This window comes from Enterococcus gallinarum NBRC 100675, from assembly GCF_001544275.1.
Taxonomy (GTDB): Bacteria; Bacillota; Bacilli; order Lactobacillales; family Enterococcaceae; genus Enterococcus_D; species Enterococcus_D gallinarum.
The window spans coordinates 1-50,749 of sequence record NZ_BCQE01000028.1 but is presented as its reverse complement, the minus strand read 5'-3'; the positions used below and the strand labels follow the sequence as shown (position 1 = coordinate 50,749).

The 50,749-nt window shown below is 40.0% G+C and carries 60 protein-coding genes, 1 pseudogene and 1 other annotated feature; all 61 genes and pseudogenes read left to right on the top strand.

Going from position 1 to position 50,749, the window contains the following annotated elements:
* The first annotated feature begins 666 nt into the window (after positions 1-666).
* On the top strand, positions 667-1,014 hold the full coding sequence (locus EG2_RS19755; RefSeq protein WP_060815187.1) for a hypothetical protein: 348 nt from the start codon (positions 667-669) through the stop codon (positions 1,012-1,014).
* A 55-nt stretch (positions 1,015-1,069) separates the two neighbouring features.
* A pseudogene (gene ssb, locus EG2_RS14500) lies at positions 1,070-1,405 on the top strand (single-stranded DNA-binding protein); the annotation flags it as partial.
* 79 nt (positions 1,406-1,484) lie between these two features.
* On the top strand, positions 1,485-1,817 hold the full coding sequence (locus tag EG2_RS14495) for a hypothetical protein (protein WP_060815185.1): 333 nt from the start codon (positions 1,485-1,487) through the stop codon (positions 1,815-1,817).
* A gap of 57 nt (positions 1,818-1,874) precedes the next feature.
* Complete coding sequence (locus tag EG2_RS14490; RefSeq protein WP_060815184.1) at positions 1,875-2,162, top strand: hypothetical protein; 288 nt, start codon at positions 1,875-1,877, stop codon at positions 2,160-2,162.
* 18 nt (positions 2,163-2,180) lie between these two features.
* Positions 2,181-2,903, top strand: coding sequence for a DNA/RNA non-specific endonuclease (locus EG2_RS14485; RefSeq protein WP_060815183.1), 723 nt, complete (start codon positions 2,181-2,183; stop codon positions 2,901-2,903).
* Between the two features lie 5 nt (positions 2,904-2,908).
* A complete protein-coding gene (locus tag EG2_RS14480; protein WP_060815182.1) occupies positions 2,909-3,169 on the top strand; it encodes a hypothetical protein in 261 nt (86 codons plus the stop codon).
* Positions 3,170-3,213: 44 nt separating this feature from the next.
* Entirely contained in the window at positions 3,214-3,546 is a 333-nt protein-coding gene (locus tag EG2_RS14475) for a hypothetical protein (RefSeq protein ID WP_060815181.1), read from the top strand.
* Between the two features lie 105 nt (positions 3,547-3,651).
* Positions 3,652-3,831 (top strand): hypothetical protein, encoded by a 180-nt coding sequence (locus EG2_RS14470; RefSeq protein ID WP_060815180.1) that lies wholly within the window; start codon positions 3,652-3,654, stop codon positions 3,829-3,831.
* Positions 3,815-4,030 (top strand): hypothetical protein, encoded by a 216-nt coding sequence (locus tag EG2_RS14465; protein ID WP_060815179.1) that lies wholly within the window; start codon positions 3,815-3,817, stop codon positions 4,028-4,030. Before EG2_RS14470 ends, EG2_RS14465 begins: the two co-directional genes overlap by 17 nt.
* Positions 4,011-4,187 (top strand): hypothetical protein, encoded by a 177-nt coding sequence (locus EG2_RS18915; protein ID WP_156424245.1) that lies wholly within the window; start codon positions 4,011-4,013, stop codon positions 4,185-4,187. The genes EG2_RS14465 and EG2_RS18915 overlap by 20 nt, the downstream gene beginning before the upstream one ends.
* A 19-nt stretch (positions 4,188-4,206) precedes the next feature.
* Positions 4,207-4,407 (top strand): hypothetical protein, encoded by a 201-nt coding sequence (locus tag EG2_RS14460; protein WP_071870163.1) that lies wholly within the window; start codon positions 4,207-4,209, stop codon positions 4,405-4,407.
* A 46-nt stretch (positions 4,408-4,453) separates the two neighbouring features.
* Positions 4,454-4,891: a hypothetical protein gene (locus EG2_RS14455; RefSeq protein WP_060815177.1), complete on the top strand. Its 438-nt coding sequence runs from the start codon at positions 4,454-4,456 to the stop codon at positions 4,889-4,891.
* Positions 4,881-5,546 carry a DUF2786 domain-containing protein gene (locus EG2_RS14450; RefSeq protein WP_060815176.1) on the top strand — a complete coding sequence of 222 codons (666 nt, stop codon included), beginning with the start codon at positions 4,881-4,883 and terminating at the stop codon, positions 5,544-5,546. The genes EG2_RS14455 and EG2_RS14450 overlap by 11 nt, the downstream gene beginning before the upstream one ends.
* An 18-nt stretch (positions 5,547-5,564) precedes the next feature.
* Complete coding sequence (locus EG2_RS14445; protein ID WP_071870164.1) at positions 5,565-6,371, top strand: ParA family protein; 807 nt, start codon at positions 5,565-5,567, stop codon at positions 6,369-6,371.
* 238 nt (positions 6,372-6,609) lie between these two features.
* A complete protein-coding gene (locus EG2_RS14440; protein WP_060815175.1) occupies positions 6,610-6,906 on the top strand; it encodes a hypothetical protein in 297 nt (98 codons plus the stop codon).
* 91 nt (positions 6,907-6,997) lie between these two features.
* The gene (locus EG2_RS18910; RefSeq protein WP_060815174.1) at positions 6,998-7,216 is read left to right on the top strand and encodes a hypothetical protein; all 219 of its coding nucleotides are present in this window, start codon (positions 6,998-7,000) and stop codon (positions 7,214-7,216) included.
* Positions 7,216-7,521, top strand: coding sequence for a BRCT domain-containing protein (locus EG2_RS14430; protein ID WP_060815173.1), 306 nt, complete (start codon positions 7,216-7,218; stop codon positions 7,519-7,521). Before EG2_RS18910 ends, EG2_RS14430 begins: the two co-directional genes overlap by 1 nt.
* 20 nt (positions 7,522-7,541) lie before the next feature.
* Positions 7,542-8,975 (top strand): ISLre2 family transposase, encoded by a 1,434-nt coding sequence (locus EG2_RS14425; RefSeq protein ID WP_060815172.1) that lies wholly within the window; start codon positions 7,542-7,544, stop codon positions 8,973-8,975.
* Positions 8,976-9,544: 569 nt separating this feature from the next.
* Positions 9,545-9,616, top strand: a sequence feature (ribosomal protein L21 leader region).
* A 19-nt stretch (positions 9,617-9,635) separates the two neighbouring features.
* Entirely contained in the window at positions 9,636-9,944 is a 309-nt protein-coding gene (gene rplU / locus EG2_RS14420) for a 50S ribosomal protein L21 (protein ID WP_060815171.1), read from the top strand.
* Positions 9,945-9,970: 26 nt separating this feature from the next.
* Positions 9,971-10,315: a ribosomal-processing cysteine protease Prp gene (locus EG2_RS14415; protein WP_003126178.1), complete on the top strand. Its 345-nt coding sequence runs from the start codon at positions 9,971-9,973 to the stop codon at positions 10,313-10,315.
* Positions 10,316-10,327: 12 nt separating this feature from the next.
* Positions 10,328-10,621 (top strand): 50S ribosomal protein L27, encoded by a 294-nt coding sequence (rpmA, locus tag EG2_RS14410; protein WP_003126181.1) that lies wholly within the window; start codon positions 10,328-10,330, stop codon positions 10,619-10,621.
* Between the two features lie 91 nt (positions 10,622-10,712).
* The gene (locus EG2_RS14405; protein WP_060815170.1) at positions 10,713-11,165 is read left to right on the top strand and encodes a GNAT family N-acetyltransferase; all 453 of its coding nucleotides are present in this window, start codon (positions 10,713-10,715) and stop codon (positions 11,163-11,165) included.
* A 524-nt stretch (positions 11,166-11,689) separates the two neighbouring features.
* Positions 11,690-12,616 (top strand): phosphate/phosphite/phosphonate ABC transporter substrate-binding protein, encoded by a 927-nt coding sequence (locus tag EG2_RS14400; RefSeq protein WP_060815169.1) that lies wholly within the window; start codon positions 11,690-11,692, stop codon positions 12,614-12,616.
* A gap of 81 nt (positions 12,617-12,697) precedes the next feature.
* Positions 12,698-13,486 carry a phosphonate ABC transporter ATP-binding protein gene (gene phnC, locus EG2_RS14395; protein WP_060815168.1) on the top strand — a complete coding sequence of 263 codons (789 nt, stop codon included), beginning with the start codon at positions 12,698-12,700 and terminating at the stop codon, positions 13,484-13,486.
* On the top strand, positions 13,483-14,265 hold the full coding sequence (gene phnE / locus EG2_RS14390; protein ID WP_060815167.1) for a phosphonate ABC transporter, permease protein PhnE: 783 nt from the start codon (positions 13,483-13,485) through the stop codon (positions 14,263-14,265). The genes phnC and phnE (EG2_RS14390) overlap by 4 nt, the downstream gene beginning before the upstream one ends.
* Positions 14,262-15,047: a phosphonate ABC transporter, permease protein PhnE gene (gene phnE / locus EG2_RS14385; RefSeq protein ID WP_172461443.1), complete on the top strand. Its 786-nt coding sequence runs from the start codon at positions 14,262-14,264 to the stop codon at positions 15,045-15,047. The genes phnE (EG2_RS14390) and phnE (EG2_RS14385) overlap by 4 nt, the downstream gene beginning before the upstream one ends.
* A 150-nt stretch (positions 15,048-15,197) precedes the next feature.
* Complete coding sequence (locus EG2_RS14380) at positions 15,198-16,106, top strand: diacylglycerol/lipid kinase family protein (RefSeq protein ID WP_060815166.1); 909 nt, start codon at positions 15,198-15,200, stop codon at positions 16,104-16,106.
* Between the two features lie 96 nt (positions 16,107-16,202).
* The gene (locus tag EG2_RS14375; RefSeq protein WP_060815165.1) at positions 16,203-16,739 is read left to right on the top strand and encodes a GNAT family N-acetyltransferase; all 537 of its coding nucleotides are present in this window, start codon (positions 16,203-16,205) and stop codon (positions 16,737-16,739) included.
* Positions 16,740-16,970: 231 nt separating this feature from the next.
* Positions 16,971-19,796 (top strand): sigma-54-dependent transcriptional regulator, encoded by a 2,826-nt coding sequence (locus tag EG2_RS14370; protein WP_060815164.1) that lies wholly within the window; start codon positions 16,971-16,973, stop codon positions 19,794-19,796.
* 227 nt (positions 19,797-20,023) lie between these two features.
* Complete coding sequence (locus EG2_RS14365; RefSeq protein ID WP_172461450.1) at positions 20,024-20,518, top strand: PTS system mannose/fructose/N-acetylgalactosamine-transporter subunit IIB; 495 nt, start codon at positions 20,024-20,026, stop codon at positions 20,516-20,518.
* A 70-nt stretch (positions 20,519-20,588) separates the two neighbouring features.
* Entirely contained in the window at positions 20,589-21,578 is a 990-nt protein-coding gene (locus tag EG2_RS14360; protein WP_060815162.1) for a mannose/fructose/sorbose PTS transporter subunit IIA, read from the top strand.
* Positions 21,579-21,608: 30 nt separating this feature from the next.
* Positions 21,609-22,412: a PTS mannose/fructose/sorbose transporter subunit IIC gene (locus tag EG2_RS14355; protein ID WP_003126194.1), complete on the top strand. Its 804-nt coding sequence runs from the start codon at positions 21,609-21,611 to the stop codon at positions 22,410-22,412.
* A gap of 20 nt (positions 22,413-22,432) precedes the next feature.
* Positions 22,433-23,344, top strand: coding sequence for a PTS system mannose/fructose/sorbose family transporter subunit IID (locus EG2_RS14350; protein WP_003126195.1), 912 nt, complete (start codon positions 22,433-22,435; stop codon positions 23,342-23,344).
* 113 nt (positions 23,345-23,457) lie between these two features.
* On the top strand, positions 23,458-23,823 hold the full coding sequence (locus EG2_RS14345) for a DUF956 family protein (RefSeq protein WP_005471141.1): 366 nt from the start codon (positions 23,458-23,460) through the stop codon (positions 23,821-23,823).
* Positions 23,824-23,895: 72 nt separating this feature from the next.
* Positions 23,896-24,135 carry a GlsB/YeaQ/YmgE family stress response membrane protein gene (locus tag EG2_RS14340; RefSeq protein ID WP_005471142.1) on the top strand — a complete coding sequence of 80 codons (240 nt, stop codon included), beginning with the start codon at positions 23,896-23,898 and terminating at the stop codon, positions 24,133-24,135.
* A gap of 81 nt (positions 24,136-24,216) precedes the next feature.
* A complete protein-coding gene (locus EG2_RS14335; protein WP_060815161.1) occupies positions 24,217-24,729 on the top strand; it encodes an RNA polymerase sigma factor in 513 nt (170 codons plus the stop codon).
* On the top strand, positions 24,722-25,780 hold the full coding sequence (locus tag EG2_RS14330; protein WP_060815160.1) for an anti sigma factor C-terminal domain-containing protein: 1,059 nt from the start codon (positions 24,722-24,724) through the stop codon (positions 25,778-25,780). The genes EG2_RS14335 and EG2_RS14330 overlap by 8 nt, the downstream gene beginning before the upstream one ends.
* Positions 25,781-25,888: 108 nt before the next feature.
* A complete protein-coding gene (locus EG2_RS14325; RefSeq protein ID WP_060815159.1) occupies positions 25,889-26,953 on the top strand; it encodes a M24 family metallopeptidase in 1,065 nt (354 codons plus the stop codon).
* Between the two features lie 202 nt (positions 26,954-27,155).
* A complete protein-coding gene (locus EG2_RS14320; protein WP_003126202.1) occupies positions 27,156-27,581 on the top strand; it encodes an Asp23/Gls24 family envelope stress response protein in 426 nt (141 codons plus the stop codon).
* Complete coding sequence (nusB, locus tag EG2_RS14315; RefSeq protein WP_060815158.1) at positions 27,574-28,026, top strand: transcription antitermination factor NusB; 453 nt, start codon at positions 27,574-27,576, stop codon at positions 28,024-28,026. The genes EG2_RS14320 and nusB overlap by 8 nt, the downstream gene beginning before the upstream one ends.
* Before the next feature lie 250 nt (positions 28,027-28,276).
* Positions 28,277-28,594 carry a cupin domain-containing protein gene (locus EG2_RS14310; RefSeq protein WP_060815157.1) on the top strand — a complete coding sequence of 106 codons (318 nt, stop codon included), beginning with the start codon at positions 28,277-28,279 and terminating at the stop codon, positions 28,592-28,594.
* Positions 28,595-28,609: 15 nt separating this feature from the next.
* Complete coding sequence (locus EG2_RS14305; RefSeq protein WP_060815156.1) at positions 28,610-30,250, top strand: peptide ABC transporter substrate-binding protein; 1,641 nt, start codon at positions 28,610-28,612, stop codon at positions 30,248-30,250.
* 262 nt (positions 30,251-30,512) lie between these two features.
* Positions 30,513-31,364 carry a bifunctional methylenetetrahydrofolate dehydrogenase/methenyltetrahydrofolate cyclohydrolase gene (locus EG2_RS14300; protein ID WP_060815155.1) on the top strand — a complete coding sequence of 284 codons (852 nt, stop codon included), beginning with the start codon at positions 30,513-30,515 and terminating at the stop codon, positions 31,362-31,364.
* Position 31,365: 1 nt separating this feature from the next.
* Positions 31,366-32,718, top strand: coding sequence for an exodeoxyribonuclease VII large subunit (gene xseA / locus EG2_RS14295; protein WP_060815154.1), 1,353 nt, complete (start codon positions 31,366-31,368; stop codon positions 32,716-32,718).
* Entirely contained in the window at positions 32,699-32,917 is a 219-nt protein-coding gene (locus EG2_RS14290; RefSeq protein ID WP_003126209.1) for an exodeoxyribonuclease VII small subunit, read from the top strand. Before xseA ends, EG2_RS14290 begins: the two co-directional genes overlap by 20 nt.
* Positions 32,918-32,925: 8 nt before the next feature.
* On the top strand, positions 32,926-33,810 hold the full coding sequence (locus EG2_RS14285) for a polyprenyl synthetase family protein (RefSeq protein ID WP_172461449.1): 885 nt from the start codon (positions 32,926-32,928) through the stop codon (positions 33,808-33,810).
* Complete coding sequence (locus tag EG2_RS14280; protein WP_060815152.1) at positions 33,810-34,640, top strand: TlyA family RNA methyltransferase; 831 nt, start codon at positions 33,810-33,812, stop codon at positions 34,638-34,640. Before EG2_RS14285 ends, EG2_RS14280 begins: the two co-directional genes overlap by 1 nt.
* A gap of 93 nt (positions 34,641-34,733) precedes the next feature.
* Positions 34,734-35,183, top strand: a complete 450-nt coding sequence (gene argR / locus EG2_RS14275) for an arginine repressor (protein WP_003126212.1) — start codon at positions 34,734-34,736, stop codon at positions 35,181-35,183.
* 12 nt (positions 35,184-35,195) lie between these two features.
* Complete coding sequence (gene recN, locus EG2_RS14270) at positions 35,196-36,866, top strand: DNA repair protein RecN (RefSeq protein WP_060815151.1); 1,671 nt, start codon at positions 35,196-35,198, stop codon at positions 36,864-36,866.
* Positions 36,867-36,988: 122 nt separating this feature from the next.
* The gene (locus EG2_RS14265) at positions 36,989-37,717 is read left to right on the top strand and encodes an alpha/beta hydrolase (protein WP_060815150.1); all 729 of its coding nucleotides are present in this window, start codon (positions 36,989-36,991) and stop codon (positions 37,715-37,717) included.
* Positions 37,718-38,124: 407 nt separating this feature from the next.
* Positions 38,125-38,979 (top strand): phosphate ABC transporter substrate-binding protein PstS, encoded by an 855-nt coding sequence (locus tag EG2_RS14260; RefSeq protein WP_060815149.1) that lies wholly within the window; start codon positions 38,125-38,127, stop codon positions 38,977-38,979.
* Positions 38,980-39,097: 118 nt separating this feature from the next.
* Positions 39,098-40,018 carry a phosphate ABC transporter permease subunit PstC gene (gene pstC, locus EG2_RS14255; RefSeq protein ID WP_003126217.1) on the top strand — a complete coding sequence of 307 codons (921 nt, stop codon included), beginning with the start codon at positions 39,098-39,100 and terminating at the stop codon, positions 40,016-40,018.
* Complete coding sequence (gene pstA / locus EG2_RS14250) at positions 40,018-40,902, top strand: phosphate ABC transporter permease PstA (protein ID WP_003126218.1); 885 nt, start codon at positions 40,018-40,020, stop codon at positions 40,900-40,902. The genes pstC and pstA overlap by 1 nt, the downstream gene beginning before the upstream one ends.
* Positions 40,903-40,915: 13 nt before the next feature.
* Positions 40,916-41,722 (top strand): phosphate ABC transporter ATP-binding protein PstB, encoded by an 807-nt coding sequence (gene pstB, locus EG2_RS14245; RefSeq protein ID WP_003126219.1) that lies wholly within the window; start codon positions 40,916-40,918, stop codon positions 41,720-41,722.
* A 31-nt stretch (positions 41,723-41,753) separates the two neighbouring features.
* Positions 41,754-42,512, top strand: coding sequence for a phosphate ABC transporter ATP-binding protein PstB (gene pstB, locus EG2_RS14240; protein ID WP_060815148.1), 759 nt, complete (start codon positions 41,754-41,756; stop codon positions 42,510-42,512).
* Positions 42,513-42,524: 12 nt separating this feature from the next.
* Entirely contained in the window at positions 42,525-43,202 is a 678-nt protein-coding gene (gene phoU / locus EG2_RS14235) for a phosphate signaling complex protein PhoU (RefSeq protein ID WP_003126222.1), read from the top strand.
* A 412-nt stretch (positions 43,203-43,614) separates the two neighbouring features.
* Positions 43,615-45,183 (top strand): daptomycin-sensing surface protein LiaX, encoded by a 1,569-nt coding sequence (liaX, locus tag EG2_RS14230; RefSeq protein ID WP_005471173.1) that lies wholly within the window; start codon positions 43,615-43,617, stop codon positions 45,181-45,183.
* A 51-nt stretch (positions 45,184-45,234) separates the two neighbouring features.
* Positions 45,235-45,540 (top strand): PspC domain-containing protein, encoded by a 306-nt coding sequence (locus EG2_RS14225; RefSeq protein ID WP_003126224.1) that lies wholly within the window; start codon positions 45,235-45,237, stop codon positions 45,538-45,540.
* A complete protein-coding gene (locus EG2_RS14220) occupies positions 45,540-45,899 on the top strand; it encodes a phage holin family protein (RefSeq protein WP_003126225.1) in 360 nt (119 codons plus the stop codon). Before EG2_RS14225 ends, EG2_RS14220 begins: the two co-directional genes overlap by 1 nt.
* 602 nt (positions 45,900-46,501) lie before the next feature.
* Positions 46,502-47,227: a LytTR family transcriptional regulator DNA-binding domain-containing protein gene (locus EG2_RS14215; RefSeq protein ID WP_060815147.1), complete on the top strand. Its 726-nt coding sequence runs from the start codon at positions 46,502-46,504 to the stop codon at positions 47,225-47,227.
* A 30-nt stretch (positions 47,228-47,257) separates the two neighbouring features.
* On the top strand, positions 47,258-50,749 hold a 3,492-nt coding region (locus EG2_RS14210; RefSeq protein ID WP_060815146.1), incomplete at its 3' end, for a bacterial Ig-like domain-containing protein.

Below are 50,749 nucleotides of genomic sequence, written 5' to 3'. Positions count from 1 at the left end.
ATTTGTCGGGTTCCTTCATCGCTCCAACCACCGCCGCCGCTCTTACGGAACCCTGATCTTGTTTTCTTTTTTTGTACAGGAGAATGCATTGAACAGAAAGGAAGCCATCGCTGCTCGATGGCCTAAATGACTTTCGACGTAGCCGTCGATATCGGCCGCCTAAGCGTCCGAATTTGAGTGACTTTCCAGCTGTAAATAGAATCAAGAGATTCTGTTGTCAAAGAAGCGAAAACTCAGAAGATTTTCTAATTCATGCATCAGTCATTTGGCTAGTATAACCTAAACCATAACCTGCCTGCTTTCAAGGGTAAAATGTATCAGCGTCAAAATTTTAACAAAATTTTGAACCAAAAATGAAAAAAATAGAAACCCACGATTTTTTTCATTTTTTCGCTGCCCCTTTCCAGCAGTCAGAACATGGTTTCGAGCCGGTTATGCCAAACGACCGACGCACGAAAAGAAAATCTAATCAGAATTTTCACTTTTGATCTTTGACAACAGAATACTTTTTCTTGATCTCTCAGCTGACTATGAAAGTCACTCAAATCAAGACCTTAGGGGCTTTGCCCCTAACACCCCAGCCAACTTACTCCACCGAAAAGGTAGGAGGGGAAAGGCGCAACTCTCGAAGAAAACAAAAAAATTTATTTTTAGGAGGAGTCAACTATGATTACACAAACAAAAAACACCTCGTACCAAGTCGGAGACATCTTTTATAGCTCCTGGGGCTATGAACAAACCAATGTTACTTTCTGGCAGATTGTGAAATTAACGGAAAAAACGGCTTGGTTCAGACCTGTTAAGAAACAAACGATAGATATTCATACCTCAATGAGTGGAACGACTGCGCCCATACCAAATGAGTTTATTGATTATCCGCTCGCAAGAACAAAAAACAGCATTGTTAGAAAACGAATCAACCCGAATCATCCAAATGAACTCTATGGCAATCGCAGTTGGGACACCTTTTACCGCTATGATGGAAAACCTGTTTATGAAAGTAGTTACTACTAAGAGGGATCTTTCCCTCTTAGTTCAAAATAAAAAATATTTTAAGGAGAGATTTCACATGATGAACAACACAAATTTAATTGGCAGACTAACAAAAGAACCAAACTTTCGCTACACGTCAACCGGGAAAGCAGTCGCGAATTTTACGCTTGCAGTGAATCGAAATTTTACGAATGATCAAGGCGAACGAGAAGCGGATTTTATTCCTTGCGTGATCTGGAATAAAAAAGCGGAAACACTTGCGGATCATGTCACAAAAGGAAGTTTGATCGGAGTCAGTGGTCGATTACAAACGCGTAATTATGAAGATACTACAGGGGCACGAATTTATGTGATAGAAGTAGTCGTTGAAACCTTCAGTTTGTTGGAACCAAAAGCAAAAACCAAAGAACGAGCAGAACAACAATAAGTTTGATTCCTCAGTGGGAAACATTGCTTTTCCCGCTGAGGCGAACGTAAAGGAGGAAAATACAATGTTACAGACACTAACAAAAGAACAATTATTAAACTGGGATATTCGAGCAATCGATCGTCCAGAAATCTTTGAACAATGGCTAAACACAATAGCTGAAGAAAAGACCGTTTCTACTGAACTCATTTATACTAAAATGAACGGACAATACGACTTAATGCTAAATGTCTATTATGCCAATACGCAAGAAGAGTTAGAAGAAATAACGCCTGATTTCTTCTTTAGCCATTCTTGGTTAGAAGAAAAGTTTTGGGGATTTGTTTCAGCTGCCGCAAAGTCGAAAGCCACTTTTGATGCCGAATTCTTCTTTGATCAACTTGCCGGATATTGTTAAGGGGCGTAAGCCCCTTGCCCGAAAGGGAAAATGATTTATGAATGGGAGAGAAAGCCAATGTCAAAAACAAAGCCTATCGTTGATTGTTACGATCGAACGACCAAGGAATATTTAGGATCTTTTGAACAAACAAATGAAAATATTGTGAATTATGTTGCGAGGTTAAGTCCTTTCCAATCGGTTTATTTAGTGGAACAGCTGTCAGATACACTTATTCTAAGCACTATCGGGAACTTTTTGGATCAAGTCCCTAATCAACAATGGCTCCAACAGATCTTGCCGTTACTTATTGCCAAACAAACAGGAGAACGTCCGATAAACAGTGTATCAATGATTCATGGTTAAGAAGAAATGGAGGAAAGCATGCGAAAACGAAGAACGGGATTCTGGGGATTTCTAGTCCTTGTTGGAGTGGTTGTGGTTGGTTCGAAATGGAATCAACCACCCTCAGAATTAAGCGAAGTAGTTCATGAAGTCATACAAATGTTTACTGACAAGTCCGCGCAAGAGGTTCCTGTAGGCAATGGCTCGTCACAAATAGAAACGATCAATCATAATCAGCCGAGTTTTTCATCGGACGATTTGTCTTTAGAAAAGGGCACCTGGCAAACCTTCTCGGATTTAGATCCATTCAACCGTGTAGGAGAGGCAAACGCTTTGTTGCATAGAGACATGATGCCAACAGAAGAAAGAGAGCGGTTATTTATCAAGCCTACCGGCTGGAAACAAAAGAAAATGTCGAATGGGGACTATCTCTATAATCGCTGTCATTTGATCGGATTTCAGTTAACAGGTGAGAACAATAACCCGAAAAATTTGATGACAGGCACGCGTTCTTTTAACACGCCTGCCATGGTTGACATTGAAAATAAAGTCGCTGAGTATTTACGAAAAACAGGGAATCATGTTCGTTATCGTGTCACACTTGACTTTCAAGGGGAAGAATTGGTCGCACGAGGGATACAAATAGAAGCACAAAGTATTGAAGATACGGCGATTTCATTGAATGTGTATATTCACAACAGACAAGAAGGCTATACCATCGATTATTTGACGGGTTTATCAAGAGTAAATGAAAGAGAGTGAAGAACATGTATCAATCAACCAATCGGGCTTGTTACAACAGCTATTACGTGCCATTCCATACGATGGCTCATGCGAGTTGGCCACCGACGTATGTAAGATGTGATTGCGGGAAATTGGCCAAACATATCGTGCATTATCGACGGTTGCCTTGCGGAGCGCCACATTTTCAAAAGACGTTTATTTGGGCATGTGAACATTGTGGGGCACGGTATCGACAAATCAAAGGCACATTTGATTTTGAACGCATAGACGAACTGGGAGAGTAATAGCAGCTGATGTCTATAAAAACAAATCGAGGGAGGAAAACAACATGATCGAAGAAGTACAACTAGGGATTCAAACAGCGGAGGCATTTGGAGAATGGCTCGAACAGCTTCAAATCAAAGGAAATCAGGTCAAAAGTGCATTGGTTTTCCAGGAAGAAGAAACAGGAACGTTAGATGTTTGTTTGGAGATTACGTACGGCTCTACAGCAGAGGCGTTAACTGGATTTCCTATCGTTTCTTTGTCTTTAACGATTCTTGGCGAGGCATTTTTATACTATGTAGAAGCAGCATTGGCTGTTGCGAATGAATTTGAAGGGGCTGGGCTATTGACAGATATGTTGGCGTTAGTGAACCAACAGAAGAAAGAAAAAGCCTAGGGGGCAACACAAGAGCCCTTGTAAAAACAAGGGCTTGTGAAAGGAATTTATAAAAGAGATTTAGTTTATGTGATTAGTCTAATACACGAAGGAGGAGAATGCAAGATGAATCAACGCTTAGGAATAGTTTTGTTTTTATTGGGAATGAGTATGCAATTTTTGCCCGTTCTTTTTCAATTAGGCATTAGTAGTGGATTGAGTGCATGTTTGTTTTTTGCCTGGGACGAGTATTTGTATAAACAATCAAAGAAAGAATGGGGGGAGAGGTATGATTCCACCGTATAAAGCAGTCTGTTTTCCAGCCCTCTCATGTAAGGGCGAAGCACGCTTTGTCATTATTGATGTGAATACAGGGGAAATTATCGATGATGCCCAAGGCTATGGCTATAAAAGCAAAATGAGAGCCTATCGGTCATTTGGTTATCTACAAGCAAGAAAAAAACGAGTGTTGAGGAGGAAAGCACATGAAACAAGAAGCAATTGAGCGATTGATGACGCTTTGTTTTTCTGGAGTTGGCGTAACAATGATTCGCTGTTTGTTTTTAGGTCGATTGCGGTATCGGATCCGCAAAGGCATTCGATGGATGATGACCATCGGTTTGTTCGTAGGGATTTGGTTTTTGTTTTACTATTTTTGGTAAAAGAGAGGAAGCGGAACCATTGGCAATAAAAAAAGAAAATAAGCGAGGGGTGACCACCCTTAATCCCACACAACAAGTGGCGCTTCAACGATTATCAAAGAAATATGTACTTTCAGAAAGCAAGATCCTTGCTCATGCATTAGATCTTTTGATTGCACAAGAGGCGGCGAATTTTGATGTAGGATTAACGAAAAAGTGTCGACACTCGGTTCAAAAGTGAGGACACTTTCTATAAGAAGATCAAAGAGAAAGAAGGGGAACACAAAATGAGAAAAATCACCGCTGTACAGCTGGTAAATGAGTTGTCCGTTTTCGATAAAATGGCTCAAGTGTCGACATATTCCGCTCGTTTTTGTTTAGATGATTACTTGATTGAGGAAGTGCAGGAAGCAATCAAAACATGTAATCGCATGTATCCAGCATATCATTTTACACACGAACTTGTTTACGGTGGATTTGGTCATGATTTAGTTGTAGTTGATCGTAAGAAAAAAGCAGCGTATGACAGATTGCCAAAACCATATACCTATGAGGACTGTTTTGTTGCATTGAAGGAAGAATTTGGAAGGATATCTAGTGCTTGGTTTCATGGTTTGTGGAATCAGCGGCTCACTGAAGAAGAATATCAGGAAGTGCTAACTTCCTATAGAGAGCTGCAGAAGAGATTGGAGGAAAAGAGATTGGAGAAAAAAAGTGAAGGATAAACGCTTTATGAAGATTCAAAAACTGTTAGCGTTAGCTAACGATGCGAATGACGAAGAATCTATGAGTGCATTAGCGAAGGCTCAAGAATTAATGTTGAGTTATGGAATCTCTGAAGAGGAAGTCTTTGACTATAAGCAAGCTTCTTTTGAAGGGCAAGTGGTGGATCGTGTTGTCTATCAAGGAAAACCACAAAAATGGGTATATCGTTTAGCAAGAGTTATTTCTTCGAATTTTCGAGTGAAATATTATTATGTAGCAGGTACCCCCGTTGAGTTGCATTTTTTAGGAACAAAATCAGATGTAGAAATTGCGGATATTACGTTTCATTATGCAAAGGGAAGCATTGCGTATTGTGTAAGGAGATTCATGCAACAGCCAGAAATCAAGCGAAAAAGAAAGCGGAAATGGCAATTAAAGCAAGATTATATTCAAGGATATCTTGTTGGATTGCAGGAACAATTCTGGGAACAAGTAAAAACAAACGGATATGAATTAGCGTTACAAGTACCAAAATATGTACAAAAAGAGTTTGATGAATTATCGCTAGTACCAGGAAAGGACACGTCTCACAAAATAAAAGACTTAATAGTATTTCAGGAAGGTGTGCGAGAAGGAAAACAATTTAGGCAAAAAGAAAGTCTAGAATATCAATAATAAAGAGAGGGAAACCCGATGACAAAATTTATCACAGTAAACAATAAAAAAGGCGGCACAGGAAAAACAAGCGTCTCTTGTATGTTAGCAGTGTATCTTTCAATGTTTGGAAATACATGTTTGATTGATGCCGATGAAAGCGGGAATGCGACAAAGCGTTTTACCTCAACCATTGAGGAAAAAGCAACCTTTGCCCGATTGTTTCGAAAACAAGAACTCTTTCCTATGGCTGTACGAGAAGGATTAGATGTAGTTTGTGGTACGCCTGAACTAGAAGAAGTGAACACCGAATTGGTTTCAAGGCTCAATAATACCCTGGTCTTTGCGGGCTATGTGCGGCAGCATGAGACCTTTGGAAATTATGAGTATGTGGTCATTGATACACGAAACGATAGTAATTTGATTACGAATAACCTATTGGTTGCGTCAGATCTGATTATCGGTGTGTCAGATCCAAGTTCAGATGGTTTTGAAGCATTGATGAACCTAGAAGAACATGTTTCCTGGTTAGCAAATGAGCTGCGGGATTTGTTTACAGGAGAGAGTTATGTACGGGCAGAAGTGATGTTTGTAGGGAATAAGGTGGCACATAATACGGATGTTTCTCGTCAGTTCAAGCAGGTGATGGAAGAAATTCCTAGCTTTTTAGGCTATTTCCAAGATCGAACGGCATTTGATGAAGCAGGATTACAACGAAAGACCGTGCTGGATTTGTTTGATGAAGCGAAGTATCAGCAAGAGAAGTACCGTATGTTTCGAGAAGAGACCCTGCGCGTATTAGAAGCCATCAAAGCAAAGGTTGACGGATTGGCAAGCCAGCGATAGCGAGGCTTGCCATATACTTGAATTATATACTTGAATTATATACTTGAATTATATACTTGAATTATATACTTGAATTATATACTTGAATTATATACTTGAATTATATACTTGAATTATATACTTGAATTATATACTTGAATTATATACTTGAATTATATACTTGAATTATATACTTGAATTATATACTTGAAAATGTAAAATCTATACTAAAAAATAGAGACTATAGGAGGAAAACGAAATGAATCAATTTGTAAAGATCCAACAAGAGATGCAGGAAAAGAAGAAAAAACGATCGGTACATGAACCCGCTGCACAGAGCGTGGATAATCTACGCATGGGTCGTTTATCGGTTCCTTTGGAAGAACTAAAAAAGAAGGAGAAAAAAGAACGGTATCTTTTTTCTTTGTATCCGAAAGAACGTGAATTGTTAAACGAACTAGCTCTTCAAGCTGGATTCAAAAATCAATATGGCGAGGGAAATGCCTCTGCATTTCTCAGTGCGATCATTCGAGAATTAGGAGGGGAAAACAAGTAGAAGAAATGATTGAAACTGACAATCATTTTCTTTTATGCTAGAAGAAAAAATATTAGACAAACATTCCTTTACGAGAAAGCGAGGATAAGATATGAAGGCATTGTGTATTGGGCAAGTCATTACTGCCAAGACGGTTCACGGAGAACGAGTCACTGGAAAAGTCGAACGATTGAATGAGCATACGGTGGTTTTAAGCATTGATTCGTCTTTAGAACGTGTGGTGGTATCTGAAAAAGAACTGAAAAAACAAGGATGGACATGGAAGAAACCGCATCGAAAAGGCTCGTTAAACAATGGAGGGAGCATTTAATGAATCAAGAGTGGATGGTGTTTACTGGAACATTATCAAGTCTGACTCGTGAACAAGCCCAAGCGTTGGTGGTTGCCCTTGGTGGGCATACGCAAAACATGGTCACCAGTCAGACGACGCAGCTGGTCATCGGTACCAGTCGCCCAACCTTATTTTCTGATCGACGATCAACGAAATGGGAAACAGCCGAAAGGAGACGCAAAGCGGGTCAATCAATTGGTTTTATGAATGAACGAATGTTTTTAGAAGCTGCGATCGATGTACTACAGAACCGAGTAAGAAATTTACAGACAACTGACAGGTAAAACGGAGGAGTAAAGAAAAGATGGACACATATTTCCAACAAATGGATCAGATTTTGGCGCATGAGACGATGGATCAGATCGAAAAAGAACGCCAACTTCAACTTTTGATGAATACATTCATTGGGTATTATTTCCAGCAATACATAAAATATAAGGAGAATAGCCAACGATCGTATTATCTAGCCCATGGGTATCAGCCAGAAAAGAAAGCGGAGCGGACGATTCATTTTTTATTCGGGTCGATGACCTATGAACGAACACCGTGGAAAAAAGAAGGCGAAATTATTTATCCAGTAGACGAATGGTTAGGCGTTTCTGCCTATGATCGCTATTCCCCTGGTGTATCTTTTGCGATGGTGAAAGCTAGTAAAGATTGCCCTTACCGAAAAGTGTCAACGATCATTGAAGATTTTACGGTCATTTCGTGTTCAAAAGATACCGTAGGAAAAGCCGTCCAATTGTTTGGAGAAAAAGCCGAGCACTACTTTTCCTATCAACGAGAATATGGGGAAGCGGGAAATCGTAAGGTGCCGTATCTATTCATAGAAGGTGATGGCGTACTTGTGAATGAAAAAGGACTAGTTAACAGGGGACGGAAAAAGAAACAAGGGAATGGGAAAAAGAAAGAATTAAGCCATTTTGTGATTCATGAGGGAATAGAAGAAACAGGGCTTCAAGCCATTCCTCGTTTAAAACATGCGCGAACGATTATTTCGTCCAGTTATGCCGAGGCAGCTCACCAGGTCAAAGATTATTTGTATCAAACGTATGATCTAAAAGAAACGATCGTCGTCGCAAATACAGATGGGGGAAAAGGATTCACGAAAAGGAAGATCCAAGAATTATTGCCGGTAAAAATTGGCGGATTTGACTATTTTATCGATCGGTATCATGTGACCCAAAAATTGATTCAGCGTGTCTTTAAAACAGAATTGATCAATTCGTTTCAAGAGGCGATCAATGCCTATGATCCACGAAAACGAGATGTGTTGTTAACAACATTGGAGAGTTGTTGCGAAACGCAGGAACAGTTGTACCATTATACGAAGCTCAAAGGCTATTTGTATCGGAATTGGCCGTATCTGAAACCGTATCATCTACGGAATCTGCCAAAGAAAAAACAAGGGATCGGGATCATGGAAAGCCGTCATCGAAGTTTTACGTATCGGATGAAGAATCAAGGGAAGTACTGGGGACGAGGATTAGAAGGAATGATTCAATTGATTGCCTCAGAGAAAAATCAAACGATCAAATCCATTTTCTTGCAAGAATGGCAAGAAGCCTTTGCGTTAGATGAACGGCTAAAACGTCAACCGTTGTGTGGGCTTGAACAGGCAGATGAAGAAACAGAAACGGGTATAACTAAGGGAGAAGTGCGTCTTCAAACCGATCGAGGAGCAGTCAAAGAGTATGTCAATTGGCTGAAAAGAGGAACCCCCCTAGACAAAATCTAGGAGGGAATCGTGAAAAAAGATCTCTCGATCTTGAAAAAAAGTGTTGTAAAGAGTGATGGCTCTTTACAACACCAGTATAAAAGAAAATTTCTTGCGATACAATAAAAAATTTAATTTATTCTGCCATATTATTTTTTAGAAAAGAATTGACAAACGATTAAAAAGGGTGTAGAAATAAAGATAACAAAAGCGAGACAAAAAAAGGTGATGGAACCATTCGTCCATCACATCGATTTGTCAAAAGTTTTGTTTTAATGATAATTTATATTGAAGAGTTTATACTTGAAAAGCTTATTTGTCAATACTATTTTTTATTATTTTTTGATTCGATTTTTTCATCTATCGAAAGAATGACTATTTTCGAAGAGATAGACGACGCATTATAAATAACAAAAACAAAAATAAAATAACGATCAAAAAACAAACTGCCAGAAGTTTGTTTTAATGTTAATTTAATTTTTCTTCTTCAGAAAAAGTGTCCGGGTAAAATACAGACACATACAAATCCTTATTTTTCATTGACTTTACGGAAACATTTTGATAAAGTTAATCTGTTGTAATTGTGGACTCCACAGCTACAACCGCACAGAACAAGTTATTAAGTACGAAAGTCACTTGGGATGGCGAGTCTAAGTATAATAGAAGGAGGTGCTTTAGAGCATGTACGCAATTATCAAAACTGGTGGTAAACAAGTAAAAGTTGAAGTGGGTCAAGCAATCTATGTTGAAAAATTAGATGTAGAAGCTGGACAAAAAGTTACTTTTGATGAAGTGATCTTAGTAGGTGGCGAATCAACAAAAGTAGGTGCCCCAATCGTTGCTGGTGCAACTGTTGAAGGAACTGTAGAAAAACACGGCAAACAAAAGAAAGTCGTAACTTTCAAATACAAACCTAAAAAACATTCACACCGCAAACAAGGTCACCGTCAACCTTACACAAAAGTTGTTATTGACGCAATCAATGTATAATTCTTACGAAAAGTAGGGTAACGAATATGATCAAAGGGACATTCAAGCGTAATGACTCTGGTCGGATTGTTTCTTTTGAACTTACCGGTCACGCGCAAGCAGGAGAATATGGCAAAGACATCGTCTGCGCAGCTGCTTCAGCATTAGCGATCAGTGCGGTAAATGGGATCGATGCTTTGGCTGGTGTAACACCAATCGTTGAAGCGAACAATGAAGAAGGTGGCTACCTTCTTGTTAAACTTGTTCCTCGTTTGACCCAAGAGCAGTCGAATATCTCTCAGATTCTTTTAGAGAATCTATTGATTGGTCTGCAATCTGTTCAAGAAGAATACAGCGATTATATCCAAATCAAAACAATCAAAGAAAACTAGGAGGTGCATCTCATGTTGATGAAAATGAATTTGCAATTCTTCGCTCACAAAAAAGGTGGCGGTTCTACTTCTAACGGACGCGACTCTCAATCAAAACGTTTAGGTGCTAAACGTGCTGATGGTCAAACTGTTTCAGGTGGATCAATCCTTTATCGCCAACGCGGTACTAAAATTTACCCAGGAGTAAACGTAGGTATCGGTGGAGATGATACATTATTTGCAAAAGTTGACGGTGTTGTTCGTTTCGAACGTAAAGGCCGCGACAAAAAGCAAGTTTCTGTATACCCAGTAGCGCAAGAAGCTTAATAAATACAGTTAGATGATTTACTATATCCTTAGTAAGTCATCTTTTTTTATTCGGTTTATTTGAAAGCGATTTAATTAGAGGAGGTCTGAAATGATCCGGCTAAAACCAATCACAAAAGAGAATTATCGTGGCTGTATTGAATTAAAAACAACCAAAGAACAAGAAAAATTCGTTGCACCTAATTGGTACTCTTTGCTGGAAGCTGCATATGAAGAATCTCGGCAGGCTTTTGCGATTTATCATCAAGAAGAAATGATCGGTTTCTTATTGTTTAGTTATTACGAAGCGGATGAAGATTATGCAAAAGAATCATGGTGGATCGAGCGTTTTATGATTGATCATCGCTTTCAGCAAAAAGGATATGGCTCACAGGCGATGGAAGCAGCGATTGAGTGGTTCCGACAGACGATCCAAGCGAAAGAACTACGAATTTCTTCCGTTAAGGAAAATACGATCGCTAAACAGATGTACGAAGGTTTTGGATTTGTTGCAACTGGGGAGTTTGTAAATGATGAGACCGTGTTGTTGAAAGAATGGAGATAATTTAGTTAAAAATAAACTCATGGTGGTGTTGGATGTGAGGATCCGACAGCCATGAGTTTTTTGCACTTGAAAGACTGCTGTTGTAAGCCCGGGGAAGAATAGGCGATCGTCTTTTCGATCTGTCTCTTCAAACTTTTGTTTTGGTAATCTTGGTCAAACTAGTTACCGGTAGATGTGGGGGAGAGAATTGTAGCCTCAAAAGTAGAGAATTTCCTGATTAATATCATGTCCAATAGATCACAACTACCTCCGAGAGGGTTAACAGAAACTTTACGTGTTGTAAATACAAACAATAAATTGCTTTGGTACTCTTTTTAAAGTAGAGCAAAGCAATTGACAGACTGTGAAATACTCTTTGATTGAGAAAAGGTATACAAGATAATGTTCGTGATTAGATTGGTTTTACTAAAAAAATACCCATTTATAGCGAAAAATAGTTGTAATTAAATGTACGTTTTTCTATAATCAAAAAGGTAAAGTTCGTTAATTGGTTGTTCTAATTTTTAACACAAAGGAGAAGAAGAATGAAGCTTTGGAAAAAGGTAGGAATCGTTGGATTAGGATTAGCAACTGGATGGGCATTAGCAGCTTGCGGAGCTGGAGAATCTAGTTCGAGTGCAGAGGAACAATATGTTCCAGAAAAGTTGACAGTTCAATTTGTACCCTCGCAAGCAGCAGAAACGTTAGAAGCTAAAGCAAAACCGCTTGAAAAGCTGTTAAGTGATAAACTAGGAATTCCAGTTACTGTAAGTGTTTCAACAGATTACAATACGATCGTCGAAGCAATGGCTTCTAAGCAAGTGGATGTGGGCTTTTTGCCTCCGAATGCTTATGTTTTGGCTCATGAACAAAGCAATGTAAAAGTATTGTTGCAGGCACAACGATATGGGATCAAACAGCCTGGTGGTGAAGCGACAGATGAATTGGTGGATAGCTATCGATCAATGGTTGTTGTCAAGAGCGGCAGCGATATCAAGGAGTTGGCTGATTTGAAAGGGAAAACGATCGCTACACAAGATGTGACCTCTTCGGCTGGGTATGTTTGGCCAGTTGCGGAACTTCAAAAAGAAGGGATAGACATCAATAAGGATGTAACGACAGTTCAAGTCAAAGGTCATGACCAAGCAGTTTTGGCTGTCTTAAACGGAGATGTAGATGCGGCTTTCGTTTTTGAAGATGCGCGAAATACAGTGAAAAAAGATTATCCTAAAATCATGAATGACGTGGAACCTATGTATTTCACAGAACCGATCCCGAATGACACCATTAGTGTTCGCAGTGATATGAGTGAGGAATGGGACAAAAAAATCCAAGATGCCTTTATCGAAATTGGTAAAGATGAAGAAGGTCATCAAATCATTTCAGATATCTACTCTCATGAAGGCTATGTAGTCTCCCAAGACAGTAATTTTGATATCGTTCGTGAATATGCAGAACAAGTAGGACAATAAGCGGCAGAGAAAGGGTATCGTATCAAGAGATACCCTTTTCAATTTTATAAAAGTAGTTTAATGAGAGAAAGTAGGAGAACCATGGCGTTAGCAAATAAAAAGATCATTTCGTTTAGAAATGTGACAAAAGAATATCCAAACGGTGTGCTGGGGTTACAAGATTTGAATATTGACATCGATCAAGGGGAGTTTGTGATCGTTGTTGGGTTGTCTGGTGCGGGGAAATCAACCATGCTGCGTTCCATCAACCGCTTGCACGAAATCACCAGTGGCGAAATTTTGATCGATAATCGCTCCATTACAAAAGCAAAGGGCAAAGAATTACGTTTGATTCGCCGAGACATTGGCATGATTTTCCAAAGTTTCAATTTGGTAAAACGTTCGAGTGTCTTAAGGAATGTTCTCACTGGAAGAGTCGCTTATCACCCCACTCTTCAGATGCTTTTGGGGTTGTTTCCGCAAGCGGATAAGGAACTAGCTTATCAGTCGCTACAAAGAGTAAATCTAGCCGAAAAAGTTTATACAAGAGCCGATCAATTGTCTGGTGGGCAGCAACAACGGGTCTCGATTGCACGGGCATTGACTCAGGAACCAAAAATCATTTTAGCGGATGAGCCGGTAGCTTCTCTGGATCCTATGACAACGGAGAAGGTCATGAGTGATTTAAAGCGGATCAATCAAGAGTTAGGGATTACGATCGTTGTCAATTTGCATTCCGTGCAATTAGCGCGAGAGTATGGTACACGGATCATTGGGTTACGTGATGGTCGCCTTGTTTTTGATGGTCCAGTTAGCGAAGCCACTGACCGAAAATTAAAAGAAATCTACGGCAGTGAGATTATCGAAGAGCAAGGAGGCACAGAAAAATGACCACTCAATTGTTACCTAAACGAAGTGGGCTATTGAAGAATATCCTCTGGTTGGTGCTTTTTTTGCTCGTTTTGATTTTGAGTGGATCGATTACGGGAGTCGATCTTCGCCGTTTTTTTGAAAATGCGGATCAAATGAACGTGATACTGATAAAAATGCTGCGACCAGATTGGTCGTATAGTACGATCATTGTAGAGCCTCTTCTTCAAACCATTCAAATGGCAATTGTCGGAACAACGTTTGGGGCGCTCATTGCTTTGCCTTTTTCTTTGCTGGCAGCCAGAAATATCCTAACAATTCCTTGGTTATCGGGGATTTTTCGCTTTCTTTTGAATATTGTACGAACGATTCCTGATTTGATGTTGGCGGCGCTGTTCGTAGCAGTTGTCGGTATTGGTCCGGTAGCTGGTGTGATTTCAATTTCCATCTTTTCTTTTGGGATGATTACGAAATTATTTTATGAGTCGATCGAAACAATTGATGCGGGACCGATCGAGGCTGTCACCGCTTCAGGGGGATCAAAACTGGCGATTATCCGTTACGCAGTACTTCCGCAGGTAACGAGTCATTTTTTGAGTTATCTTTTGTACGCCTTTGAGATCAATGTGCGCGCCTCAACGATCTTAGGGTATATCGGCGCGGGAGGAATCGGTGTCTTTTTGCAACGGTCATTGAGTCAATTTCGCTACGACCAAACGGCAATTATCGTTTTGGCGATTTTTATCGTTGTTCTTCTTATAGATACCATCAGTAATAGAGTAAGGGAGCGATTGCTATGATGTTGCCAACGGAACCCCAGAAAAAAAGAAAATGGCTTTTCGTGCTCGTTCTGGTTGCTATTTATATTTGGGCATTTTCAGGAATCCCCTTAGCTGCTATTAAAGAAAACGTTGGTCAAATCTTAGGGGCAATTTTCTACGGATTGATCCATCCGGATTGGAGTTATGTCTATACCGGGGATGGAGAAGATTTGATCAGTTTAATGATTGAAACTGTAGCCATCGCTTTTGTTGGTACATTTATTTCTTCTTTATTAAGTATTCCTTTTGCGTTTTGGGCAGCTCGAAGCAAAAATACACCTAGATTCTTGTCTGGCACAGGAAAAGTCATCTTAACAGCGATTCGCACGTTTCCTGAGATTGTTCTAGCCATCATGTTTATTAAAACTGTTGGTCCAGGATCTTTTGCGGGCGTTTTAGCCGTCAGTGTCCACTCCATAGGTATGTTAGCCAAGTTATATAGTGAAGCGATCGAAAATATGGATCAGGGACCTTCTGAATCTGTTGTGAGTGCTGGCGGAAATCGTTGGGCGGTTTTAGGATTTGCGACTTTACCGCAGTTGATTCCAGAATTTTTGTCGTTTACTTTATATCGTTTTGAATTAGCTGTTCGCTCTGCATCGATTCTGGGAATAGTGGGAGCAGGAGGGATTGGTACACCGATGATTTTTGCTATCAATGCACGGTCTTGGAGTCGTGTGGGCATCATTTTGCTTGGTATTATTTTGACAGTTACCTGTATTGATTTTATTTCGGGGCGTTTACGCAAACGATTGGTCTAAGAGTAAGAAATACGGCAATACACACAGCCCTATTCGATTCAATTGGAGATCCGTTCAGAGCTATTCGCGGTGGTTTGCAAAAAAGACAAATCTGGTGGCTCTTTGTTATACTAAAATGTGAAACGAAGTAGCATTAAGGAGGCAGAGGAGATGAAAGCACTATTGATCGTCAATCCTAGTTCAGGAGGCGAAAAAGCTGCAGAATACGAGGAATTAGCAACAAAAAAATTGCAGGAATTATTTGATGAAGTGGCTGTTGCACACACAGAAAAAGCGGGCGATGCCGAGCGATTCGCATCTGAAGCTGTCGGCTCCGTGGATAGCGTGTTTGCAATGGGAGGTGATGGTACAGTTAATGAGGCGATCAGCGGAATTGCTAGTCATGAGGAGCGTCCGCGTTTTGGCTTTTTCCCTCTAGGTACAGTCAATGACTTGGCTCGTGCATTGGCCATTCCTCTTGATCCTGAAGAAGCAATCGAATCGTTTTCGCTGGATCATTCTCGCAAAATCGATATTGGGAAAATCAATGACGATTATTTTATGAATGTAGTGGCGATCGGCATCATTCCAGCAGCTATCAACAATGTTGAAGTTGAAGAAAAAACGAAACTTGGAAAAATGGCTTATTTTCTTTCCGGGTTGCGGGAAGTACGCAAAAATGAAAGTCATCAATTTGAAATTATCACTACTGGTCAGGAAGCAACAGAAACCAAAATTGAAAGCAGCACACTGATCGTAGGGTCGTCGAATACGATCGGTGGTTTTGAATCGCTGTTACCAGAAGCGAGTACGAATGATGGGAAATTGCATCTTATCTACATTAAAGACAGCAATCTTTGGGAAACCATCAAGAGTATTCCCGAACTGCTAAAAGGAGTGACGGAATCCAACGAATCCCTTGGATATCTAACGTTTGAGAAAGCGCAGATCAAACTACTGGATGATGCAACGATCGAAACCAATGTCGATGGAGACCCGGGTCCAAGTCTGCCGGTTGAGATCCAAGTATTACCACAACATATTACTGTGTTTTGCGGGCAAGAAAAAAATCAAGCATAAGCTAGTTGGTAAAGATGATCCTTGTTTTTAGACAAGGATTGTCTTTTTTTTATTAGAAAGGTATACTGATAAAAATTTGAAGAAAGAAGGGAATATATGAACATTCGAAAGGCTGCTGTTGCAGATGCCAAAGCATTGTTAAAAATTTATGCGCCTTATGTAGATCATACGGCTATTACTTTTGAAACGGAGATACCAACTGAGGAAGAATTTGCGCACCGGATCACTCAAACGCTTCAGCGTTATCCATACTTAATTGCTGAAGAAAATGGTGTCATTCTTGGCTATGCTTATGCCACCGCTTATAAAACACGAGCTGCCTATGACTGGACGGCGGAAGTGACGGTTTACATCGATCGAGAAGTAAAAGCAAAAGGGATAGGAACGATGCTTTATCATCATTTGGAGTCAGAGTTGAAAAAACAAAATATCGTAAATTTGACCGCTTGTATCACGGCTGGAAATGAAGGCAGTGTGGGGTTCCATCAAAAATTTGGTTACAAAGAAGTTGCATGTTTCCCACAAATTGGCTATAAGTTCGAGCAGTGGCACGATGTTTTATGGATGCAAAAAGAGTTGCAGCAGTTTGATGGTGACGTGCCAAAATTTATTCCCTACCCATTGACACAATAATCATAGCATTAGATTGTCTTTTTTTTGCTAAATGCTTTATTCTTAAGTTAATCAAAAGGCGCTATGAAAAAATGGTTAGTGCTGCATGCTGCAAGATTTTACAAGGGACGTGTTTAAGGGTGGCTAGGTTATTGGCTGGTTTGAGTAGGGAAAGTATTCAGAAAAGATTTGCAATTTTTATTCAAACCCATTAAAGTATTCAAGGATAAAACTTTCAAGGAGGCGGAGCTGTTGGGGAAACGGATTGAGCGTATTTATCAATTTTTATTGGAAAATACAGAAAATGGCTTGAATGAAAAGGGAACGACGACATCAGAGGTCGCTGATCAATTGATGATCCAACGAAGCAATGCCAGCAAAGATTTGAATCAACTTGTCAAAGAAGGCCGCGTTCAAAAGAGTGATACCCGGCCAGTGAGGTATTGGGTAGCTCAAGATGCACGGTCTGGGCCTGAGAAATATGTCCCAAGTTATAAAGAGAACCGACCCCAAAGAGAGAAAGCTACGCCGCAGCGAGTGGATGTCAAATTGGGAAACCGTGATATTTTTTCAACGATCATTGGTGTGAACGGCAGCATGAAAAATGCTGTCGAACAAGCCAAAGCAGCAATTCTGTATCCTCCTAAGGGGCTGAATTGTTTGATCACTGGACCAACAGGTTCAGGGAAGACGTATTTTGCTCACGCCATGTTTCAGTTTGCGAAAAGCAATCAGGTGATCGAAGAGGAAAAAGAGTTGATCGTTTTCAACTGTGCCGATTATGCCAATAATCCAGAGTTGCTTATGAGCCATTTGTTCGGTTATGTACGCGGTGCTTTTACCGGAGCGGATCAGGAGAAAACTGGGATCATTGATCAGGCGGATGAAAGTATGTTATTTCTTGATGAAATTCATCGATTGCCGCCTGAAGGACAAGAAATGATTTTTTACTTTATGGATCATGGAACCTTTAGTCGGTTAGGTGAGACTGGTAAAAATCATCAAGCCAATGTTCGTATCGTAGGAGCAACTACTGAGGATCCCAATTCGACATTGTTGGACACTTTTACTCGGAGAATTCCGATCAATATCCAACTGCCGTTTTTTGAAAAACGACCTGCATCAGAAAAAGTGGATCTTGTTCGGGTACTTGTAGGACAAGAAGCAACACGAATCCAACGCACGATCACATTGACTGAAGATGTCGTTAAAGCGTTGATTGGCAGTGTCAGCTTCGGAAATATTGGTCAATTGAAGTCCAACGTTCAGTTGGTCTGTGCACGAGGGTTTTTGAATCATATGCAACAAGATGAAATCGAGATTGATTTGGACGAACTTCCCGAAGGAATCCGCTCAGGATTAATGGTCTTGGGGAATCGCCGAGATGAGTTAGCAGAGCTGTCCAAAATTCTTGAGCCGACTGTGCGTGTTCAACCAAACCAAAATCTTAATAATATTCAATCCGATTCTTATGAATTACCATATAATCTTTACGATATTATCGGAGATAAAGCTGCTTTATTAAAAGCGGATGGGCTGGATCAAGAAGCTATCAATCATTTCATATCTACAGATATTAATGTTCATTTGAAATCATTTTACAAAGATCACGGCTTTTCTTTCAATTCAGAAAACAAATTGAGCGAGTTTGTGGATCAAAAAGTGATCACAGTGACAAATCGTATTTATGATTTGGTACGCACAAGGCTGAACTATGAATTTCAGCAAAATTTTGTTTACGCGATGAGCTTACACATTAGTTCTTTTTTGAAAAAAATTCATCTGGGAGAAGAACGGCATACCAATGACAATATTCGCCAAATGGTCGCCGACTATCCGAAAGAGTTTGAAGTTGCTAAAGAAATTCGTACATTTATTGGTGATAGTTTCAAAGTATCGATTCCTGAAAGTGAAACCTATTATTTGGCTGTTTTACTCGTATCTTTGCGGACTGCCCATTCCTCTGGAAAAATTGGTGTAGTTGTAGCGGCTCATGGGAACAGCACGGCAAGCAGTATGGTTCAAGTGGTTCAACAACTTTTAGAAGTGGATCAAGTGGCAGCAGTAGACATGCCTTTGGACATGCCGCCAACCGTCGCATTGAAAAAGATCGAAGAAAGTGTTCAAGCAGTTAATGATGGTAGCGGCGTGATTTTATTAGTAGATATGGGATCTTTAGCTACCTTCAACAATGAGATTCAAAGGGAAACAGGTGTGATTGTACGGACTGTCGATATGGTGACGACATCAATCGTTTTGGAAACAGTCCGAAAAGCATCAGTTATCGGCACGGACATCGATAGTTTGTATGAATCGCTTAGAAAATTTCGCGGCTATGGTTCCGTTGAACAGCCAGAGGGACACTTAAGTAATCATCATCGCAAAGCCATCTTAGCCATCTGTGCCTCAGGTAAAGGAACGGCTCAGAGGATCAAAGAACTGATTCAAAGTTCGCTCTCGAAACGTCAAAATCAGAATGTAGAGGTTGTGACACTTTCAGTGGCTGATTTAAAGACTGAGTTAGAACCCATACAAAGACAGTATCAACTGATCGCCGCGACAGGGATCATAGATCCTAAAATCGATGCGCCTTTTATTTCTCTGGAACGATTCATTGATCAAGATGTAGATCAACTGTTGGAAGAAATTTTGTTAGAGAATGATCTGAGTTTTGAACAAGATGTCGAACTTGGTGAAGAACAGGCAGAAGAAATTTGTTTTAAATATATGGAGCAAAACCTGACTTTTGTCAATCCGCGAAAAGTTATCGAGCCATTGTGGCAATTCGGCCATCAATTGATCAATGATTTAGAATTGACGGATGCATTACCAGGGTTTCAAATCAATTTTGTGCTCCATTCTGCTGGAATGATCGAACGGATCGTATTAAAGCAACCTTTAACTGTCGATGAATCCCTTGTTTCTGAACTGAAGCAAGAACCGATGTACAAAAAACTTCATATCCATGTTCGCTCGTTCTCCCGCTTATTAAATGTAGAAATACCAGAAAGCGAAGAATATTACTTAGCAGAGTTGATTAAAAATCATCAAGAAAAAACGGTTTTGGCTGATCAATAATACATTAACAATAGAATACACTAAAAAAGATACACTGTTTCTCAGTGTATCTTTTTTAGTGTATCGTTGAGAGGTCGATTCTTAAGCCTTTCCAAAGATTAGTGTATTGTATAAAAGTTGGCACGCTTCTTGCTTCTATATAAGTGGATACAGGAGGTGAATGAAAAAAGTAAGGGATCCACAAATAGCCAGCGGATCGATGGATGTAGGAGGTTTTTACGATGGGAATGGATATACGTCTTGCTCGGATCGATGATCGTTTGATTCATGGTCAAGTAGCAACAGCCTGGTCGAAAATGACTGGTATTAACCGAATCATCGTTGTCAGTGACGAAGTCGCAAATGATCAGCTTCGCAAATTTCTTTTGAAAGAAGCCGCTCCACCAGGAATCAAATCCAATGTCGTCACAGTGGCGAAAATGCTTGAGGTTGCACATAACGCATTATTTGATACCCAAAAAGTCATGTTATTATTTACCAATCCTCAAGATGTTGTCACACTAGTCAAAGGCGGATTACCGATTCATTCAGTCAATATTGGAGGAATGAGCTTTTCGATAGGAAAGCGGATGATCACTAATTTTGTTTCTGTCAATGATCAAGACCTCGAATCACTGCTTTATTTGCAGAAACAGGGCATTGAAGTCGAGATTCGAAAAGTTCCTGCTGATCGTAAAATCTATTTGATGGATATTTTGGAAAAAGAGGGTAGTCACACTTGATTTTTCGTCGTTGCTTTTTTTCTTTCATTTAAGTGTCACATTTATCAATTTTGAAATAGGAGGTAAAAAGATGGTAGGAATTATCCTAGCAAGTCATGGAGAATTTGCAAACGGCATTTTGCAATCTGGTTCAATGATTTTCGGCGAACAAGAAAATGTTAAAGCTGTAACATTGATGCCAAGTGAAGGCCCAGATGATATCAAAGCAAAAATGCAAGAAGCAATCGCCACATTCGACGATCAAGAAGAAGTATTATTCTTAGTTGATCTTTGGGGCGGTACACCTTTCAACCAAGCAAACAGCTTGTTTGAAGACCACAAAGACAAATGGGCAATCGTAGCTGGTATGAATTTACCAATGGTCATCGAGGCTTACGCTTCACGTTTTTCAATGAATACAGCACATGAGATTGCTGCACATATCATTGAAACAGCTAAAGAAGGGGTCAAGGTGAAACCAGAAGAACTTGAACCGGCAGAAGCTGCTGCTCCAGTTGTGGCTGACGATCAACCTAAAGGATCACTTCCTCCAGGTACTGTACTGGGCGATGGCAAGATCAAAATTGTATTGGCTCGTGTTGACTCTCGTTTGCTTCACGGACAAGTAGCTACTGCATGGACAAAATCAGTGAATCCATCACGGATCATCGTAGTATCAGATGCAGTTGCAAAAGACGACTTGCGTAAAAAATTGATCGAACAAGCAGCTCCTCCAGGAGTAAAAGCCAATGTTATTCCAGTAGACAAAATGATCGAAGTGTCAAAAGACCCTCGTTTTGGTAATACGAAAGCATTGCTATTGTTTGAAAATCCAGAAGATGTATTGCGAGTAGTAGAAGGCGGCGTAGACATTCAAGAAGTCAACGTTGGTTCAATGGCTCACTCAGTCGGAAAAGTTGTTGTAAGTAAAGTATTGTCTATGGGTACTGAAGACGTTGAAACGTTCGAAGAACTAAAATCACGGGGCATCAAATTTGATGTGCGTAAAGTACCAAACGATTCACGCGACAACATGGATGAAATTTTGCGTAAAGCGAAAAACGAATTGTCGAACAAGTAAAAAAGTATACAACTAAATAGGAGGTCTATCATGTCTATTATATCTATGGTATTAGTAGTAGTCGTTGCCTTTTTAGCTGGTATGGAAGGGATCTTGGATGAATTCCAATTCCACCAACCGCTAGTGGCATGTACATTGATCGGTCTAGTGACCGGTAACTTAGAAGCATGTATTATTTTAGGTGGATCATTACAAATGATCGCGCTAGGTTGGGCAAACATTGGTGCCGCTGTCGCACCGGATGCTGCATTGGCATCTGTTGCATCTGCAATTATTTTAGTTTTAGGTGGACAAGGACGTGGCGGTGTTGACACAGCCATTGCCGTTGCGATTCCTTTGGCTGTAGCTGGTTTGTTCTTAACAATGATCGTACGTACATTAGCTGTACCAATCGTTCACTTTATGGATGCAGCTGCTGAAGAAGGTAATATCCGCAAAATCGAAATGTGGCATGTGATTGCCGTATGTATGCAAGGGATTCGTATTGCGATTCCAGCAGCAGCATTGCTAGCAATTCCAGCTGCAACTGTTCAAAACTTCCTAGAATCTATGCCAGCTTGGTTAACAGATGGTATGGCTATCGGTGGTGGTATGGTTGTTGCCGTAGGTTACGCAATGGTTATCAACATGATGGCAACTCGTGAAGTATGGCCATTCTTCATCATTGGTTTTGTGATTGCAGCGATTTCTGAATTGACATTGATTGCGATCGGTGCTTTGGCAGTAGCTATTGCATTGATTTACTTGAACATCACCAAAATGGGCGGATCATCAAATGGAGGCGGCGGCAGCAACACTGGCGACCCTCTAGGCGATATCTTGAATGACTATTAGAATCGAAGGAGGAGAAAAAAATGGCAGAAAAAATTCAATTAAGTAAAAAAGATCGTTTAGCCGTAGCATGGCGCTCTACCTTCATTCAAGGTTCATGGAACTATGAACGTATGCAAAATGGTGGTTGGGCATTCTCAATGATTCCAGCAATCAAAAAATTATACAAAACAAAAGAAGACCGTGCCGCTGCTTTGAAGCGTCATTTGGAATTCTTTAACACTCACCCATATATTGCTTCACCAATTCTAGGGGTAACTTTAGCATTGGAAGAAGAACGTGCCAATGGAGCCGCTGTCGATGATGTAGCGATCCAAGGGGTAAAAGTTGGTATGATGGGTCCTTTGGCTGGTGTCGGTGACCCTGTATTCTGGTTTACTGTTCGTCCGATGTTAGGAGCTCTAGGTGCTTCTCTAGCGTTAGGAGGAAACATCTTAGGTCCAATCATCTTCTTCTTGGCTTGGAATATCATTCGTTGGGCATTTATGTGGTATACACAAGAATTTGGCTACCGTGCCGGATCAAAAATCACAGATGACCTTTCAGGTGGTTTGTTGCAAGACGTAACAAAAGGTGCTTCAATCCTAGGGATGTTCGTATTAGGATCGCTTGTTCAACGTTGGGTATCAATTTCATTTGCACCAGTTGTATCTCGCGTCCCTCTTGATGAAGGAGCATATGTGGATTGGGCAAAATTGCCATCAGGTCCAGAAGGGTTACAACAAGCATTCCAACAAGTCGCTGAAGGCCGTGCATTAACAGATACGAAAGTAACAACTTTGCAAAACAACTTGGATCAATTGATTCCTGGATTGGCAGCATTATTACTTACTTTGTTATGTATGTGGTTATTGAAGAAAAAAGTTTCTCCAATCATCATCATTATCGGTTTGTTCTTAGTCGGTATCGGTGGACACTTGATCGGATTGTTCTAATCTTTCAATTAAAAGTGCTTGGGGAAACCCAAGCACTTTTTATCTATTCGCCAAAAATCATCAGAACAAGTATAATAAGAAACAATAAGACGTAGAAATGGAGCAAACAAATTATGGTACAATCCCTGAACACCAAAGTTGATTTGACGATCGATGCGACCTCATTTTTGGGTATCAACGAATATGGCAAAATTATGATCGGCGACAAGGCTTTTGAATTTTACAACGATCGTGACCAGCGGAAGTTTATCCAGATTCCTTGGGAAGATGTAGATTACGTGATTGCCTCTGTCATGTTCAAAGGTCGTTGGATCCCAAGGTACGCGATTCGGACGAAAAAAAATGGCACCTATACTTTTTCTTCGAAAGAGCCCAAGAAAGTTTTGCGGGCGATTCGCGTCTATGTTGATCCGGATCATATGGTTCATTCTCTTGGCTTTTTCGATGTGCTAAAGCGGGCGTTCACTCGCAGAAAATAACATGCAAGCATATTTTTGTTCAAACCATAATTGATATGGTACCCTTTTATTAGAAAGTTTAGGAGGGGTATTATGCATTTTTTATGGACATTGATCGTGGGTGCGGTCATCGGATCAATCGGAGGCGCAATCGCTGGTGAGAAACGCGGTTGTATCTTTGATATCGTAGCCGGGTTAGTTGGGGCATCGATTGGTCAAGCACTATTTGGAACATGGGGACCACAGATTGCTGGAATGGCAATTGTTCCTGCCATTATCGGAGCGGTCATTTTTGTCGCTGTTGTTTCGTTCTTCTTGGGACGTAGAAAATAACTTACAGCCATTCATTTTTTAATGAATGGCTTTTTTTTTTGTGACTTTTTCTCTGTGAGTTCGTATAGTAGGTATGGAGGGGTGACTGAGTTGGGAGATGAACTGTTAGCAAAAATATATAAAGATTATTCGCAAGACTGTTATTTGTATGCGTTTTATTTTACGAAAAATAAAGAGCAGGCCCAAGATTTAGTCAGTGAGGCGTTTCTCGTTATAGCGGAATCTCTCGACGAGCTAAACGAAAAGCAAATCAACTTTTTTTTGCTAAAAATAATCAAAAATCGGTTCATTGACTGGACGCGTAAACAAACGGTGGCACATCGATGGCGAAAGTTTCCTTCACATGTTTTTCAAGCAGAAAGCCAACAGTTGTCTACCCCGTTGGATGAAATAATAGGACAAGAGAGAAAAAGAGCATTGTATCGCAGTATTGAGAAATTACCCAAAGATACGCGAGAAGTGATTTTACTATACTATTTTTTAGAGTGGCGAATTGATGAAATTGCAACGTATAAAGAATGGAGCTATACGCAAGCGAAGAATCGATTGTATCGAGGTAGACAATTACTTAAGGAGGAATTATCAAATGAATGAACCATTTCACTTTGAACAATTGCAAAGAAAAATCAAACAACAACGTTACAAACGAGGGATTTTCTTTCTTTTTGCAGCTGTTTTACTGACAATCGCGGTTTTACTTGTAATACCAAAGTTTGTTGACCTCTTTTTCTATGATCCTCGGCAAAGTAGTCCACAAGTAAATCAAGATAGTTACATCATGAATCGTCAAATCAATAACGAGTTAACGACGCAAAATCATTTTCTATCGAAGTATGAAATACGTTCATTGGGTTTTGGCAGTTATGAGGTGACAGAAGTTTATCAAAATCTCGATCAGAATCATTCTACGATTCAGACAGTAACGATCGATAAAAATCACTTACTGAAGAATTATCTCTCTAATTCTCAAAAAACAGATTTTCTTTTTGAATCACGAATGCGAGACTCATCGAGTCTTGAATTCTCTGAGAATCAGAAAATGAAGCAGAACCTTTTGAACAATTTAAAAAAATTGCCCAAAAGCACTTCATTGATTACCACATTAATTTTTGAGAAAGACTTATCTTTGGAAGAATTGAGAGACTGGCAGATGTATCAAATACCCAAAGGAGAAATTCTCTGGACAGCTGTTCGAACAGGGGGGGCAACTGGAGATCAAGATTTTCAGCCGCTTGGGTTTTCCAATAGTTTTTCTCGTGTAGCCCCAGAAGAAAAGATACTTGAAGAGAGTTTTTTAAAAGACTTTCCTTTTCTAGATTTATCTGCAGCAACTAGCAAACAACAATCAGACTATTCAGAAACAGAACAATCCGCTGCGCATTTTGAATCGATGTTGAAATACTTACTAACCCAGAAAGACTTTTTAGCCTTAGAATCGAATGACGTGCGTGATATTTTATCTGTTGAACAAATTGAAACAGCGTTGGCCTACATTCAAAAAAACGGTGTACAAACCTATGGGATTTCAGCACGCATGTCCGTAGATGCACTGATTACTCTTCTAGAAGACGGTGAAAACATTTTAACAGCGCGTGTGATGGAGACAAATTTGTTTTCTTTGATAGACCAAATTAACGAGGATTAAAGAATGTCTAAAAGCAATCCGTCCTTTTTTGTATAAATTTTTTTCATTCTTTTCGCTTTTCTGGGAAGTTTGCTATAATAATACAGAACAAGAAAGTGGGGAGAAAGAATGTTAAGAGTTGAAAAATTAAGAGAAGCAATGAGAAAAGATGCCGTTGATGGTTTTTTGATCACGAGCCCATACAATTTGCGTTATTTGACCAATTTTACCGGCACGACTGGTTTAGCTGTCATTACATTGGACAAAGCTTTTTTCGTTACTGATTTTCGTTATACAGAGCAAGCGGCTGCTCAAGCACAAGGATTCGAAATTGTAAAAAATAGCGGACCGATTTTTGAAGAAGTTGCGGCTATTTGCGAAAAAGAAGAGATCAATGTTTTAGCTTTCGAAGAAAGTTACGTCAGCTTTTCTGATTATTCGGTCTTGGAGGAGATTATTGAAGAATCTTCATTGGCTCCTGTTTCAGGTATGATCGAAGCATTGCGGGAAGTCAAAGATGAGTCAGAAATCGCGTTGATCCAACAAGCTTGCCATATTGCGGATCAAGGATTTGAACATATTTTGAAAATGATCCGTCCCGGAATGTCAGAAATAGAAGTAGCCAATCAACTTGACTTTTTCATGCGTTCTTTAGGCGCTACAAGCGTTTCTTTTGATACAATTGTTGCCAGTGGATTACGTTCAGCTATGCCCCATGGGGTAGCTAGTGAAAAAGTAATTGAACAAGGAGATTTGATCACTCTGGATTTTGGTTGCTACTATCAAGGATATGTTTCTGATATGACTCGGACGTTCGCCGTAGGTGATCCCGGAGACAAATTAAAAGAAATTTATCAAATCGTCCTTGAAGCCCAAGAAAAAGTTTTAGCTGCAGCCAAACCTGGCATGACAGGAATTGAATTAGATGCAATCGCACGAGATCATATTGCTTCATTCGGCTATGGAGAAGCTTTCGGACATTCAACGGGTCACGGAATCGGTTTAGAGATCCATGAAGGACCAAACGTCTCATTCCGAGCAGACAAAGCATTTGTTACTGGCAACGTCATTACAGATGAACCGGGAATTTATCTTCCAGGTATCGGCGGCGTTCGAATCGAAGATGATTTGTTGATCACAGAAACTGGTAATCAAGTTTTGACGCATTCTCCTAAAGAATTGATCATCTTGTAAATCAACAACCTCGTTTATTTCAGAAAATTCATTGTGAATAGTGGGTTATTATAGATTCTCAGTGCAGAAAATGATAAACTTAGAGCGAGAAGAAACCTCTATACAAATGAAACTGTCTATCCAAGTCATGACTTATTGAGACGAAACATATCGTGAAGGGATAGATAACAATGTGTGGAAGTTTAGAATGGAGGCAAAACTTATGAATGAAGATAAAAATCTAGTCTTAGACGCAAGTCCTGAATTAGGCGAAATCGTGATCGCACCAGAAGTCATCGAGATCATTATTGGTATCGCAGCATCTAAAGTGGAAGGTGTCTACGGTATGCGGGGGACATTAGCCAATAGCGTGACTGAATTGCTTGGGCGCTCCGCGCATGGCAAAGGGGTCTACTTGACGATCGATGAAACTGGGATCAAGGTTGATCTTTATTGCTATCTAAGCTATGGCGTTTCAGTGCCTAAAGTAGCAATGGAAATTCAAGATCGAGTGAAACAGCAAGTGTTGTTCATGACAGATGTTCACTTAGCGGAAGTCAATGTCCATGTGGTAGCTGTAGTACCAGAAAAGATTGAGCAACCTGATATTGAAGAATTATTCGGAAACGACGAGGAAGAAAATGAGTAAAGAATTATCACGTCACGAGATTCGGAAAATGGCTCTGCAAGCCTTATTTCCTTTAGATTTTAATAAAGATTTAACGAAACAAGATGCGATCATGCATGCAATTGAGTTGGAACACCATGAGCTGATTGATGAAGAACAGGAACACTTCGTTCCAGCGTATTTGGATCAACTTGTAGCAGGCGTATGTCAGTACAAAGAAGCGTTGGATGAAGTGATCCAGTCCCATTTAAAATCAGGTTGGAAGATCCAACGATTATCAAAAATGGATGTAACGATTTTACGAATTGCATTATATGAAATGTTGTATGTCGACAATGTTCCTAATCGAGTTGCGTTAAATGAAGCTATTGAATTAGCCAAAACATTCAGTGATGACCAATCAAGAAAATTTGTGAATGGTATTTTATCTAATGTGAACAGTGAAATTGAAAGTAAGAATGACTAGTTAATCAAAACAGCCTCAGCTAAAAGCTGAGGCTGTTTTTTGGTTGTTTGCGATACAATGCCATAGTTGCTTTTAAGTTGGTTGAGGTGAAAAAACTGGGTCTTTTTACAGAGTGAAACGTTAATAAAAGTAATTTTTTCAAAAAAACAGCTGAAAAATAAAAATAAAAGCGATATTTTGAATAAAAGTATTGACTTTAGAATATTCTGACGATTTAATTGAAAGTAATAATTGAAAGGAGTCAGAAAAAATGAAAATCATTTCAGTGGATAATGGGAAAGAATTTGAAACGATATTCGATTCATTGAATCAAACCAACGGAAAGGTTCAGATGGGAGTGGTTCGATTAGCTCCCGGTGAGAAAAGACCGTTAGAGGGATTTGCACGTCACACACAAGATGAATTTTCCTATGTGATCAAAGGCAGCGCTCATACAGTTTTAGAAGACGGAACAGATCTCACTGGAAATCCGGGAGACTGTCAATGGATCGAAGCAGGAGAAGGGCATATCAACTACAATGATGGCAATGAAACGGCTGAGGTTGTGTGGTTTTTGGTGGAGCGATAAAAAAGGAGGAAAAGAATGAGAAAAGGGTTTAACAGATTGTTGGGGTTGATAGTAGCAATGATATTTTTGACTGGATGTACAACAGGTACAACAACAAAGCAGGAAGAAGATTCAGCCTCTCAAGTGATTCGACTAATGTCTATGACAGAGCTAACTTCATTGGATCCGGCTGCCATGTTGGACTTCCCAGATGCAATTATTCAAACAGCCACTTTTGAGGGCTTATATCTATTGGATGAAAAGGATGAAGTGCAGCCGGGTGTAGCAGTTGATTTACCGGAAATTTCGTCTGACGGCAAAACTTATCGATTTAGGTTACGCGAAAATGCACAATGGAGCAATGGGGATCCGGTGACAGCGAATGACTTTGAATATGCTTGGAAACGGATGATTGATCCTGAAAATGCATTTCAGTATAGTTTCTTGATGAATGGGTTGATCGAAAATGCGGAAGAAATTGCCCGTGGTGATCAGTCGGCGGATACGCTAGGTGTTGAAGCAAAGGATGACTATACATTAGAAGTCCGCCTTACACAACCAGCTCCGTATTTTACTTCCTTGATGGTTTTTCCGATTTTCTTTCCTCAAAATCAATCGGTTGTCGAAAAATTTGGACAGGAATATGGGACAGCTAGCGACAAAATTGTTTATAATGGACCATTTGTTGTGAAAAACTGGCAGCAAACTGAGATGAATTGGGATTTAGCAAAGAATGAATCCTATTGGGATCAAGAAGCTATTCTGGCAGAAGAAATCCATTATGATGTGATAAAAGAATCTGCAACCGCGCTGAATCTTTATGAAGATGGACAGTTGGATGTCGCGATCATCAGTGGAGAGATCGCCAAACAAATGCAGTCAAGTGACCAATTTGCCTCTTATCCTTCAGCAACGATGAATTATATCCGGTTAAATCAAGAAAGAAAGGGACAACCGACACCTTTACAAAATGAAAATTTACGAAAAGCTCTCGCATTGGCCATTGATAAAGAGAATCTTGTCAATAATATTATGGCAGATGGATCTAAACCCTTGAATGGCGCGATCACAGAAGGCTTTGTCGCTAATCCTGATACTGGCGTGGACTTTCGTGAGGAAGCCGGTGACTTGATGGCCTATGATAAAGAAAAAGCGCTAGCCTATTGGGAACAGGCAAAAGCAGAATTAGGCGATGAAATCGAGCTTGATCTGTTAACGACTGATGATGGTTCCTACAAAAAAATGGGTGAGAGTATCCAATGGAGTTTGGAGGACCTCTTTACTGGTTTGACGGTCAATATGCGCTCGCTGCCAGCCGAAACAGCGTTGAATCTTGCTAGTGAAAGCGACTATGATTTGTTCCTAATTTATTGGACTCCCGATTACCAAGATCCTTATTCTACACTTAAGATGATGTATAGCGGAAACAATCGCCATTACTCAAACCCTGTTTATGACCGCTTATTGGATGATGCCAGCACTACCTATGCTCTTGATGAGAACAAGCGATGGGAAACGATGATTGCAGCCGAAAAAGAACTGATGGAAACAACTGCCGGTATGATCGTTATCAGCCAAAATCAAAACTCAGTGTTACAAAATCCTTCAATCTCAGGATTAAACTATCACACTTTTGCGGCACCGATGACTCTCAGAAACCTTGTGAAAAATGAGTGAAGAATAGCTGATCAAACTGACTCATTATATCAAAACGGCGGGTTTTGAATTGATTGGGTCTCTACAAATAAATAGTGAAAACTAGGCAGTCCTTTTTGCAAAAGGGATTGCCTTTATTGCTCTGTGTGAGTCTTTGGTTAAGCAGTTGCAATGAGAAAATGCTATGATACTAGAGATGAGAAACTATGATTTTCCTACCAGAAATCATTTTTCTTCCAAGCGAACTATGCTAGAATAGAAAAAAGTCAGAGGAGTTGTCGAGATGGGTATTTTGATTAATGGAAAAGAATTAGCAGAAAAAATGCAAGCAGATCTTACTGCAGAAACCGCCCTTTTAAAAGAACAAGGAATTGTTCCCGGACTAGTTGTTTTACTGGTAGGGGAAGATAAAGCAAGTCAAACGTATGTGCGAAACAAAGAACTGGCTGCGGCAAGAATCGGCATACGATCTAAAGTTGAACATTATCCCGATTCGATAACTGAAGAAGAACTACTTAGTGAAATCGACAAGTACAATCAGGACCCAGACTTTCATGGTATCTTAGTCCAGCTGCCACTGCCAAAACAAATCGATGAAGAGAAAGTGTTGCTAGCTATCCGACCTGAAAAAGATGTCGATGGTTTCCATCCTATCAACCTTGGTAAATTATTTGCTGGTGTTCCGGATCGAATTCCTTGCACCCCTTACGGTATTATGAAAATGTTTGAAGCGTATGATATTCCACTTGAAGGCAAAAATGCATTAGTGATCGGCCGAAGCAATATCGTAGGCAAACCGATGGCGCATTTGCTTCTCGGTAAAAATGCTACCATCACTATCGCTCATTCAAAAACACAGAATTTACCAGCATTGGCTAGACAAGCCGATATCTTAGTGGTTGCGATTGGACGTGGTCATTTTGTGACCAAAGAATTTGTGAAAGAAGGGGCAGTCGTTATTGATGTAGGAATGAATCGTGATGAGGCAGGAAAATTGATTGGGGATGTGAAATTTGCTGAAGTTGAACCTATCGCAAGCTATATCACGCCAGTTCCACGAGGCGTCGGACCAATGACGATTACGATGCTGATGGCACAAACCTTAGCAGCGGCAAAGGAGACTGTAAAGAGATAACATGGCACAACAATATTTAACTGTGACCGCATTGACCAAATACTTGAAACGCAAGTTTGATGCTGATCCTTACTTGGAACGGGTCTATTTGACTGGAGAAATCTCCAATTTTCGCAGACGGCCAAACCATCAATATTTCAGCTTGAAAGACGATGGCGCAAAAATTTCGACAGTCATGTTCAAGGGAGCTTTTGAAAAGCTGCGATTTCAGCCGGAAGAAGGAATGAAAGTGTTGGCTGTTGGCCGCATTTCACTCTATGAGGCCAGCGGAAATTATCAGATGTACATTGAACACATGGAACCTGACGGAGTGGGGGCGTTGTACCAAGCCTACGAACAACTTAAGAAAAAATTAGCGGAAGAAGGGCTATTTTCAGCTCCCAAAAAAATCCTTCCACGATTTCCAAAACGAATCGCAGTACTTACAAGCCCCAGTGGCGCAGTGATTCGGGATATCATCACAACTGCGCAGCGGCGCTATCCAATTGCCGAAATCGTCTTGTTTCCAACCGTAGTCCAAGGAGACAAGGCCGCAGATGATGTAGTAAAAAATATCCAGCGAGTGGAAGCAGATGGCACCTTCGATACAATGATTATTGGCCGCGGAGGAGGTTCTATCGAAGATCTCTGGCCATTTAATGAAGAACGTGTTGCACGTGCCATATTCGCTGCCGAGACACCAGTCATTTCTTCTGTGGGACATGAGACAGATACCACCATCGCTGATTTAGTGGCGGATGTACGAGCAGCCACACCAACTGCTGCTGCTGAATTAGCAGTGCCGGTTCTTTCAGAAGAAATTTTACGGATCGAAGAGAAGCAAACAAGGCTTGAACAAGCATTTATGTATCAAATCCAGCGGAAACAAGAACGTTTCCAACGGGCAGTAGGTTCTTATATCTTTCGTCAACCAGAGCGCTTATATGAGGCCCAAGCGATTAAACTGGATCAGTTGCAGCAACGAATGAATCAATCGTTGCAAACACAGCTCTATGATAAAGAGAAGGTGGCCAGTCAGTTGATTCATCGTTTGGAACAACAGGTACCTAAGGCACGGCTCTCAGCTGCAGGACAAGAAGTTACTTATTTAACGCAACGACTAGAAAAAGCCATTCAACTTAGCGTTGAAAAAAAAGAACAGCGATTTTTAAGTGCTCTCCAATCATTAGATCTTTTGAGCCCTCTAAAAATCATGGGACGAGGCTACAGTTTTACGACGAAAGACGAAAAAGTCGTTAAAACCATCGCAGATATTGAAGCTGGTGATGAGTTGAACGTCCATTATCAAGATGGTCAAGCGCTTGTTAAAGTTATTGCAACAGAAGGAGAAGATCATGGCAAATCCAACATTTGAAGAATCATTACAAGAATTAGAACAAATCGTTACTAGGCTTGAACAAGGCGATGTACCATTAGAAGAAGCTCTTGACGCTTTTCAAAAGGGAATGGTGTTAAGCAAACAGTGCAAAGATACATTGGCTAAAGCAGAAAAATCATTGACAAAAATGATGACTGAAAACAATGAAGAAGTTCTTTTTGATGAGGAAGACTAATGGATAACATGCAACAATTTCAAGAAAAATATCTTTCGGAGATCGAAGCTGTGATTGTTCGATTTCTGGAAGAACATACAAGTGATCAAACGTTGAAAGATAGTATGCTTTACTCCATTCATGCTGGCGGTAAGCGAATTCGTCCATTGCTGTTGACAGCGACCGTTGCTTCTTTCCATAAGTCAATGACTTTGGGAGTATACCAGACTGCAGCAGCCCTAGAGATGATTCATACCTATTCACTGATTCATGATGATTTGCCGGCGATGGACGATGACGCCTTGCGACGAGGCAAACCAACAAATCACAAAGTCTATGGAGAAGCACTAGCGATCCTTGCTGGGGACGGGCTATTGACTGCTGCGTTTCAGTTGTTATCGTTAGCTGATCTTGAACCAGATAAGAAAATTTTGCTTTTGCAGCAGCTTAGTCATACGGCAGGCACAGCGGGAATGGTGGCTGGACAGGCAGCAGATATCCAAGGGGAAAATCAGCAACTCACGCTTGATGAGCTGATCAGCATTCACGAACGCAAAACAGGTGAACTGATTCGTTTTGCAGTGATTGCTGGTGGTATTTTAGCGGATCAGACAGAAGAAATTATCCAGCTGCTCGATCAATTTGCTCGTCATATGGGCTTAGCCTTCCAAATCCGCGATGATCTTTTAGATGTCACCAGTACAACAGAAGTATTGGGCAAGATTGTCCATCGAGATGATGCACTAGCTAAAAGTACTTATCCGGCTTTGCTAGGACTTGATGGCGCTAGTGGAGCATTGAAGGATGAATTGAATCAAGCGTATGCTGTGTTAGATGAACTGAGCAGTTATGGTCATTTCGATCAAAGTTTGCTCGCATCCGTTGTCAAACAATTCGAGATTAGAGGAAAGTAATGAAAAAAGAACGAGTAGATGTTTTAGCGGTCCAACAAGGACTTTTTGAAACCAGAGAACAAGCGAAACGCGGTGTCATGGCTGGATTAGTTTATACAGAGAAAAATGAACGTTTAGATAAACCCGGTGAAAAAATCAGCGGGGAGACACAGTTGCAAATCAAAGGCAAAAAGCTGCCTTATGTCTCCCGTGGTGGCTTAAAACTTGAAAAAGCTTTGAAAATTTTTGACTTTGAGGTGAAAGACCAAATTCTGCTGGATATTGGTGCGTCTACCGGCGGCTTTACTGATGCAGCTCTGCAGAATGGGGCAAAAATGAGTTATGCCTTAGACGTTGGCTACAATCAGTTGGCGTGGAAACTACGTCAAGATCCGCGAGTAGTCGTGATGGAACGTGTGAATTTTCGTTATGCCAAACCTACTGATTTTTTAGAAGGATTACCAGAAAGAGCAACCATCGATGTGTCATTTATCTCTTTGAAGTTGATCTTGCCGCCGTTACATGAAATTCTCGTAGACCAAGGAGAAGTCATAGCGCTGATCAAGCCCCAATTCGAAGCAGGGAAAGCATCTGTCGGAAAAAACGGCATCGTTCGTGATCCTGCAGTCCATCAAAGGGTTCTCGAAGAAATCTTGGACTTTGCCCAATCGAATGGCTTTAATATTCTTGATCTTAGTTTTTCACCGATCACGGGCGGTGAAGGCAATATTGAATTTTTGGTTCATCTACAGAAAGTGCAGAAAGGTGATGGCACAAGGAAAGCCGAAATATCTATCCCTCAGATCGTTGCTGAAGCACATGAAACCTTTCATCATCCAAAAACTTACTGATTTTGCAGAGCTGGTATTTTACATGCCGGCTCTCTTTCTTTCTGTCTAAAAATAGGATAAAATTAGTAGGAATTCAATCAGGAGGAACGAGAGATGAGAAAAAAAGAGCGTCATCGTTTGATAACACGATTGCTTAGTGAGCAAGATATTCAAAAACAGGAAGAATTTGTCGAATTGCTTCAGGAAAAAGGGGTGTCGGTCACACAAGCGACGATTTCCCGCGATATCAAAGAAATGAAGCTAGTCAAAGTCCCTTCACAAAAAGGTGGCTACCGCTACAGCATTCCTCAAGAAACGTCAGAAGATGTCATTGCCAAGTTAGAAAAGATTTTGAAAGCTGCCTTTGTTTCTGTTGATCGAATGGATAAATTCGTTATTTTACGCACATTGCCGGGAAATGCTTCCGCTTTGGCAAATTTAATCGATAAACAATATGCAAAGGAACTGTTTGGTACCTTAAATGATGATGACAATGTATTGATGATCACTAAAACAGAAGCAGATGCAGAAACTTTGTTTAAAGATTTTCAACGATTTATGTAGAGGAGGCAATCCATGCTTTTAGAGTTGACCATTCAAAATTTCGCAATTATTTCCCACTTACACCTTTCTTTTCATGAAGGAATGACAGCTTTGACAGGTGAAACAGGTGCCGGGAAATCAATCATTATTGATGCGATGGGCTTGTTAGCCGGCGGACGCGGATCTACTGACTACTTGCGTCAAGGAGCAGAGAAATGCCGACTGGAAGGCCTTTTTGAATGGCCGAAGCAGCCTGAGTTTCAAGAACTGACAGAAGAATTAGGCATCGATCAAGAAGATGTGCTGATCGTCCAACGGGATATCACACAAGCAGGAAAAACAATCTGTCGTGTCAATGGCCGTACGGTCACTTTGGCAAGTCTGCGAAAGATTGGTCTTTTTTTAGTTGATATTCAAGGACAAAATGAACATCAGGAGTTATTACAGCCGGAAAGGCATCTTAGCTTGGTAGATGGGTTTGGCGATGATGGGTTCAAAGCAGAACTGCTGCACTACCAGAATGCCTATCAGGAATACCGCAATTTAGAAAAACAGGTTCGCAATATTCAGGAAAATGAACAATTATATGTTCAACGGATGGATATGCTGCGATTCCAACAAGAAGAAATCGCACAGGCTGAATTAATCGAGGGCGAAGAAGAAAATCTGATCGAAGAACGTGAGAAGTTAACCAACTATCAGAAAATCGTCGATGCGCTGGGGCAAAGTTATGGTGCACTCTCTTCAGAAGAAATGAGCAGTGTCGACGGTGTAAGTGTGGCACTGTCCGAGATCCAATCTATCGCCCACTTAGATCAAGCCTATGAAAAAATCACTGAAACAATCCAGAGCGCTTATTATTTGTTGCAGGATGCTGCTTCTGATATTTCACGACAGTTAGATAACCTTGAACTTGATGAAGGACGTCTAGAAGAAGTTATTAACCGACTGGAAACGATTCGTCAATTGAAGCGCAAATACGGCGAGTCCATCTCCGTCATCCTAGCTTATTATGAAGAAATTAGTAAGGAGATCTCTGAATCTGCCTATACTGAAGGTCAGCTGGAACAGTTAGAAGAGCAATTGACAGCTAAGGCCGATGCTGTTTGGGCTCTTGCTGAACAACTCCATGTCAAGCGGCGAGAAATCGCACATCGATTAGAAAAAGAAATTGTGCAAGAATTGAACGACCTCTATATGGAACATGCACAGTTTGAAGTTCGCTTTGCAAATGGCAAGCAGTTGACAGCAACTGGATTTGATAGTGTGGCTTTTTATCTCACAACCAATCCTGGGGAAGGCATGAAACCGTTGGTTCGGGTAGCATCTGGTGGTGAGCTGTCTCGTATCTTATTAGCATTGAAATCGATTTTTTCACGGAAACAAGGGATCACGAGTATTGTTTTTGATGAAGTAGATACCGGAGTCAGTGGCCGCGTGGCGCAAGCAATTGCTGAAAAGATCTCAAAAATTGCGTTGAATTCCCAAGTTTTGTGTATCACTCATTTGCCGCAAGTAGCCGCAGTAGCTGATTATCAATATTTTATTGAAAAAGCGATCCAAGAAGGACGGACGGAGACTCGAGTTCGTCAGTTATCCTATGAAGAACGAGTGACTGAGATTGCTCGTATGTTATCAGGAGCAGAAATCACAGAACTGACAGTAGAGCATGCGCGCGAATTGTTAGCCTTGGCTCATCAGTAAATGCTTGAAAGAAGTTACCTACAAAATGGAAACGCGAACGCAAGTGACGCTAACTTCAAACTAGTTAAGAAGCGACTGCTTGGTTCAGGCGGTTCCATTTTGTTGATTTTGGAGGATGGAAAATGAAAAAATATCAAAAAATACTACTGTGTCTAGTGATCGGCCTGCTGCTGATCGGTGCAGGTGGATGGTTAGGCTGGCAAAAATTACACTATACGGCAAGTGAAGCCGCTCAAACAGCTCTTTCAAAAGGGCAAGAGAAACAAGATGCGCTTTATTTCTCTGGAGATCCTGAAAAACCACTCGTTGTTTTTTATCCGGGAGCACTAGTAGATGCAGAAAGTTACAGTATTTGGGCAAAAGAGGTGTCTGAAAAAGGATACTCGGTTGCGATCGTCAAGATGCCCTTTGATATGGCAGTCCTTGGGGGAAATCGCGCAGAGAATATTTTAAACGAATTTCCACATAATGGCTATGTGATTGGTGGGCATTCATTGGGTGGCGTGATGGCAAGTCGTTATGCCGCTAGTCAAAAGAATGGGTTAAAAGGAGTCTTTTTCTTAGCGAGTTATCCAGATGAAAAAGGCAGCTTAGCAGAGACTAATTTGCCTGTGCTTTCTCTCACTGCTAGCAATGACGAAGTATTGAATCAAGAGAATTATCAAGCAGCAAAAACCTATTTGCCGGATTCAGCTATTTTCGAAACAATCTCAGGAGGCAATCACGCTGGTTTTGGTAGTTACGGCTCACAGCGTGGTGACGGATCTGCCACGATTTCAAATGAGGAACAACAACAACAGATCGCTGAGAAACTCACTCAATGGTTAGATAACCTGGATAAAACACAATAATCCGTTATTTTGGACAAAAAAAGACGGCAGAAGCTGGTACATAAATGACCACTTCTGCCGTTTTGATTCAACATACATTTGGGGAAATGTTGATGAAATCACGAAAACGTCGAACATAATTTGGGGCTATTCTTGATTGGGGAAGCAAGAAAGGTTATTATGTTCTTTTAATAATTGTTTTCTTATCCAGTATAGCACAGTAAGAATTGACAATATACTTCTTTTTACTAATTGAAAAAAATTTTTACTTTTTTACTTTTAGTTATTTTCTGTAAGTGATTGTAGGAAATGTAGTAAATTTTTGTCAGGAGTGAGAAATATTAGCAAATAATAATTTTCAACAATTTCATAAAATGGTAAAATGGAAATAATTGTATTTAACTTTGGAAAGAACAAGGAGCGTTATCATGAAAAAATTGAAATTTTTGGGACCAGTTTTAGGCTTGGTCATTCTATTATCAGGATGTGCAAAATGGATCGATCAAGGGGAATCGATCACCGCTGTCGGCTCATCCGCATTACAGCCGTTAGTAGAGACTGTGGCAGAAGAATTCCAAAATGAAAACCCAGGCAGATTTATTAATGTTCAAGGTGGCGGTAGTGGTACAGGGTTGAGTCAAGTTCAAGCAGGTGCTGTAGATATCGGCAACTCAGATCTGTTTGCAGAAGAAAAGTCTGGTATCGATGCTAAAGCACTTGTGGATCATAAAGTAGCTGTAGTAGGAATCACTCCTATTGTAAATAAAAATGTCGGTGTATCTGATATCTCTACAGAAAATTTACGAAAGATTTTTCTAGGCGAAATTACCAACTGGAAAGAAGTAGGGGGGAATGATCAAAAAATCGTTCTGTTGAACCGTGCGGCAGGAAGCGGAACAAGAGGAACCTTTGAGAAATGGATCATGGATGGAGAAACAGCAATTCCATCGCAAGAACAAGATTCAAGTGGAATGGTTCGTTCGATTGTTTCGGATACGCCGGGAGCTATCAGTTACGTTGCATTCTCTTATGTGACGGATGATGTCAATGTTCTTTCTATTGATGGCGTAGCACCGACAGACGAAAATGTGACGACAAATGACTGGAAAGTCTGGGCGTATGAACACATGTATACGAAGGGAGAACCTAAAGCACTGACAGCAGAATTCCTAGAGTATATCCTTTCGGATGAAGTTCAAGAGCACATTGTTGGGGATCTTGGTTATATTCCTATTTCAAGAATGCAAGTTGAACGCGATTGGGAAGGAAACGTCATCAAGTAACCTTTACACAAAATTTACAATGTTGCCGAAAAATTTACAAAAGGTTTAACAGAAATTGATGTTCGAGCGATAAACTAATATTTGTGAATTTAGTTTGATTTTTGAGGAGGAATCCCTCGTGGAAAATGTAAAAGAAGTGTTAACGAAAAAATCTAAGCGAGCAAAAATGGAGCAGCGGGGAAAGCTCATTAGTTTTCTTTGTATCGCATTGATCGTTTTGGTTGTGATCTCAATTTTTTATTTTGTAGCAAGTCGTGGGCTTGCCACGTTTTTCGTTGATAAAGTAAATGTGTTTGATTTCTTGTTTGGTACACAATGGAACCCTAGTGCTGTTGGCCCAGATGGACAGCCGCTTGTCGGCGCATTGCCGATGATCGTCGGCTCATTTGTGGTAACTTTCTTATCAGCGATCATCGCAACACCATTTGCGATTGGTGCAGCTGTCTTTATGGTAGAAGTTTCCCCTCGCAACGGTGAAAAGATTTTGCAGCCAGTTATCGAGTTACTAGTTGGGATCCCATCCGTTGTTTATGGATTTATCGGACTATCCGTGATCGTTCCAGCGGTCCGTTCTGTTTTTGGCGGTACTGGTTTTGGGATTCTGGCAGGGACATTTGTTCTGTTTATCATGATCTTGCCAACTGTAACGACAATGACTGTCGATGCGTTGCGAGCAGTCCCAAGACACTATCGCGAAGCCTCACTTGCTCTTGGAGCAACCAGATGGCAAACGATTTACAAAGTTGTTTTGCGGGCAGCAGTTCCAGGGATTTTAACAGCAGTCGTCTTCGGAATGGCTCGGGCATTTGGTGAAGCATTGGCCATCCAAATGGTTATCGGGAATGCGGCATTGATGCCGTCTAGCTTGGTGACACCTGCTTCAACACTGACATCGATTCTAACGATGGGAATCGGAAATACGATCATGGGGACTGTTGAAAATAACGTACTGTGGTCATTAGCGCTGATCTTATTATTGATGTCTTTATTGTTCAATATTGTGATTCGATTGATTGGTAAGAAAGGAGCGTTGAAATAATGAATGCAAAACGCTCAGATAAAATTGCGACTGGTGTTCTTTATGCTGTAGCAGGAATCATTGTTTTGATTTTGGCTTCTTTATTGCTGTATATCTTAGTACGAGGGATTCCTCATATTAGTTGGGAATTTTTGACCTCACCTTCCAAAGCTTATCAAGAAGGTGGTGGGATCGGGATTCAGCTATTCAACTCATTGTATCTATTATTGGTGACAATGATCATTAGTTTTCCGATTTCATTAGGTGCCGGGATCTATTTATCCGAATATGCGAAAAAGAATTGGTTTACAGATGTAGTGAGAACATCGATTGAGATTCTTAGTTCGTTGCCTTCAGTTGTAGTCGGTCTTTTTGGTTTCTTAGTCTTCGTTATCCAATTCGGTTACGGATTCTCGATTATTTCAGGAGCCCTAGCACTAACGTTTTTCAACTTACCATTACTAACAAGAAATGTAGAAGAATCATTGCAAGCCATCCACTATACACAGCGTGAAGCTGGGTTGTCGCTGGGATTGTCACGCTGGGAAACAGTCATGCGAATCATCGTTCCTGAAGCAACACCTGGGATATTGACTGGTGTGATCCTAAGTTCGGGACGTATTTTCGGTGAAGCCGCAGCATTGATTTACACCGCAGGTCAAAGTGCACCAGCGTTAGATTTTTCAAATTGGAACCCGCTGAGTGTTTCCAGCCCGATCAGCATTTTTCGACAAGCGGAAACATTAGCTGTCCATATTTGGAAAATCAATACAGAAGGAACGATGCCTGATGGAATCCAAGTTTCAGCTGGCGCTTCAGCTGTCCTGATCATCGCTGTTCTATTGTTTAACTTTGGCGCTCGTGCAATCGGTAAACGATTGTATAAGAAAATGACGTCAGCATAAGGAGAATCACTGTATGAATGATTATAATTGGGAAGAACGCAATATCATTACCTTTGATCGACCAGAAGACGTCGCTCTTTATACAAATGATCTGCACGTATGGTATGGAACAAATGAAGCGATCAAAGGAATCGATCTGCAATTTGAAAAAAATAAAATTACCGCATTGATTGGACCTTCTGGTTGTGGAAAATCGACCTATCTTCGTTCATTGAATCGCATGAACGATGGTATTGCGAATACGAAAGTAACGGGTCAAATTATGTACAAGGGTGTCGATGTCAATACGAAAGAAGTCGATGTCTATGAAATGCGCAAACGGATTGGTATGGTTTTTCAACGTCCAAATCCTTTCAGTAAATCAATTTATGACAATATCGCATTTGCTTTGCGTCGTCATGGTGAGAAGAACAAGAAGAAATTAGACGAGATCGTTGAAACAAGTTTGAAACAAGCCGCTCTGTGGGATCAAGTCAAAGACAGCCTGGATAAAAGTGCTTTAGCATTGTCCGGGGGGCAACAACAACGTCTGTGTATTGCTCGTGCCATCGCTATGAAGCCGGATATTTTACTTTTGGATGAACCAGCGAGTGCGCTAGATCCAATCTCTACCGGAACGGTTGAAGAAACATTGGTCAACTTAAAGCAAGATTATTCGATTATTATCGTGACGCACAACATGCAGCAAGCTGCACGGATCAGTGACTATACCGCATTCTTTTACTTGGGAAATGCAATTGAATATGATCACACACGAAAAATATTCACGCGTCCTAAAATCCAAGCAACAGAAGATTATGTATCAGGTCACTTTGGCTAATCTGATCCGATCAGTAAACGGAGGCTAAGAAATGGCAGAAGAAATTATCACATCAAAAGATCTGCATTTATATTATGGAAAAAAAGAAGCATTAAAAGGAATCGATCTTTCCATCAATAAAGGAGAAATTACTGCAATGATCGGTCCTTCCGGCTGCGGCAAGTCGACTTATCTTCGTTCGTTGAATCGGATGAATGATTTGATTCCCGGTGTCACGATCACAGGGAGTGTCGTATATAAAGGAAAAGACATCTACAGTCCGCAACAAGATACAGTAGATTTACGGAAAGAAATCGGTATGGTTTTCCAACAACCGAATCCATTTCCCTTTTCGATTTACGAAAACGTTATTTATGGGTTAAAATTAAAGGGTGTCAAAGACAAAGAGATTCTCGATAAAACCGTGGAAGAAAGCTTGAAAGCTGCCTCAGTATGGGATGATGTCAAAGATAAGCTTCATCAAAGTGCACTTTCTTTGTCTGGCGGCCAGCAACAGCGGGTTTGTATTACCCGAGTATTGGCTGTCGATCCGGAAATCATTTTATTAGATGAACCAACAAGTGCATTGGATCCAATTTCATCAGGTAAAATCGAAAATACCCTTTTGGCACTAAAAGAACGATACACAATGATCATTGTGACTCATAACATGTCTCAAGCTTCAAGAATCTCTGACAAAACAGCCTTCTTCTTAGACGGCAACTTGATCGAATTCAATGATACCAAGAAAGTATTCTTGAGTCCGAGGGAGAAAGAAACAGAAGACTATATTTCAGGAAGATTTGGTTAGGAGGAAAAAGCAATGTTGCGTACACAATTTGAAGAAGAATTACTGAATCTTCACAATCAATTTTATGAAATGGGGATGCTTGTAAGTAGTGCGATCCATAAATCTGTTCGTGCTTATGTGAAGCATGATAAAGAGATCGCTCAAGAAGTAATAGAAAACGATGAAGCAATCAACAATATGGAAGTTCGACTCGAGAAGAAAAGTTTCGAAATGATTGCCTTGCAACAACCTGTAACGACTGATTTGCGAATGATCATCACTGTAATGAAAGCTAGTTCGGATTTGGAACGGATGGGAGATCATGCGGTGTCTATCGCAAAATCGACGATTCGTGTCAAAGGGGAGACCCGAATTGCGGAGATTGAAAAAGAGATTTCCGATATGTCTGACTATGTCAAAAAAATGGTGGACAATGTTTTGGTCGCTTATGTAAAAACAGATCAAGAAGATGCCCGGATGATTGCACAGATGGATGAGCGGGTGAATGATTACTATCGAGATATCTACTATAAAACGATCGATAGCATGAAAGCCAATCCTGAGACAGTCGTTAGTGGTACAGATTATCTTTCTGTTGCCCAATATCTCGAACGAATTGGTGATTATGTCACAAATATTTGCGAATGGATCGTTTATTTGGCTACTGGTAAGATCAGTGAGTTAAATAGTAATCGTTCTGAGCTGATGTAGTGAGCATATCTTTGTTCAAAATATAGATTTAGCTCATCAGCTTTCACATGAATGTATATTATTATTGTATGGACTGTACTGTAAGAAGAGAGATGAAAAATAGCGTATCATTGATCTGGGATCATGGATAAACTATTGGAAAACGTGTGAGGTTATCCTTGCAACATTCTGTTCTTCTGTAGTACAGTTTTTTTGTAGGCACTTTTAAGTAAAGTTGACTGTCACAAGTTTTTCTTTCATAAAGAACCATCATTTTTGTTTTAATGAGACGTCATTCCTACTATTTTTTTAAAAGACCTTCGGATTGATAAAAACTTGGTACTTAAGACCTATGACAGTTTGCGGAAAAACAGGCATAATAGGTTCGTAAGCTAAACTTGCAAACAAAAATTTGCTGAAGGAGGCAATTTCCATGAACGAAAGAGAACGTGTATTGGATTTAGTGAAAAAAGGTGTGCTTTCTACAGAAGAAGCATTGGATTTGCTGGAAGGAATGGCAAAAGCCAAAGACGAGAATCAAATCAACAAAGCTGCAGCTGAAGTATCCGCTGATAAGACAAATAATGACTTTTTTGAAGAAGTTGAAGAAGCCCACGAGAAAGAAGAAGCTTCTTTTGATGGTGAAGAAAAACTTCGTCAAAATGAAGCACAAGATAAAGAAAATCTTGAAAAAATCTTGGACGGATTGGCAACTGAGGCAAACCAAGCTTCTGCTGAATTAGATGAGATCAATGTAGAAATTCAAGGTGTAAAAGAGGAACTGAAAGAAGCACAAGAAGTCCTCATGCAATTGAACACAAAAGAAGAATTGGATCAATTATCTGAAGAAGAACTTGCAACACGGCAAGAGACTGAAGCGACAATCGCTTCTCTAGAAGATTCATTAGATAGTTTGAGCGAAGAAAAAGCGACATTGGATGCGAAGTTGAAAAATATTCGCAAAGACCAATGGTCACAAACAAAAGAAAAAATCAGCCAAAAACTTGATATTCCAGATGACTGGAAAGAACAAGCCTCTGATACATTTACTCAAGTCAGTGAAAAAATGGTTGATGCAGGAACTCAATTTGGTCAATTCTTGAAAAAAACAGTTCGTGCTGTTTCAGAATCAGTGAATGACAATATGGAATGGAAAGATATCAATCTGAAAGTTCCAGGAGTAGCAGCAACGAAATTTGAACATACCTTTGAATATGCTGAAACGGAAGCAACATTGATCGATGTGAAATTAGCAAACGGAAATGTCGAATTCCGCTTGTGGGATCAACCGGGTGTGAAAGTGGATGCGAAAATCAAACTCTATGGTAAAATGGATGCTGCAACACCTTTCGATGCTTTTGATGCACGAAGCCAAATTGATGTTGACGATGAACGCATTTCATTCCAAATTCCAAACAAGCGTATCCGCGCTGATCTGGTTTTCTATCTGCCGACACGTACCTATGATCATGTTGCAGTGAAATTGTTGAACGGGAATGTAACATTTGACGAATTGGTGGCAAGAGATGTCTATACGAAATCAACCAACGGTACGATCGATTTCCGCAAAGTAGATGCTACGATGTTGGAGATTGAAGGTGTCAATGGAAATATCTTGGTTCAAGATGGAGATATCCTTGATGCTATCATTGAAACTGTCAATGGGGATGTTACTCTTACTGCGACACCACAAAATACTGGAATTTCTCTAGTGAACGGTAATATCCGAATCACTTACAAAGAAGACCGGCTACAAAAATTAAATGCTAGCTCAGTCAACGGAAATGTCAAAGTAGCATTACCACAATCAGTTGGATTTGAAGGCTTGGCAAAAACCAGCTTAGGAAGTATCAATCAACGGCTGAGCAATTTTGAAATCGTGCGTGAGAAAAAAGAACGTATGAACCAATTATTGCAATTCCGCCGGGTAGCTGATAAAGTAGCACAAGTCGATCTTTCAACAACGACTGGGAATGTATTTATCAAAGACACAGAACAATAATCTGATTCCATCAGATCTATAGATAGATTGTCAGAAGGAAGGTGAAGGTAAATGAACAAACGATTAACGAAATCAACCAATAATGTAGTGATCACAGGTACTCTGGGAGGTTTAGCAGAATACTTAGGAATCGATCCAACGATCATCCGTGTGATCTATGTCTTTCTATCATTAGTGACAGCTGGTTTCCCTGGGATCACCCTTTATGTCATCATGGCGATCTTGATCCCTTCTGGACGCAAAAGCTCTGGTGGATATGGACACGACAATCAGTACTACAAAGCGAACAACAAAGAAACAAATCGTCCGCGCAAAGAAGCAGATAAAGTCGAGGATGAGGACTGGAGTGACTTCTAATGTCCTACTTTCAACGACTGATAATGAATACACTCACCTTTGTTGCTCTGGCAGTATTGCTGCCAAACATGGTCCATGTACGTAGCATCATGATGGCATTAGTAGCCAGCTTTGTTCTCTCTATTTTAAATGCGTTGATCAAACCAATCTTGAGTATCATCTCATTTCCATTAACGCTGTTGACATTTGGGCTTTTCAGTTTTGTCATCAACGCTTTGATGCTGAATTTGACTTCAACCTTTGTAGGAGCTGCTAACTTTGGCTTTTCCTCATTTGGTGCAGCGATTCTGGTTGCTTTGATTATGTCAGTGATCAATATGATTGTGACTGAACACCATATCGAAAAATATACAAAATAAAACATCCACACGCTTCTGATACATAGCTAGCTATGTTGAAAGAACGTGTGGATTTTTTTGTTTTTTAATATTAAAGAACAATGTGAACAAACAAACTGTAACAATAAGAAAAGCAAAATATCTTTTTTTGTAATTTTTATAAAAGAAAGACAAACCCGCCAATTATTTCTTCGAAATAACCTTTTTTTGTCATGTTCATCTAGCTGTGCCATGTTAAATTAAGTAGAAAAATCTGTGAAAATACTCGTATCTATTAGTTTCATTTGTTATTGTTTCGCAGTGAGAAATATTGATAGAAGTAGTATTTTATGAAGGGGATTGATGGGAATACGAGCAGTATCATCGCACCACCTTTTTTGACTAATGGCTATTCACTAAAACGAATAGTCTAAGCTGTTAAGCCGCCCACACTAGAGTACCATTCCAAAATCACTGAAACAATTCTTTCTGAATATCCATTACGACTAGCTAAGTGAATAGTTACATTGTTCTTAAATACAGCTGAATTTTTGCACAAAGGTTCTTTTAATGCGCTTGAAAGTGCAAGCGGGCATTTTTGATTAATAATACAATTAAAAATGATGTAAAAAAGGAGAACTTAGATGTCTGCAAATTTAAGCAACTTTGCTGTTTATGTAGTAGATGATAATTTTTTTAATGGAGAGTGGCTAAAAAAAGCGATCCAAGAATGCCAACTTCCGTATTCTTCAGTAGAAATTTTCCTGCCGGACCAATTTGAGCGTTTTATTAATGAACACCTTACCGATGTCAATGATTTATTCTTATTTTCCACTGATATGAAAGGGTATGATCGAGGTTTTCAATTAGCAGGAAGATTGAGAAGCCAATGTAAAAAATGTCAAATAGCTTTTTATGGAATAGATGCTTCAAAGATACAGATGAAAAAAATGAACCTCCTGTGCCCATTAGGGATCATTGATACGAAAGAAGCGTTTAAACACCAACTAAGAAACTTGTTAATTGAAGCAATAGAAGTAAAGCAATCATTATTAGGCAAAAAGCACTTATTAAAGCTTGAAAACAAACGGGAATTGATCGTTATGGATGCAGAATCAATCAACTATATCACAACGGTCAAAGAAGAGCGCAACCAAATCGTTCTTCACCAAAAGAAGTCGATCGAATACATTGAGATGTCCTTGAAAGTCATCAAGCAATTGGACCTACCCGCTTATTATAAAGTGTTTAAATCCTACATTATCAATACAGGACAAATCAAGAAAATTGATCGAACAAACAACATTCTTTCTTTTTTTAGCGGTGAAGAATTAGAAGTGGGCAAGAAAATAAGAAAAGCGATTGGTTAAAAATACATATATATATATTGGAGGAGAATAATGAAGAAAATCACTAAAAAAATAGAACAAAGTATAGTTGTTATTGCGTTGAGTCTTACCCAGATCACAACGCCAATACTGGTGATTGCTGAAACATCTGAGGCTGATCAGCCAGCTGAAACAACTAGTAAAATAGACAAAGAAAAAGATCCTATCTTGGCTTCATCTGAAAAAGAAGCTTCCTCATTCACTTCAAGTACTAGTAGTCAAGAAGAAGTTGCTACTTCCTCCAGTGAAGAGAACGAAGTGGATCAAAGTGAGGAAACATCAGGTATAAAAGATTCTAGTGTTGCAGAAACTGAAACCAACAAATCTTCGACTAATCCCAAAATAGCTAAAAAAGAAGAAAATGCTTCTCGTTCCAATCGACAAATAAAGGCGCAAGAACTTTTAAAGAAAGGAACACTGCTTACGATGGCTGATGAAGAGTACAGCCAAACACAGGAAACAAGAGTGTTAAATAATACACCAGTTAAACTAAAATTGGATTTTGAAATCATTGACGAAGATTACTTAGCTGGAACAACTGTTGTTTTTAGTTTGCCGGACACCCTTGGATTTACCGATAATCAAGGGACGATTCAAGGCATCGATGCGACTTGGCAAGTAGACAGTGCCAATCGTCAAGTAACGATCACTTTTAATCAAGCTATGCACGATGCAACATTTTCCCTTGAATTAAAGAGTTATCTTTATTCAGAGAGTACCCCGCAAATCAAAGTGACAATTGATGATCTAAATAAAACCAGTTATGCGATCGATCTTTATGAAGATGTCGAATCATTGAAGTACGAGCAACAAAAAAACATTTTTGGTCTAGATGGTACAGTATATTACAATTTAGACCGCAAGCTCTCGGGAACGGAAACACTCTCTTTGCAACTTATGGACACCCCAGGAGCAGTTTTCAAAAAAATAGAATCGCAACCACTAAAGGTTTATAGCTATGATGTAGATATCAAAGGAAATATCAAGCTAGAAACGCAAACGGAGCTAGTCGCTGGCACAGATTATACAATTACAGCTAATGACTTACAAAATACAGCAGTTGAGATCAAACAAATGGATCAGCAAAAAGCTTATGGTGTTGTCTATCAATTCACGATGAGCTTATCTGAAATTAGTGACCATCAGTATTCTTATTACAAAAACTACCCAACCACCGGTTTTGGATCAGTAAATCTTGAACCATCGGCTGGGGAGTACCGTGGAATTTCTTTTGTGGCAAAAACAAGTCAAACTGAAAAAGAGATTTCATCAAAGTATTATTCGGCTGTTGCCGGTGGAAATTTATATTCCAATGAAAAGGGATCCTACTATTTAACATTACATGGCATGCCAACTGAAATGAAAAAAGGACAGCAGATAACGATATCCGCTGAAAATGGACAGGAACTTACAGTGAAGCAACTAATGGTCAATGATGCTTTTTATCAAAATGTACCTTTAGATGAATACTTTAAAGTTGAAAATTCTAATGGTACGTTGACCTTGACGGCAATCAAAGACAGTAACCTAGCATTTTCCATGATTCATCTTACGGTTCCTTTTGATCAAAAAGACATCGTCATGAATATCACGACTCCTTTGATTCCCAACGAAAAATTCAAAGTGATTGGGGATGATTATGTACAACCAATCTCAGTTTTATATCCTAATTCAGCTGAGACAGCTTGGGGGAACTACAACCAAAATGGTGCCTATGCAAATGATACTTCAGTCAACGTTGAAGGAAGCACAACACAACCTGTCGAAAATCTTAAAATCTTCGTCGAACATCCAGATTATTTGACACTTAGAAAAGTTCCAGAAGTGAACTATTATTACAAGATCGATCAAGATTACCGCATTGAGAAGGTTGAGGGAGGGACCTTAGTTACTTTTATTACGCCAATCAATCGTTCAATTCAATTTGACATTGGATTTAATTATGTGCCAGACAGTCTCGCTTCTACAACGCGGATCCCAGTAGATAAAATTCCAGTTAGTATCTCAGCGGATGGCTTGGATACAGTCGATACAACAGTTACCACTGGAAGAAAAAACTATTCAGAACAAACGTTGCAAGGAAGCAAAAATCAATTTTTAGTTAATGCCCGGCAAGATACCATCAAAGATCTGAAGGTAGAAACACATGTACCAATAAATACTGATGTCGTATTTTCCATTATCGATGTCTCCAATGATCAGGTGGACGGGATGATTTATCCTCAATACTGGGATCGGGGGCAATACAATACGCAAGTCATGAAAGAATCAGATCCGAATTACCCTACCATCACGCATGATGAAGCGACGAATTATTATACGTTCGATTTTGGGACAACTGATCACAGATACATCATTGCCTATCATTATGCAAATGGGTGGCAGGAAACGAAATCAATTCTGATACCGGGATTTGCTAAAGAACCACTGTATGGCAATCAACAAGGATCATCCACAGTCACTGTCTCTAATACCGCAACAGACATTATCGATATTAGTCAAAGGACAGTTACTAGCGCAAAAAACGTAACCCAAGTCACTGTGAAAACGAAAAACATTGATGATGGAACAAAGAAAGTTGTAAATCCAACGTTCAGTTTAAAATCTATTGGCAACACCAATGGAGAAATCGATCCAAACTCCATCAGAATCTCAAATGTTCCTGATGACAGTTATAAAGTAGAGAAAGTTAATGGTGAGATTCGGCTGGTTTTTGCAAACTATGTGCTTAAGGAGAACGTGGAGATCAGTTACACCGTCCTTTCTCAAAACGCTGGTCAAATCTCTGCATCAGCCACCATCTCATCCGAGACGATTGATACATTGTCCGAAGCAAAGCGCACCGCGACATCCACTATCGCAAATCTGCAATTTTCAGCAGGTGATTCGGAAGGGATTATCTATAAAACATCTGCTTTACTTGATGTCTTTGATACAGAAATGCCGACAAAAAAGATTGCTGGAGTTTCATTAATGTTAATCAATCAGTTGACTGGAACTGTGATCAACACCACCACTGATCAAGTAGGTGAGTCACAGTTGACAGATATTTATACAGGTAAATACAAGGTATACGTTTCAAAAGTCCCTGAAGGATATGTTGTTCCAGAAGATATTCAATCTGGTATGGATGTACAAGTCAATCGAACGGGTAACCAGATATCTATTGGAATCACACCAGAAAAAGATTTATCCAGTATTTCAGTAAAAGACAGCACCTTATACGTAGGAGACATATGGCAAGCCGAAGACAACTTTGTTTCTGCCACAGATAAAAAAGGCAATAATGTATCGTTTTCAGAAGTAACCGTTAGCGGCGATGTTGACACTTCGAAAACAGGTAGCTACCAAGTGACCTATACAAATGGAACAGCTAAGTCAGTGGCAACGATCACCGTCGTGTCTGATCAAGCAACCGTAGTAGCCAAAGATAGTACGCTCTATGTTGGTGATCAATGGCAGGCGGAAGATAACTTTGTATCCGCTACAGATAAAGATGGAAAA

Excerpts from the sequence above, each read along its gene's own strand:
- EG2_RS19755 (WP_060815187.1), top strand. The coding sequence starts at position 667 with ATGATTACACAAACAAAAAACACCTCGTACCAAGTCGGAGACATCTTT.
- EG2_RS14495 (WP_060815185.1), top strand. The coding sequence starts at position 1,485 with ATGTTACAGACACTAACAAAAGAACAATTATTAAACTGGGATATTCGA.
- EG2_RS14490 (WP_060815184.1), top strand. The coding sequence starts at position 1,875 with ATGTCAAAAACAAAGCCTATCGTTGATTGTTACGATCGAACGACCAAG.
- EG2_RS14485 (WP_060815183.1), top strand. The coding sequence starts at position 2,181 with ATGCGAAAACGAAGAACGGGATTCTGGGGATTTCTAGTCCTTGTTGGA.
- EG2_RS14480 (WP_060815182.1), top strand. The coding sequence starts at position 2,909 with ATGTATCAATCAACCAATCGGGCTTGTTACAACAGCTATTACGTGCCA.
- EG2_RS14475 (WP_060815181.1), top strand. The coding sequence starts at position 3,214 with ATGATCGAAGAAGTACAACTAGGGATTCAAACAGCGGAGGCATTTGGA.
- EG2_RS14470 (WP_060815180.1), top strand. The coding sequence starts at position 3,652 with ATGAATCAACGCTTAGGAATAGTTTTGTTTTTATTGGGAATGAGTATG.
- EG2_RS14465 (WP_060815179.1), top strand. The coding sequence starts at position 3,815 with ATGATTCCACCGTATAAAGCAGTCTGTTTTCCAGCCCTCTCATGTAAG.
- EG2_RS18915 (WP_156424245.1), top strand. The coding sequence starts at position 4,011 with ATGAAACAAGAAGCAATTGAGCGATTGATGACGCTTTGTTTTTCTGGA.
- EG2_RS14455 (WP_060815177.1), top strand. The coding sequence starts at position 4,454 with ATGAGAAAAATCACCGCTGTACAGCTGGTAAATGAGTTGTCCGTTTTC.
- EG2_RS14445 (WP_071870164.1), top strand. The coding sequence starts at position 5,565 with ATGACAAAATTTATCACAGTAAACAATAAAAAAGGCGGCACAGGAAAA.
- EG2_RS14440 (WP_060815175.1), top strand. The coding sequence starts at position 6,610 with ATGAATCAATTTGTAAAGATCCAACAAGAGATGCAGGAAAAGAAGAAA.
- EG2_RS18910 (WP_060815174.1), top strand. The coding sequence starts at position 6,998 with ATGAAGGCATTGTGTATTGGGCAAGTCATTACTGCCAAGACGGTTCAC.
- EG2_RS14430 (WP_060815173.1), top strand. The coding sequence starts at position 7,216 with ATGAATCAAGAGTGGATGGTGTTTACTGGAACATTATCAAGTCTGACT.
- EG2_RS14425 (WP_060815172.1), top strand. The coding sequence starts at position 7,542 with ATGGACACATATTTCCAACAAATGGATCAGATTTTGGCGCATGAGACG.
- rplU (WP_060815171.1), top strand. The coding sequence starts at position 9,636 with ATGTACGCAATTATCAAAACTGGTGGTAAACAAGTAAAAGTTGAAGTG.
- EG2_RS14415 (WP_003126178.1), top strand. The coding sequence starts at position 9,971 with ATGATCAAAGGGACATTCAAGCGTAATGACTCTGGTCGGATTGTTTCT.
- rpmA (WP_003126181.1), top strand. The coding sequence starts at position 10,328 with ATGTTGATGAAAATGAATTTGCAATTCTTCGCTCACAAAAAAGGTGGC.
- EG2_RS14405 (WP_060815170.1), top strand. The coding sequence starts at position 10,713 with ATGATCCGGCTAAAACCAATCACAAAAGAGAATTATCGTGGCTGTATT.
- EG2_RS14400 (WP_060815169.1), top strand. The coding sequence starts at position 11,690 with ATGAAGCTTTGGAAAAAGGTAGGAATCGTTGGATTAGGATTAGCAACT.
- phnC (WP_060815168.1), top strand. The coding sequence starts at position 12,698 with ATGGCGTTAGCAAATAAAAAGATCATTTCGTTTAGAAATGTGACAAAA.
- phnE (WP_060815167.1), top strand. The coding sequence starts at position 13,483 with ATGACCACTCAATTGTTACCTAAACGAAGTGGGCTATTGAAGAATATC.
- phnE (WP_172461443.1), top strand. The coding sequence starts at position 14,262 with ATGATGTTGCCAACGGAACCCCAGAAAAAAAGAAAATGGCTTTTCGTG.
- EG2_RS14380 (WP_060815166.1), top strand. The coding sequence starts at position 15,198 with ATGAAAGCACTATTGATCGTCAATCCTAGTTCAGGAGGCGAAAAAGCT.
- EG2_RS14375 (WP_060815165.1), top strand. The coding sequence starts at position 16,203 with ATGAACATTCGAAAGGCTGCTGTTGCAGATGCCAAAGCATTGTTAAAA.
- EG2_RS14365 (WP_172461450.1), top strand. The coding sequence starts at position 20,024 with ATGGATATACGTCTTGCTCGGATCGATGATCGTTTGATTCATGGTCAA.
- EG2_RS14360 (WP_060815162.1), top strand. The coding sequence starts at position 20,589 with ATGGTAGGAATTATCCTAGCAAGTCATGGAGAATTTGCAAACGGCATT.
- EG2_RS14355 (WP_003126194.1), top strand. The coding sequence starts at position 21,609 with ATGTCTATTATATCTATGGTATTAGTAGTAGTCGTTGCCTTTTTAGCT.
- EG2_RS14350 (WP_003126195.1), top strand. The coding sequence starts at position 22,433 with ATGGCAGAAAAAATTCAATTAAGTAAAAAAGATCGTTTAGCCGTAGCA.
- EG2_RS14345 (WP_005471141.1), top strand. The coding sequence starts at position 23,458 with ATGGTACAATCCCTGAACACCAAAGTTGATTTGACGATCGATGCGACC.
- EG2_RS14340 (WP_005471142.1), top strand. The coding sequence starts at position 23,896 with ATGCATTTTTTATGGACATTGATCGTGGGTGCGGTCATCGGATCAATC.
- EG2_RS14330 (WP_060815160.1), top strand. The coding sequence starts at position 24,722 with ATGAATGAACCATTTCACTTTGAACAATTGCAAAGAAAAATCAAACAA.
- EG2_RS14325 (WP_060815159.1), top strand. The coding sequence starts at position 25,889 with ATGTTAAGAGTTGAAAAATTAAGAGAAGCAATGAGAAAAGATGCCGTT.
- EG2_RS14320 (WP_003126202.1), top strand. The coding sequence starts at position 27,156 with ATGAATGAAGATAAAAATCTAGTCTTAGACGCAAGTCCTGAATTAGGC.
- nusB (WP_060815158.1), top strand. The coding sequence starts at position 27,574 with ATGAGTAAAGAATTATCACGTCACGAGATTCGGAAAATGGCTCTGCAA.
- EG2_RS14310 (WP_060815157.1), top strand. The coding sequence starts at position 28,277 with ATGAAAATCATTTCAGTGGATAATGGGAAAGAATTTGAAACGATATTC.
- EG2_RS14305 (WP_060815156.1), top strand. The coding sequence starts at position 28,610 with ATGAGAAAAGGGTTTAACAGATTGTTGGGGTTGATAGTAGCAATGATA.
- EG2_RS14300 (WP_060815155.1), top strand. The coding sequence starts at position 30,513 with ATGGGTATTTTGATTAATGGAAAAGAATTAGCAGAAAAAATGCAAGCA.
- xseA (WP_060815154.1), top strand. The coding sequence starts at position 31,366 with ATGGCACAACAATATTTAACTGTGACCGCATTGACCAAATACTTGAAA.
- EG2_RS14290 (WP_003126209.1), top strand. The coding sequence starts at position 32,699 with ATGGCAAATCCAACATTTGAAGAATCATTACAAGAATTAGAACAAATC.
- EG2_RS14285 (WP_172461449.1), top strand. The coding sequence starts at position 32,926 with ATGCAACAATTTCAAGAAAAATATCTTTCGGAGATCGAAGCTGTGATT.
- EG2_RS14280 (WP_060815152.1), top strand. The coding sequence starts at position 33,810 with ATGAAAAAAGAACGAGTAGATGTTTTAGCGGTCCAACAAGGACTTTTT.
- argR (WP_003126212.1), top strand. The coding sequence starts at position 34,734 with ATGAGAAAAAAAGAGCGTCATCGTTTGATAACACGATTGCTTAGTGAG.
- recN (WP_060815151.1), top strand. The coding sequence starts at position 35,196 with ATGCTTTTAGAGTTGACCATTCAAAATTTCGCAATTATTTCCCACTTA.
- EG2_RS14265 (WP_060815150.1), top strand. The coding sequence starts at position 36,989 with ATGAAAAAATATCAAAAAATACTACTGTGTCTAGTGATCGGCCTGCTG.
- EG2_RS14260 (WP_060815149.1), top strand. The coding sequence starts at position 38,125 with ATGAAAAAATTGAAATTTTTGGGACCAGTTTTAGGCTTGGTCATTCTA.
- pstA (WP_003126218.1), top strand. The coding sequence starts at position 40,018 with ATGAATGCAAAACGCTCAGATAAAATTGCGACTGGTGTTCTTTATGCT.
- pstB (WP_003126219.1), top strand. The coding sequence starts at position 40,916 with ATGAATGATTATAATTGGGAAGAACGCAATATCATTACCTTTGATCGA.
- pstB (WP_060815148.1), top strand. The coding sequence starts at position 41,754 with ATGGCAGAAGAAATTATCACATCAAAAGATCTGCATTTATATTATGGA.
- phoU (WP_003126222.1), top strand. The coding sequence starts at position 42,525 with ATGTTGCGTACACAATTTGAAGAAGAATTACTGAATCTTCACAATCAA.
- liaX (WP_005471173.1), top strand. The coding sequence starts at position 43,615 with ATGAACGAAAGAGAACGTGTATTGGATTTAGTGAAAAAAGGTGTGCTT.
- EG2_RS14225 (WP_003126224.1), top strand. The coding sequence starts at position 45,235 with ATGAACAAACGATTAACGAAATCAACCAATAATGTAGTGATCACAGGT.
- EG2_RS14220 (WP_003126225.1), top strand. The coding sequence starts at position 45,540 with ATGTCCTACTTTCAACGACTGATAATGAATACACTCACCTTTGTTGCT.
- EG2_RS14215 (WP_060815147.1), top strand. The coding sequence starts at position 46,502 with ATGTCTGCAAATTTAAGCAACTTTGCTGTTTATGTAGTAGATGATAAT.